This window comes from Rhodococcus sp. Z6_132, assembly GCF_058133635.1.
Genome location: NZ_JBYUNP010000002.1, coordinates 905,504 through 961,105 on the forward strand (window position 1 = coordinate 905,504; position 55,602 = coordinate 961,105).

At 71.5% G+C, this 55,602-nt stretch carries 53 protein-coding genes and 2 pseudogenes (2 of these 55 only partly in view); 28 read left to right on the plus strand and 27 right to left on the minus strand.

The genetic code is table 11. The features are described from left to right. A protein-coding gene (locus AC3YO9_RS10955) for an amidase (RefSeq protein ID WP_489983152.1) crosses the window boundary here: on the plus strand, positions 1 to 1,465 show its 3' portion. The gene continues 74 nt to the left of window position 1, outside the view; only the last 1,465 of its 1,539 coding nucleotides appear in the window; its start codon lies beyond the left edge, outside the window; the stop codon is at positions 1,463 to 1,465. Positions 1,466 to 1,614: 149 nt separating this feature from the next. Beyond that, positions 1,615 to 2,190 (plus strand): TIGR03086 family metal-binding protein, encoded by a 576-nt coding sequence (locus tag AC3YO9_RS10960; RefSeq protein ID WP_489983153.1) that lies wholly within the window; start codon positions 1,615 to 1,617, stop codon positions 2,188 to 2,190. 39 nt (positions 2,191 to 2,229) lie between these two features. Here the strand turns inward: AC3YO9_RS10960 and AC3YO9_RS10965 are convergent, their stop codons facing one another. Next, the gene (locus AC3YO9_RS10965; RefSeq protein WP_489983154.1) at positions 2,230 to 2,541 is read right to left on the minus strand and encodes a GNAT family N-acetyltransferase; all 312 of its coding nucleotides are present in this window, start codon (positions 2,539 to 2,541) and stop codon (positions 2,230 to 2,232) included. Positions 2,542 to 2,757: 216 nt separating this feature from the next. Here AC3YO9_RS10965 and AC3YO9_RS10970 point away from each other — a divergent pair, with 216 nt between their 5' ends. Further along, a complete protein-coding gene (locus AC3YO9_RS10970) occupies positions 2,758 to 3,684 on the plus strand; it encodes a hypothetical protein (RefSeq protein WP_127782986.1) in 927 nt (308 codons plus the stop codon). Positions 3,685 to 3,960: 276 nt separating this feature from the next. On the opposite strand, the gene AC3YO9_RS10975 is transcribed toward AC3YO9_RS10970, so the two are convergent. Continuing rightward, positions 3,961 to 5,187 carry a carboxylesterase family protein gene (locus tag AC3YO9_RS10975; protein WP_489983155.1) on the minus strand — a complete coding sequence of 409 codons (1,227 nt, stop codon included), beginning with the start codon at positions 5,185 to 5,187 and terminating at the stop codon, positions 3,961 to 3,963. Between the two features lie 138 nt (positions 5,188 to 5,325). On the opposite strand from AC3YO9_RS10975, the gene AC3YO9_RS10980 reads away from it, so the two are divergent. From AC3YO9_RS10980 to AC3YO9_RS10995, 4 genes are read left to right on the plus strand one after another with little or no spacing between them, the layout of a single operon-like run. Continuing rightward, positions 5,326 to 6,468 carry a FecCD family ABC transporter permease gene (locus AC3YO9_RS10980; RefSeq protein ID WP_489983156.1) on the plus strand — a complete coding sequence of 381 codons (1,143 nt, stop codon included), beginning with the start codon at positions 5,326 to 5,328 and terminating at the stop codon, positions 6,466 to 6,468. An 11-nt stretch (positions 6,469 to 6,479) separates the two neighbouring features. Continuing rightward, the gene (locus tag AC3YO9_RS10985; RefSeq protein WP_489983157.1) at positions 6,480 to 7,469 is read left to right on the plus strand and encodes an ABC transporter substrate-binding protein; all 990 of its coding nucleotides are present in this window, start codon (positions 6,480 to 6,482) and stop codon (positions 7,467 to 7,469) included. After that, positions 7,466 to 8,251: an ABC transporter ATP-binding protein gene (locus AC3YO9_RS10990; protein WP_127782983.1), complete on the plus strand. Its 786-nt coding sequence runs from the start codon at positions 7,466 to 7,468 to the stop codon at positions 8,249 to 8,251. The genes AC3YO9_RS10985 and AC3YO9_RS10990 overlap by 4 nt, the downstream gene beginning before the upstream one ends. Beyond that, complete coding sequence (locus tag AC3YO9_RS10995) at positions 8,248 to 8,973, plus strand: class I SAM-dependent methyltransferase (RefSeq protein WP_489983158.1); 726 nt, start codon at positions 8,248 to 8,250, stop codon at positions 8,971 to 8,973. The genes AC3YO9_RS10990 and AC3YO9_RS10995 overlap by 4 nt, the downstream gene beginning before the upstream one ends. A gap of 124 nt (positions 8,974 to 9,097) precedes the next feature. On the opposite strand, the gene AC3YO9_RS11000 is transcribed toward AC3YO9_RS10995, so the two are convergent. After that, on the minus strand, positions 9,098 to 9,388 hold the full coding sequence (locus AC3YO9_RS11000) for an acyl-CoA-like ligand-binding transcription factor (RefSeq protein ID WP_489983468.1): 291 nt from the start codon (positions 9,386 to 9,388) through the stop codon (positions 9,098 to 9,100). A gap of 9 nt (positions 9,389 to 9,397) precedes the next feature. Further along, on the minus strand, positions 9,398 to 9,721 hold the full coding sequence (locus tag AC3YO9_RS11005) for a TetR family transcriptional regulator (RefSeq protein ID WP_489983159.1): 324 nt from the start codon (positions 9,719 to 9,721) through the stop codon (positions 9,398 to 9,400). Positions 9,722 to 9,899: 178 nt separating this feature from the next. On the opposite strand from AC3YO9_RS11005, the gene AC3YO9_RS11010 reads away from it, so the two are divergent. From AC3YO9_RS11010 to AC3YO9_RS11040, 7 genes and pseudogenes are all read left to right on the plus strand, one after another. Beyond that, positions 9,900 to 10,709 carry a mycofactocin-coupled SDR family oxidoreductase gene (locus AC3YO9_RS11010; protein ID WP_489983160.1) on the plus strand — a complete coding sequence of 270 codons (810 nt, stop codon included), beginning with the start codon at positions 9,900 to 9,902 and terminating at the stop codon, positions 10,707 to 10,709. Continuing rightward, on the plus strand, positions 10,709 to 11,542 hold the full coding sequence (locus AC3YO9_RS11015; protein WP_127782979.1) for a mycofactocin-coupled SDR family oxidoreductase: 834 nt from the start codon (positions 10,709 to 10,711) through the stop codon (positions 11,540 to 11,542). The genes AC3YO9_RS11010 and AC3YO9_RS11015 overlap by 1 nt, the downstream gene beginning before the upstream one ends. Beyond that, positions 11,499 to 12,404, plus strand: a pseudogene (locus AC3YO9_RS11020) (alpha/beta hydrolase); the annotation flags it as partial. The gene AC3YO9_RS11015 and the pseudogene AC3YO9_RS11020, both read left to right, overlap by 44 nt. Positions 12,405 to 12,608: 204 nt before the next feature. Further along, a complete protein-coding gene (locus AC3YO9_RS11025; RefSeq protein ID WP_489983469.1) occupies positions 12,609 to 12,755 on the plus strand; it encodes a hypothetical protein in 147 nt (48 codons plus the stop codon). A gap of 142 nt (positions 12,756 to 12,897) precedes the next feature. After that, positions 12,898 to 13,713 carry an SGNH/GDSL hydrolase family protein gene (locus tag AC3YO9_RS11030; protein ID WP_489983161.1) on the plus strand — a complete coding sequence of 272 codons (816 nt, stop codon included), beginning with the start codon at positions 12,898 to 12,900 and terminating at the stop codon, positions 13,711 to 13,713. 135 nt (positions 13,714 to 13,848) lie between these two features. Then, the gene (locus AC3YO9_RS11035; protein ID WP_489983162.1) at positions 13,849 to 14,706 is read left to right on the plus strand and encodes an SDR family NAD(P)-dependent oxidoreductase; all 858 of its coding nucleotides are present in this window, start codon (positions 13,849 to 13,851) and stop codon (positions 14,704 to 14,706) included. After that, positions 14,703 to 15,833: a steroid 3-ketoacyl-CoA thiolase gene (locus AC3YO9_RS11040; RefSeq protein ID WP_164860617.1), complete on the plus strand. Its 1,131-nt coding sequence runs from the start codon at positions 14,703 to 14,705 to the stop codon at positions 15,831 to 15,833. The genes AC3YO9_RS11035 and AC3YO9_RS11040 overlap by 4 nt, the downstream gene beginning before the upstream one ends. A gap of 17 nt (positions 15,834 to 15,850) precedes the next feature. On the opposite strand, the gene AC3YO9_RS11045 is transcribed toward AC3YO9_RS11040, so the two are convergent. The 4 genes from AC3YO9_RS11045 to AC3YO9_RS11060 form a co-directional block, all read right to left on the minus strand. Continuing rightward, positions 15,851 to 16,717, minus strand: coding sequence for an ABC transporter permease (locus AC3YO9_RS11045; RefSeq protein WP_489983163.1), 867 nt, complete (start codon positions 16,715 to 16,717; stop codon positions 15,851 to 15,853). Then, complete coding sequence (locus tag AC3YO9_RS11050) at positions 16,714 to 17,724, minus strand: ATP-binding cassette domain-containing protein (protein ID WP_489983164.1); 1,011 nt, start codon at positions 17,722 to 17,724, stop codon at positions 16,714 to 16,716. Before AC3YO9_RS11050 ends, AC3YO9_RS11045 begins: the two co-directional genes overlap by 4 nt. 94 nt (positions 17,725 to 17,818) lie before the next feature. Continuing rightward, positions 17,819 to 20,194 carry an ATP-binding cassette domain-containing protein gene (locus AC3YO9_RS11055; protein WP_489983165.1) on the minus strand — a complete coding sequence of 792 codons (2,376 nt, stop codon included), beginning with the start codon at positions 20,192 to 20,194 and terminating at the stop codon, positions 17,819 to 17,821. Between the two features lie 39 nt (positions 20,195 to 20,233). Continuing rightward, on the minus strand, positions 20,234 to 21,673 hold the full coding sequence (locus AC3YO9_RS11060) for a basic amino acid/polyamine antiporter (RefSeq protein WP_489983166.1): 1,440 nt from the start codon (positions 21,671 to 21,673) through the stop codon (positions 20,234 to 20,236). Positions 21,674 to 22,024: 351 nt separating this feature from the next. On the opposite strand from AC3YO9_RS11060, the gene AC3YO9_RS11065 reads away from it, so the two are divergent. The 4 genes from AC3YO9_RS11065 to AC3YO9_RS11080 are packed head-to-tail and all read left to right on the plus strand — an operon-like array spanning position 22,025 to position 26,770. Continuing rightward, positions 22,025 to 23,395 carry a nicotinate phosphoribosyltransferase gene (locus tag AC3YO9_RS11065; protein ID WP_489983167.1) on the plus strand — a complete coding sequence of 457 codons (1,371 nt, stop codon included), beginning with the start codon at positions 22,025 to 22,027 and terminating at the stop codon, positions 23,393 to 23,395. A 47-nt stretch (positions 23,396 to 23,442) separates the two neighbouring features. Next, positions 23,443 to 24,072: an isochorismatase family protein gene (locus AC3YO9_RS11070; protein WP_489983168.1), complete on the plus strand. Its 630-nt coding sequence runs from the start codon at positions 23,443 to 23,445 to the stop codon at positions 24,070 to 24,072. Then, entirely contained in the window at positions 24,069 to 24,857 is a 789-nt protein-coding gene (locus tag AC3YO9_RS11075) for an NUDIX hydrolase (RefSeq protein WP_489983169.1), read from the plus strand. Before AC3YO9_RS11070 ends, AC3YO9_RS11075 begins: the two co-directional genes overlap by 4 nt. Continuing rightward, positions 24,854 to 26,770, plus strand: coding sequence for an NAD+ synthase (locus tag AC3YO9_RS11080; protein WP_489983170.1), 1,917 nt, complete (start codon positions 24,854 to 24,856; stop codon positions 26,768 to 26,770). Before AC3YO9_RS11075 ends, AC3YO9_RS11080 begins: the two co-directional genes overlap by 4 nt. An 88-nt stretch (positions 26,771 to 26,858) precedes the next feature. Here AC3YO9_RS11080 and AC3YO9_RS11085 read toward each other — a convergent pair whose 3' ends face one another. Both AC3YO9_RS11085 and AC3YO9_RS11090 read right to left on the minus strand, forming a co-directional pair. Beyond that, positions 26,859 to 27,533 carry a HEAT repeat domain-containing protein gene (locus AC3YO9_RS11085; RefSeq protein WP_489983171.1) on the minus strand — a complete coding sequence of 225 codons (675 nt, stop codon included), beginning with the start codon at positions 27,531 to 27,533 and terminating at the stop codon, positions 26,859 to 26,861. Positions 27,534 to 27,608: 75 nt separating this feature from the next. Next, positions 27,609 to 29,015 (minus strand): acyl-CoA synthetase, encoded by a 1,407-nt coding sequence (locus AC3YO9_RS11090; protein ID WP_489983172.1) that lies wholly within the window; start codon positions 29,013 to 29,015, stop codon positions 27,609 to 27,611. A 245-nt stretch (positions 29,016 to 29,260) separates the two neighbouring features. On the opposite strand from AC3YO9_RS11090, the gene AC3YO9_RS11095 reads away from it, so the two are divergent. Continuing rightward, positions 29,261 to 29,842 (plus strand): TerD family protein, encoded by a 582-nt coding sequence (locus tag AC3YO9_RS11095; RefSeq protein ID WP_489983173.1) that lies wholly within the window; start codon positions 29,261 to 29,263, stop codon positions 29,840 to 29,842. Between the two features lie 82 nt (positions 29,843 to 29,924). Here AC3YO9_RS11095 and AC3YO9_RS11100 read toward each other — a convergent pair whose 3' ends face one another. From AC3YO9_RS11100 to AC3YO9_RS11110, 3 genes are all read right to left on the minus strand, one after another. Continuing rightward, positions 29,925 to 30,575 (minus strand): maleylpyruvate isomerase family mycothiol-dependent enzyme, encoded by a 651-nt coding sequence (locus AC3YO9_RS11100; protein WP_489983174.1) that lies wholly within the window; start codon positions 30,573 to 30,575, stop codon positions 29,925 to 29,927. 143 nt (positions 30,576 to 30,718) lie between these two features. Then, a complete protein-coding gene (locus AC3YO9_RS11105; protein ID WP_489983175.1) occupies positions 30,719 to 31,951 on the minus strand; it encodes a Fic family protein in 1,233 nt (410 codons plus the stop codon). 100 nt (positions 31,952 to 32,051) lie between these two features. Then, entirely contained in the window at positions 32,052 to 33,368 is a 1,317-nt protein-coding gene (locus AC3YO9_RS11110) for a TerD family protein (protein ID WP_489983176.1), read from the minus strand. 176 nt (positions 33,369 to 33,544) lie between these two features. On the opposite strand from AC3YO9_RS11110, the pseudogene AC3YO9_RS11115 reads away from it, so the two are divergent. Further along, positions 33,545 to 34,351, plus strand: a pseudogene (locus AC3YO9_RS11115) (inositol monophosphatase family protein). A 7-nt stretch (positions 34,352 to 34,358) separates the two neighbouring features. On the opposite strand, the gene AC3YO9_RS11120 reads toward AC3YO9_RS11115, so the two are convergent. Further along, positions 34,359 to 35,444, minus strand: a complete 1,086-nt coding sequence (locus AC3YO9_RS11120; protein WP_489983177.1) for an SDR family oxidoreductase — start codon at positions 35,442 to 35,444, stop codon at positions 34,359 to 34,361. A gap of 123 nt (positions 35,445 to 35,567) precedes the next feature. Beyond that, positions 35,568 to 36,131 (minus strand): dihydrofolate reductase family protein, encoded by a 564-nt coding sequence (locus AC3YO9_RS11125; RefSeq protein ID WP_489983178.1) that lies wholly within the window; start codon positions 36,129 to 36,131, stop codon positions 35,568 to 35,570. Between the two features lie 288 nt (positions 36,132 to 36,419). On the opposite strand from AC3YO9_RS11125, the gene AC3YO9_RS11130 reads away from it, so the two are divergent. The 3 genes from AC3YO9_RS11130 (at position 36,420) to AC3YO9_RS11140 (ending at position 39,287) form a co-directional block, all read left to right on the plus strand. Then, a complete protein-coding gene (locus AC3YO9_RS11130) occupies positions 36,420 to 36,812 on the plus strand; it encodes a TA system antitoxin ParD family protein (protein WP_489983179.1) in 393 nt (130 codons plus the stop codon). A 2-nt stretch (positions 36,813 to 36,814) separates the two neighbouring features. Beyond that, a complete protein-coding gene (locus tag AC3YO9_RS11135; RefSeq protein ID WP_489983180.1) occupies positions 36,815 to 37,393 on the plus strand; it encodes an ATPase in 579 nt (192 codons plus the stop codon). A 109-nt stretch (positions 37,394 to 37,502) separates the two neighbouring features. Continuing rightward, on the plus strand, positions 37,503 to 39,287 hold the full coding sequence (locus AC3YO9_RS11140) for an N-acyl-D-amino-acid deacylase family protein (RefSeq protein WP_489983181.1): 1,785 nt from the start codon (positions 37,503 to 37,505) through the stop codon (positions 39,285 to 39,287). A 30-nt stretch (positions 39,288 to 39,317) separates the two neighbouring features. Here AC3YO9_RS11140 and AC3YO9_RS11145 read toward each other — a convergent pair whose 3' ends face one another. After that, complete coding sequence (locus tag AC3YO9_RS11145) at positions 39,318 to 39,533, minus strand: hypothetical protein (RefSeq protein WP_489983182.1); 216 nt, start codon at positions 39,531 to 39,533, stop codon at positions 39,318 to 39,320. A 422-nt stretch (positions 39,534 to 39,955) separates the two neighbouring features. On the opposite strand from AC3YO9_RS11145, the gene AC3YO9_RS11150 reads away from it, so the two are divergent. Both AC3YO9_RS11150 and AC3YO9_RS11155 read left to right on the plus strand, forming a co-directional pair. Continuing rightward, a complete protein-coding gene (locus tag AC3YO9_RS11150) occupies positions 39,956 to 40,525 on the plus strand; it encodes a TetR/AcrR family transcriptional regulator (protein WP_489983183.1) in 570 nt (189 codons plus the stop codon). A gap of 134 nt (positions 40,526 to 40,659) precedes the next feature. Further along, positions 40,660 to 42,261: a GMC oxidoreductase gene (locus AC3YO9_RS11155; protein ID WP_489983184.1), complete on the plus strand. Its 1,602-nt coding sequence runs from the start codon at positions 40,660 to 40,662 to the stop codon at positions 42,259 to 42,261. A gap of 78 nt (positions 42,262 to 42,339) precedes the next feature. Here AC3YO9_RS11155 and AC3YO9_RS11160 read toward each other — a convergent pair whose 3' ends face one another. The 9 genes from AC3YO9_RS11160 to AC3YO9_RS11200 all read right to left on the minus strand — a co-directional run bounded on the left by AC3YO9_RS11160 (position 42,340) and on the right by AC3YO9_RS11200 (position 51,775). Next, on the minus strand, positions 42,340 to 43,449 hold the full coding sequence (locus tag AC3YO9_RS11160; RefSeq protein ID WP_489983185.1) for an FAD-dependent oxidoreductase: 1,110 nt from the start codon (positions 43,447 to 43,449) through the stop codon (positions 42,340 to 42,342). Between the two features lie 16 nt (positions 43,450 to 43,465). Further along, on the minus strand, positions 43,466 to 43,987 hold the full coding sequence (locus AC3YO9_RS11165) for a hypothetical protein (RefSeq protein ID WP_489983186.1): 522 nt from the start codon (positions 43,985 to 43,987) through the stop codon (positions 43,466 to 43,468). Then, complete coding sequence (locus tag AC3YO9_RS11170) at positions 43,984 to 45,318, minus strand: hypothetical protein (protein WP_489983187.1); 1,335 nt, start codon at positions 45,316 to 45,318, stop codon at positions 43,984 to 43,986. Before AC3YO9_RS11170 ends, AC3YO9_RS11165 begins: the two co-directional genes overlap by 4 nt. Before the next feature lie 5 nt (positions 45,319 to 45,323). After that, complete coding sequence (locus AC3YO9_RS11175; RefSeq protein WP_489983188.1) at positions 45,324 to 46,100, minus strand: ABC transporter ATP-binding protein; 777 nt, start codon at positions 46,098 to 46,100, stop codon at positions 45,324 to 45,326. Further along, positions 46,100 to 47,785 (minus strand): dipeptide/oligopeptide/nickel ABC transporter permease/ATP-binding protein, encoded by a 1,686-nt coding sequence (locus AC3YO9_RS11180; RefSeq protein WP_489983189.1) that lies wholly within the window; start codon positions 47,783 to 47,785, stop codon positions 46,100 to 46,102. The genes AC3YO9_RS11175 and AC3YO9_RS11180 overlap by 1 nt, the downstream gene beginning before the upstream one ends. Continuing rightward, positions 47,782 to 48,774, minus strand: a complete 993-nt coding sequence (locus tag AC3YO9_RS11185) for an ABC transporter permease (RefSeq protein WP_489983190.1) — start codon at positions 48,772 to 48,774, stop codon at positions 47,782 to 47,784. Before AC3YO9_RS11185 ends, AC3YO9_RS11180 begins: the two co-directional genes overlap by 4 nt. Positions 48,775 to 48,779: 5 nt before the next feature. Then, positions 48,780 to 50,393: an ABC transporter substrate-binding protein gene (locus tag AC3YO9_RS11190; RefSeq protein ID WP_489983191.1), complete on the minus strand. Its 1,614-nt coding sequence runs from the start codon at positions 50,391 to 50,393 to the stop codon at positions 48,780 to 48,782. Between the two features lie 123 nt (positions 50,394 to 50,516). Continuing rightward, entirely contained in the window at positions 50,517 to 50,639 is a 123-nt protein-coding gene (locus AC3YO9_RS11195; protein ID WP_489983192.1) for a hypothetical protein, read from the minus strand. Then, positions 50,636 to 51,775: an LLM class flavin-dependent oxidoreductase gene (locus AC3YO9_RS11200; protein ID WP_489983193.1), complete on the minus strand. Its 1,140-nt coding sequence runs from the start codon at positions 51,773 to 51,775 to the stop codon at positions 50,636 to 50,638. The genes AC3YO9_RS11195 and AC3YO9_RS11200 overlap by 4 nt, the downstream gene beginning before the upstream one ends. A 128-nt stretch (positions 51,776 to 51,903) precedes the next feature. Here AC3YO9_RS11200 and AC3YO9_RS11205 point away from each other — a divergent pair, with 128 nt between their 5' ends. Then, positions 51,904 to 52,617, plus strand: coding sequence for a TetR/AcrR family transcriptional regulator (locus AC3YO9_RS11205; protein WP_489983194.1), 714 nt, complete (start codon positions 51,904 to 51,906; stop codon positions 52,615 to 52,617). Beyond that, a complete protein-coding gene (locus tag AC3YO9_RS11210; RefSeq protein WP_489983195.1) occupies positions 52,614 to 53,954 on the plus strand; it encodes an alpha-amylase family glycosyl hydrolase in 1,341 nt (446 codons plus the stop codon). The genes AC3YO9_RS11205 and AC3YO9_RS11210 overlap by 4 nt, the downstream gene beginning before the upstream one ends. Positions 53,955 to 53,967: 13 nt before the next feature. On the opposite strand, the gene AC3YO9_RS11215 is transcribed toward AC3YO9_RS11210, so the two are convergent. Next, the gene (locus AC3YO9_RS11215) at positions 53,968 to 54,693 is read right to left on the minus strand and encodes a transglycosylase family protein (RefSeq protein WP_489983196.1); all 726 of its coding nucleotides are present in this window, start codon (positions 54,691 to 54,693) and stop codon (positions 53,968 to 53,970) included. Positions 54,694 to 54,863: 170 nt separating this feature from the next. Beyond that, positions 54,864 to 55,187, minus strand: a complete 324-nt coding sequence (locus tag AC3YO9_RS11220; protein WP_489983197.1) for a hypothetical protein — start codon at positions 55,185 to 55,187, stop codon at positions 54,864 to 54,866. 222 nt (positions 55,188 to 55,409) lie between these two features. On the opposite strand from AC3YO9_RS11220, the gene AC3YO9_RS11225 reads away from it, so the two are divergent. Next, positions 55,410 to 55,602, plus strand: the 5' portion of a protein-coding gene (locus AC3YO9_RS11225; RefSeq protein WP_127782941.1) for an RNA polymerase-binding protein RbpA. The gene runs 149 nt beyond the window's last position; the window shows 193 of its 342 coding nt (coding positions 1-193); its start codon is at positions 55,410 to 55,412; the stop codon falls past the right edge of the window.

Genomic DNA, 55,602 nt, shown 5'->3' on the forward strand with positions numbered 1-55,602 from the left:
CAACGTCGATGCCTACCAGGAGCTGGTGGGTGCCGGGCTGGCCGGCTACCAGGGCCTGGACGAGCTGGTGGAGGAGACCGCGCCCGTGCGGTGGCCCCGCGCTGACCTCGGCCGGCGTCCTGCGGTCGAGGACAACCCCTTCGGCGGGTGGGCGTGGCGCTGCTCGGTGCCGGGGGCGCCGAGCGGTCCGCTGCAGGGGATGCGGGTCGGCGTCAAGGACAACATCGCGGTGGCCGGGGTGCCGCTGCTCAACGGCAGCCAGATGATGGAGGGCTACGTGCCGCGGGAGGACGCCACCGTGGTCACCCGGCTGCTCGACGCAGGGGCAGAGGTGGTCGGCAAGACCGCGGTGCCCGGCTACTGCTTCGACGGTGGTGGCATCACCGGGTATCCCGACCCGCAGCCGGTCAACCCGTGGGACCCCACGCGGATGGCCGGCTCGTCGTCCAACGGCAGCGCGGTGGTGGTGGTCACCGGCCAGGTGGACCTGGCCCTCGGCGGCGACCAGGGCGGCTCGGTGCGCATGCCCGCCTCGTGGAGCGGCTGCGTGGGGCACAAGCCCACCCACGGCCTGGTGCCCTACACGGGCGCGTTTCCCATCGAGACCACGCTGGACCACCTCGGGCCGATGGCGCGGGACGTGGCCACGTGCGCCCGTGCGCTGGCGGTGCTCGCCGGCGCGGACGGGCTGGACCCCCGGCAGGTCGGGGTGCAGCTGCAGGACTACGTGGCCGCGCTCGAGCTGGGTGCGGCAGGGCTGCGGGTGGGTGTGCTGGCGGAGGGCTTCGACTGGCCCGGGGTGTCCGACCCAGCGGTGGACGCCACGGTGCGGGCCGCGGCCGAGGCGCTGCGCGAGGCAGGGGCCACCGTGCAGGAGGTGTCGGTGCCGATGCACCGGCACGGGTTGGCCATCTGGAACGCCATCGCCACCCAGGGCGCCACCGACCAGATGGTGCGCGGGGACGCCGTGGGCACCGGTTGGCGCGGCGCCTACCCGACCGCGCTGGTGGACGCCTACGGGGCGGCTCGCCGAGCCCGCGCCGCCGACTACCCGCCCACCGTCGCTGTCACGGTGCTCACCGGCGACTGGCTCGCCGAGCGCCACGGGCACCACTACTACGCCAAGGCGCAGAACCTCGGCCGCGCACTGGCCCGCCGCTACGAGGAGGCACTGCAGGACGTGGACGTGCTGCTGCTGCCGACCACCGCGATGACGGCGCAGGCGGTGCCGCCGGTGGACGCGTCGGTGGGGGAGACGGTCGCCGCGGCGCTGGGCAACCTGCACAACACCGCGCCGTTCGACGTGACCGGCAACCCGGCGATCAGCGTGCCGTGCGGACTGGCCGACGGCCTGCCAGTGGGTGCCATGTTCGTGGGCCGCCACTTCGACGACGCGACGGTGCTGCGCGCGGGCGCGGCGTACGAGCGGGCCCGCGGTGCGTGGCAGGGGCCGCCCTCGAGGTGAGCGCCAGCGCAGCACCTCCCAGGGCCGGTTGCTCCGAGGTGTCTGCGCCGGTGAGTCTGCGCCGACGACTTGCGCCGACGACTTGCGCCGATGAGCTGCGCCGGTGGGCGCCGTCCTAGGGGCAGGACCCACCGACGAGAGGACTCACCGTGTTCGACCTCGCCCCCGCCACCACCGCCCTCGCCGACCTCGTCCGCGGTGTGCGCGACGAGCAGCTGAGCGCCCAGACCCCTTGCGCGGACACCTCCCTCGCCGCGCTGCTGCAGCACGTCGACGGCCTGGCGCTCGCCTTCACCGCCGCCGCCACCAAGTCGCCCCTCGCTCCGAGTGCGAGCCAGGCCGAGCTGAGCCCCGACTGGCGGGTGCGCATCCCGCAACGACTGGCTGCGCTGGCGCACGCCTGGTCCGACGACGAGGCGCTGACCGGGGTGACCGAGGCCGGTGGGCAGCAGATGCCCGGCGACGTCGCCGCTGCGGTCGCGGCCAACGAGGTGCTGGTGCACGGGTGGGACGTGGCCGTGGCCAGCAACCAGCCGTTCCACAGCGACCCGCAGCTGACTGCGGCCGCCCTGCACTTCGTCGCGTCCGCGGTCGCGGAGCACCCCGAGGGCATCCCCGGCCTGTTCGGCCCGCCGGTGTCGGTGCCGAGCTCCGCCCCGCTGCTCGACCAGCTCATCGGCCTCACCGGCCGCGACCCGGCGTGGCAGGCTGCCCCAGTGACCTGAACAGCGCAGGACCTGAGCAGAGCGGCCTGGGCGCCTGCCTCACGCCAGGTCGAAGCGTGCCCGCTGCTCCGTCGGGACGAGGTCGAGGTAGTCCTCCCGGTGCTCGGCGACGACCTTGCGCACGTAGCTGCACGACGGCAGCACGGTGAGCCCGCGGCGGCGCGCGTCGTCGAGCGTCTCGGTCACCAGCCGCTTGGCCACGCCCTTGCCCTCGAACCCGCTCTCCGTCTCGGTGTGCAGGAGGTCGAGGGTGTTGCCACTCCGGCGGTACGCGACGAAGCCGGCGAGGTCCGCACCCTCGTAGATCTCGTAGCGGGACCGCTCGGTGCTCTCCGTCACGGTGGTGCTCATCGGTTCTCCTCGTGTCGATGTTGGTGCTGCTCTCCCAGGCTGCCCCAGCCCAGCTGTTCCTGGTGCTCGAGCCGGCGGTTGCCGGCGCTTTCCCGGTTCCACCGACCGGAAACCCTGGGGCGGAGGCTGGTTCGGTCACCTAGGTTGACCAGCGAGGACCGTCTCCGCCGTCTGGCGCGGATCTGTCGCTGAACTCGTGAGGAGCGCCGTCGGGCCATGACCCACATCTCTGCGGTGGCGCCACGCCGCCGTCGCCCCCGGCAGGACCCGGACAGCGTGCGCGCGACGATGATGGACACCGCCCGGCGCATGGTCGCCGAGGACCAGCTGCTCGCTGCCGGGCTGGAAGGGCTCGGCATGGAGGAGGTCATCGTCCGGGCTGACGTCCCCCGCGGGTCGGTGTACCGGATCTGGCCCTACCGCAAGGACTTCGTGCACGACCTGCTCATCCACCTGGCGACGCCGGACTGGTTCCGCTCGGGCTCCCTCGACCGACAGACGCTGCGCGCTACCGGGCAGGTGCTGCTGGAGAACTACGACCTCATCTCGGCCAACCGCTCGGCTGCCGAACGACTGTCGGTCGCCCACGAGGCCCTGCGCGTGGGCACCGAGACCAACTTCGAGTTCATGCGCACCGACGAGTCGTGGCGGATGTACACCGTGCTCACCGCCACGGTCCGCTCCATTCCCGACCCCCACACCCGGCACAGCGTCAGTGCGGCGCTGGAGCAGGCCGAGTGGACGCTCACCTCCACCCTCGCCCACTTCTACGCGCAGCTGGCCGAGGTCGCCGGGCTCCGTCTGACGGACCCCGCCCGTGGCTACTCCGGGCTGGCCACCGCCGGCGCCGCGGTGCTCGAGGGACTCAGCCTGCGCTACCAGTTCGCCGTGCGCGCCGCTGATCCCGCCCGGGTTCCGGCCCGTGAGCGGCCGTGGGAGGGAGCCGGGGCTGCGGAGCTGGAGGCGCGGACGCCCGGGCCTCCCTTCCGCGGGCAGCCGCGGGCGTGGTCGCTCGCCGCCTGGTCCTTCCGGGCCGTCTTCGACAGCTACCTGGAGTGCGTGCCCGTCCCCGACTTTCATCCGAAACCAATTGCCACGCTTGTTAATTTGCTCGACACATTGGCGCCGCCACATTTTGAGTAACAGTCTGTAGCTCACGTTGCTACGGAAGGTGAGGCCGTTCGCGGTCGGTTGATCCGATTTCTGAGAATCCTTTCCCACGCGACCCCCATTTCGGCTGTACAGCGTTTGTGACATCGCATATCGTCTGTGCTCGTCGGGCCGTACAGCCCGGCAGCGTTGCCGCAGGATCAACGTGTTGTGCCGCTGGAGAACCCGTTCCGGTGACCCCGGCCAGCCGAGCCCTGCCGGCCGGGCACCATGGCGCTAGGGGGTGGTCATGGTGCCCGGGCCGACGGGCTAGAGCTCCGCCACCCCGTCGCCCTCCGCGCTCAGCGGTGCCCACGGCGCACCACCCACCTCGGGTTGCTCGCCGCGGACGAAGGCCGCCCAGGCGGCCAGGTACGGCGCGCCCACCCGCTGCACGTCTGCCCAGGACCACCCCGCGAGCATGGCCGCCCCGGCCCACGCGCGCTCGGTGCCCACCAGGAACGGCAGCTCGCTGCAGTGCACCGCGCCGTAGGGGGAGGCGGGTGCGCTGGTGCGGCTGAGGTAGCGGTACACCTGCGCACCGGCTCCGGTGAGCAGCTCCACGAAGCTCTGCAGCGGCTGCGCGTACGCCGGCTGGTTCAGCTCCTCGGCGACCAGCCCGGTGAGCACCCGCAGGCCGGCCGCGCGAGCCTGCACCTGGCGCCGCAGCTGCTCCTCGTCGGGCACCCCGCCGGCGCCGGCGATGGGCAGGAAGAGCAGCCCCTCGGAGCCAGCGGCGTCGATCACCTGCTCCTGCGCCTCGAGCACCGCGCTCACCGGGGCTGTGCGGGGGTCGGTCGCCAGTGCCTCGAGGAAGCGGGCTCCGGTCTCTGCGGCGTGCTCCGCCCGGTCCAGCCCCAGCCCCAGCGGTGGGCTCTGCAGGATGGCCGACGTGAACAGGCCCTCGGTCTCCGCCATGCCCAGCAGCACGGCGATCAGGTGCGCCCCGGCCGACTGGCCCGCCACCGTCACCCGCTCCGGGTCCCCACCGAAGGCGGCCGCGTTGGCCTGCACCCACTGCAGCGCGGCCACCACGTCCCAGACCGCCAGGTTGCCCTCGCTGAGCCCCGGTGAGCGCAGGAACCCCAGCGCACCCAGCCGGTAGGTCACCGAGACCACCACGGCGTCCGCGGCCGTGCTCAGCCGCACCCCGTCGTACATGTCCCAGGTGCCGGCGCCCACGTCGTAGCCACCACCGGGAACCCACACCAGCACCGGACGACCGGATCCCTCGCGGTCGGGCACCGTCACGGTGAGGTTCAGGCAGTCCTCGGCCTGCGGCCGGGGCTCGGGAGAGCCGATGACGACCTCCAGGCTGGAGGGCAGCTGGGGTGGCACCGGGCCGCCGGTGGGCTCCTGCACTCCGCTCCACGGGGGCACCGGCTGGGGCCGGCCGAACCGCTCGGCGGCGGCGTAGGGGACCCCCCGGAAGAGCACGCACCCGCGCTCGGGGGTGCCCCGCAGCGTGCCCGCGCTGGTGCTGACCTCGTGTGCCATCTGCTGCCCCTGTTCCTCGACCGTGCCGGTGTTCCCGTCCCGGCATGATCCCAGCCGTCCCCACCCCGGGCCGGTACAGACCAGGGTCACTTATCGCATAGACTTTGCAACAACTGATACCAAGCAACTGGGGTCTTCATGCCACTGGCGGCTGCCGCACACGGCCCGGCTCCGGTCGACCCGGCCCAGCTCGGCCCCGAGCAGCGCCACGCCGGCCAGCTCGGCTCGGACCCGCTCGGCCTGGACGCGCGACGCACCCGGAACCTGTGGTGGGTCGCCGGCCTCGCCGGCCTGCTGGTGGTCAGCGTGCTGGCTGGGGTGGGCATCGGCGCCGTCTCCATCTCCCCGCTCACCGTGCTCAAGATCGTGGGCCACCAGGTGTTCGGGCTGCCGGGGGAGGTGACCTGGCGCGGTACCGAGGAGGCGATCGTCTGGCGGGTCCGCCTGCCGCGGGTGCTCCTCGGGGTGGCGGTGGGCGCCGGGCTGGCGGTGTGCGGCGCCGCGCTGCAGGCCATGGTGCGCAACATGCTGGCCGACCCGTACCTGCTGGGCATCAACTCCGGGGCCTCCAGCGGTGCCGCGGCCGCCATCCTGTTCGGCTTCGGGGCCGGCTTCGGTGAGCACGCCCTCACCACCAGCGCCTTCCTGGGCGCCCTGGCCGCGTCGCTGCTGGTCTTCCTCGTCGCCCGCACGTCGGGGCAGGTCACCTCGGTGCGGCTGCTGCTCGCCGGCGTCGCGGTGGGCTACGTCCTCTACGCCACCACGGCGTTCCTGATCTTCGCCTCCGGCTCGGCCGAGGGAGCCCGGTCGGTGTTGTTCTGGCTGCTGGGATCGCTCGGGCTGGCGCAGTGGGGGGCGACGCTCGCGGTGGTGCTGGCCGTGGCCGCGCTGACCGTGGGCCTGCTCACCCTGTGGGGCTCGCGGCTGGACGCGCTGGCCATCGGCGACGAGACCGCCCGCACCCTGGGGATCTCGCCCACGGCGTTTCGCACCCAGCTGCTGGTGCTGGTGTCGCTGTGCGTCGGGGTGCTCGTGGCCGCCTCCGGCAGCATCGGCTTCGTCGGGCTGGTGGTGCCCCACCTGGCCCGGCGGGTGGTGGGCGCCGCGCACAGCTGGTCCATCCCGGTCTCGGCGCTGATGGGCGCCATCTTCCTGGTGTGGGCCGACCTGTTCGCCCGCGTGGTGCTGCAGCCGCAGGAGCTGCCCATCGGCATCGTCACCGCCCTGGTGGGCGCACCGTTCCTGCTCTACCTCGTCCGCAACCTGCACGCCGCCTCGTGAGGAGCCCTGCCATGTCCCCGTCCCGCACCCGAGGTTCGCTGGTGGCTGCCCTCTCGGCGGGGCTGCTGCTGCTCGCCGGGTGCGGCGCCGGAGTGGGCGGCGAGTCCGCCAGCGCTGTCGAGGGCTACCCCCTGACGGTGCGCAACTGCGGCGCCGAGGTCACGCTCGACGCACCCCCCGAGCGAGTGGTGATGCTGAAGAGCTCGGCGGTTCCGTACCTGCACGCCCTCGGACTGCTGGACAAGGTGGTCGCCCGGGCCGGCGCCTACCCGGCGGAGTACTACGACGAGGCCACCCGCGCCGAGCTGGACAAGATCCCGCTGCTCACCGACAAGACGGACACCGCCGGGCACCTGCAGATCTCCAAGGAGGTGGTCATCGCCCAGGAGCCCGACCTGGTGCTCGGCGAGATTGACAACCTCAACCGAGACACCCTGGCCGCCGCCGGCATCCCGCTGCTGGAGGAGCCGGCCATGTGCGCCGAAGGGGTGCGCAACCCCTCCTTCGACGAGGTCTACCGCCAGATGACCTTCTACGCCGACGTGTTCGACGTGCCCGACCGCGGGGCCGCTGCTGCCGCCGGGCTGGCGGAGCGAGTGCGCACCCTCACCGCGTCGGTGGACGCCAGCACCCAGCGCACCGCGGCGGTGCTGTACCCGACGGTGGGGGGCGGCACCACCTACGCCTACGGCTCCCGCAGCATGGCCCAGCCGCAGCTGGCGGCGGCCGGGCTGCGCAACGTCTTCGCCGACGTCGACGAGCGCACCTTCGAGGTGACCCGGGAGGAGCTGATCGGGCGCAACCCTGACGTGCTGGTGCTGCTGCACACCGACGGCAGCCCCGCCGCGGTGGCCCAGGCGATCACCTCCATGCCGGGCGCGCAGGACCTGAGTGCGGTGCGCAACAACCAGATCCACGTGCAGCTGTTCAACTTCACCGAGCCGCCCACCCCGCTGTCGCTGGACGGGCTGCAGAAGATCCGCGAGCGGTTCGGCCAGTGATCACCGCCCACGACGTCGCCTTCGCCTACGGGCGCAAGCAGGTGCTGGCCGGCATCGACCTCACCGCGCAGCAGGGGCAGGTGGTGGGGTTGCTGGGCCCCAACGGCAGCGGCAAGACCACCCTGCTGCGCACGCTCTACGCCTCACTGCGCCCCTCGGCCGGCGCCGTGCACCTGGACGGCCGCGACGTCGCCGCCCTCGGTGCGCGGCAGATCGCCCGCGAGGTGGCCGTGGTGGTGCAGGAGCACAGCAGCGACCTGCCCCTGCGGGTGGCGGACATGGTGCTGCTCGGCCGCACGCCGCACCGCGGGACCTTCGAGCGCCACCGCGCCGAGGACCACCGCATCGCCGCCGACGCGCTGGCCCGGGTGGGCGTGGCGCACCTGGCCGGCCGCCAGTACGCCGAGCTCTCCGGCGGGGAGAAGCAGCGGGTGCTCATCGCCCGCGCCCTCACCCAGCAGGCCACCCACCTGCTGCTGGACGAGCCCACCAACCACCTCGACATCCGCTACCAGCACGAGATCCTGGACCTGGTCCGTGGCCTGGAGAGCACCAGTGTGGTGGTGCTGCACGACCTGAACCTCGCGGCGCTGTACTGCGACCAGGTGGCGCTGCTGCACGACGGCCAGGTGGTGGCCGCCGGCACTCCGCACGAGGTGCTCACCCCCGAGATCCTCGAGCCCGTCTACGAGGTCGGCGTTCGCCGCATCCCGCTGGGCGAGCAGTTCCAGCTCGCCTTCCGCCCGCACCCGTCCCCACACCAGGAGAAGCAGACCGCATGACCAGCACCGACCCGAGCATTGTCCAGGCCAACCTGAACGAGTACTGGACTGCCCGTTCCACCCCCTACGACGAGTACCAGGAGCGCCCGGAGCGCCGTGATGCCGACCGTGCGGCGTGGACCGACATCTGGCGCGACGCACTGCCGGCCGCTCCGGCGGACGTGCTCGACGTGGGCACCGGCAGTGGCTACGTCGCCCGCGTCATCGCTGACCTGGGCCACCGGGTGGTGGGCACCGACCTGGCCGAGGGGATGCTCGAGCGCGCCCGCCAGCACGCCGAGCGGATGACCAACCCGCCCCGCTTCGAGCGCGGCGACGCGGTGGCCCCGGACTTCCCGGCCAGCTCCTTCGACGCGGTGGTCAACCGGTACGTGATGTGGACGCTGCGTGACCCCGCCCAGGCGCTGACCCGCTGGCACGAGCTGCTGCGCGACGGGGGAGTGCTCGCCGTGGTGGACAGCACCTGGTTCCCGCAGGGCCTGCACACCGGCGCCAGCCCAGAGTTCGCGCGGCTCTACGACGAGCAGGTCCGCCAGTCGCTGCCGCTGGCCGAGGCCACCTCCATCGACGCCACCGTGGCTGCGGTGGAGGCCGCCGGCTTCGACCAGGTGACGGCCACGCCGCTCACCCGGATGCTCGAGCTGGACCAGCGCTACGGCGTGGCGCCCAACCACGAGGTGCAGGTGCAGCACCTCATCACCGGCCGCGCCCGCAAGAGCTGACCGCTCAGGCGGCACCGCTCAGGGCGGTGCGGCGCTGGCGGCGGGCCCACCACCAGCAGCGTCTCGCGGAGCAGCCGGTGCAGCACGGGGCGCGCGGAGGCCCACCGGAGCGTGGGCGCGGTGGTCACCGACCGGCCGCTTGCGGCGCCGGCAGCCCGGCGGCCAGGCTCGCGAGCGCGCGGTCGAGGACGTCGAGCAGCGAGTCCGTGGACTTCGGCTGCGCCCACCGGGCCACGGTGACCCGGAAGGCGGCCATCACGTGCGCCGCCACCAGGGCCGGGTACTCGTGGTCGGCCGGCAGCCCGGTGCGCGCCGCGACGGCAGCGGCCAGCCCGCGCTCCTCGTCCACGAAGCACTGCAGCAGGTGCGGCAGCAGCTGGGGGTTGGCACGCGCCACCTCCGCGCGTCGCGCCAGGTGGCGCGGTCACTGCCCACGGCGTCCACCAGGCTGGGCAGCAGTGCTCGAACCGCGCCGAGGGGGCTCTCCTCGCCCGGGCGCTCGCGCAGCGCCTGCACGGCTGACTGGCACACGCCGACGGTTCGACCGAGCAGCGCCTCCTCCTTGCTGGCGAAGTAGTTTGAAGAACGTGCGCGCGGAGACGTTGGCGGCCGCGGCGATGTCCTCGACCGTCACCGCCGACACCCCGTGCGCCAGCACCAGCCGCACCGCAGCAGCCTGCAGCGCCGCGCGGGTGGCCTCCTTCTTGCGCTCGCGCAGACCCGGGGGAGCTGACTGTTCGTTGCCCATGCGAACGAGTCTTGCCGCCTACTTGCAGTGACTGCAAACATGCGCACCGTGCAGTCGGTCACACGACCACGTGTCCGTTGACACCCATGTTTCGATTAGAAATACTGCTAACTGTCAGTCGGTCGGGGTGGCCGACCCCCGGGTACCGCTGCGTGCCGTCCTCCACGAACGGAGCCACATGAGTCGCATGGCCGGCAAGACGGTGCTCGTCACGGGCGCCGGCACCGGGATGGGACGGGTGCACGCCGTGCGCCTGGCCCAGGAGGGGGCCGACGTGCTCGCCCTGGACCTGCCCGGCACGGCGTCGGTGGCCAACCTGGCGGCGACGGCCGACCTGGTGGCCGCGACTGGCCGCCGGGTGGTCACCGGCACCGCCGACATCCGCGACCTCGACGCGCTCACCGCCGCCGTGAGCGCTGGGGTTCGCGAGCTGGGGCCACTCGACGTGGTGGTGGCCAACGCGGGGATCACCGACAACCCGGGGCCGTCGTGGACGGTCGACGACGCGGCGTGGCACCGGTCCCTCGACGTCAACCTCACGGGCACCTGGCACACGGTCAAGGCCGGGGTGGCCGCGCTGAGCCCCGCGGGCGGGTCCGTCGTCATCGTCAGCTCCACCGCCGGCATCAAGGCCGTGCGGGGCGCGTCCCCCTACTCGGCGGCCAAGCACGCGGTCACCGGGCTGGCCAAGACCCTGGCCAACGAGCTGGGGCCGCGGTCGATCCGGGTGAACACCGTGCACCCCGGGGCTGTCGCCACCGCGATGACGCTCAACCCGGCCACCTTCGCCCGGCTGCGCCCCGACCTGGCGAGCCCGACCGTCGAGGACGTGGCCCCGGTGCTCGCGGCCAAGAACCTGCTGCCGGTGCCGTGGGTGGAGGCGGAGGACGTCAGCAACGCGGTGCTCTTCCTCGCCTCGGACGAGTCGCGCTACGTCACCGGGCTCCAGCTCGTGGTCGACGCCGGACTCACCCAGAAGGTGGCCTGATGAGTGGGCGGCTGGCGGGCAAGGTCGCGCTGGTCACCGGCGCGGCGCGGGGGATCGGGCGCGCCCAGGCGGTGCGGTTCGCGGAGGAGGGTGCCGACGTCATCGCCGTGGACGTGTGTGCACCCGTCGAGCACGCCACCACCCCGCCCGCCACGCCCGCGGACCTGGCGGAGACCGTCCGCCTGGTGGAGTCCCTCGGCCGCACCATCTGCGCCGGCCAGGCCGACGTTCGCGACCAGCAGGCGCTCTCCGCCGCGGTCGACGACGGCGTCGCCCGGCTGGGCCGCCTGGACGTCATCTGCGCCACCGCCGGGATCAGCTCCTCGGGCCCGGCGGTGGAGATGGGGGCCGAGCAGTGGCAGACGATGCTCGACGTCAACCTCACCGGTGTGTGGCGCACCTGCAAGGCCGGCATCCCGCACGTGATCGACGGCGGACGCGGCGGCTCGATCGTGCTGGTCAGCTCCATCGCCGGGCTGCGCGGCCTGGTCAGCGTGGGCCACTACACAGCGGCCAAGCACGGGGTGGTGGGGCTGATGCGCTCGCTGGCCCAGGAGCTGGCTCCGCACCAGGTGCGGGTGAACACCGTGCACCCAGCCAACACCCGCACGCCGATGATCCAGAACCCCGGCACCATGCGCACCTTCCGGCCCGACCTGGCCTCGCCCACGCAGGAGGAGTTCGAGGTCGGGGTGCAGTCGATGCACCTGCTGCCCGTGGCCATGCTCGAGCCGGTGGACATCGCCAACGCCAGCCTGTTCCTGGCTTCCGACGAGGCGCGCTACATCACCGGCGTCACCCTGCCCGTCGACGCGGGGCACTGCATCAAGTGAAGCGAGGAGATCTGCGATGACCGACCAGCCCACCCTGCACCCCGAGGTGGCGGCGATGCTCGCCACGCTCAACGCGGGCTTTCCCGACGTCACCACGGTGCCGCCGACCGAGCTGCGCGCGGCCATCCAGGCCCGGCGGGCACCACTGGCCCGCCAGCCGGACATGCGCGCGGTGCACGAGGTGACCATCGACGGGCCCGGTGGCGACCTGGCGTTGCGCGTGTACCGGCCGCACCTGGACCAGCCGGACCTGCCGGTGGTCGTGTTCGCCCACGGCGGGGGGTTCGTGTTCTGCGACCTCGACAGCCACGACGAGCTCTGCCGCTCCATGGCGCAGGGAGTGGGCGCGGTGGTGGTGTCGGTGGACTACCGGCTCGCGCCCGAGCACGTCGCGCCCGCGGCCCACGACGACGTCTACGCGGCGCTGGAGTGGGCGGCCAAGCACGCCGACGAGCACGGCGGCGACCCCACGCGCCTGGTGCTCGCCGGCGACAGCGCCGGTGGCAACCTGGCGGCCACGGTGGCCATCGCCGCCCGCGACCGCGGCGGCCCGGCGGTGGCCGCCCAGGTGCTGCTGTACCCGGTGATCGACGACGACTTCGAGACCGACTCCTACCAGCGGTTCGGCACCGGCTACTACAACACCGAGTCGGCGATGCGGTGGTACTGGCAGCAGTACGCCCCGCACGGCACCGCCGACGCCCGGGTCGTGCCCACTCGGGCCCAGACTCTTGCCGGGCTGCCGCCCGCCGTCGTGGTCACCGCTGAGCTCGACCCGCCGTGCTCCTCCGGTGACGCCTACGCGCAGCGGCTGGACACCGACGGGGTGCGGGTGCTCCACCGCTGCTTCGACGGCTTGTTCCACGGCTTCCTGACCTTCTCCGCGCTGTCGTTCACCGAGCCGGCGCGGCAGGAGATCTGGACGATGACGCGTGAGGCGCTGGGCCGGTAGCGCCCGGGTGCCCGAGGCCGACCCGGCTCAGGTGCGCCAGCTCGCCGCGGAGTCCAGCCGGGGCAGGTGGTGGGTGGGGCCACGCTGGCTGCCACCTTCCGTGAGCTCGGCCTGATCGACGAGCACCTGCTCCACGTCAGCCCGGTGATCCTTGCTGCCAGCCGACCGCTGTTCCCCGCCACTGGGCTGCGCACGTGGGTGACGCCGCTGCGACCACGACCTTCTGCAACGGAGGGTGATGTTCCGCTACGGAGCGTCTAAAAACCCGGCCTGACCGGCAAAAACCCTGCAGCATCACGCACCGCCCCCGTACGGTCCACTGTGTACGCATGGGGAAGCGAGGTGGGGACCTCGCTGGGGGGATGCCGGGGGGCACCTGATGATCCGTCTTGTCATTTCTGCTGTGGTCGCACTGATCCTGGGGCTGGGTGCGCCGCTGCACGCGGAGGCAGCCGGCACGCTGCGCTACGTCGCCCTGGGCGACTCCTTCGCCGCCGGGCCGGGCCTGGCACCGATCACCGACGGCGCCTGCGGCCGCGGTCAGGGCTATCCCGAGATCGCGGCCCGCGCCCTGGGCGCCACCACGTTCACCAACGCCACCTGCTCGGGGGCGCGGGTGGAGCACATGGCCGGCGTTCAGCCAGGCAGCCGCGGGCCCCAGCTCGACGCCCTGCGGCCAGACACCGACCTGGTCACGCTGAACCTGGGGCTCAACGACTCCTACGTGCTCTGGACCATCCAGGTCTGCGCCTACCTGCAGTGGCTGGCCCCCGGCGGGGCGCCCTGCACCGTGCTGCTCAACCCGCTCGGCTTCAACCTGGTCGGCAGCCACCTGCACGCACAGGCCGGGTCCCTCGACCAGACCCTGCAGGCGATCCACCAGCGCTCCCCCCGGGCCAAGGTGCTGGTGGTGGGGGTGCCGGCGATCGTGCCCGACCAGCCGTCGGCCTGCCCCGACGGCCCCTACGGGCCCGGCGACATGCCGTACTTGTCGGGGGTGGTTCGCGAGCTGAACACCATGCTCCGGGCGCGGGCCGCCGCCAATGCGGCGACCTTCGTGGACACCTACACCCCGAGCGTGGGTCACGACGCGTGCCAGTCGCCGGGGACCAAGTGGATGGAGGGTCCGGCCCTCGTGCACGAGGGCGTCGCGCTGCACCCCAACCACGCCGGGATGGCGGCATCCGCAACGGCCGTCGTGCGCGCAGCCCAGGGCTGAACGACGGCTGACCCGGCCGCTGCGTGAGACGGGGTGCGAGGCGACGGGCCGGCGCTGCTACGTTGACCAAGCGCCCGCTCAACTGCTCTGGTGGTTGGCTGCGCACCACCGTGGCCCGCCCGACGAGGAGATGCAGTGACGGTGACGACCCAGCGACGCTTCACCGGCCGCCGCGCCCTGGTCACCGGAGCCAGCCGCGGCATCGGCGCAGCGGTGGCCGAGCGCCTCGCCGCCGAGGGCGCCGACGTGGTGATCACCGCCCGCACCCTGCACGAGCACGACCACCTCAGCGGCAGCCTCTCCGAGACTGTGCAGCGACTCGCGCGGTACGGCACCACGGTCGCGGTGCTGGCCGCCGACCTCACCGACGCCGACGCCCGTGCCACCCTGGTCGCACAGGCGTCGGAGAAGCTCGGTGGCCCGGTGGACGTGCTGGTGAACAACGCGGCGGCAGCCATCTACCAGCCACTGGCCGACTTCCCGCTGCGGCGGAGCCGACTGGTGTTCGAGGTGAACGTGCACGCACCGCTGGACCTCATGCAGCAGGCGCTGCCCGGCATGCGCGCGGGTGGGCAGGGCTGGATCGTCAACCTCTCCAGCGCCAGTGCCCGGCTGCAGGAAGGTCCACCGTTCACCCTCGTCGAGCCCGGCACGGCGCTGGCGGTGTACGCCGCGTCCAAGGCGGCCCTGAACCGGATCACCAACGGCATGGCCGCGGAGGTGCACGGCACCGGCATCCGGGTGAACACCGTGCAACCCCGAGCGGCGGTGCTCAGCGAGGGTGCGGCCGCGCTGGTCGGTGACACCATCCGCCCCGACCAGGTGGAGTCCATGGCGCAGGTGGTGGAGGCGGTCACCGCGCTCTGTGCCTGTCCAGAGGACGTCACCGGCCGCACGGGCGTGAGCCTGGACCTGCTGCGGGAGTGGCAGCTGACCGTGCACGGGCTGGACGCCCGGCCCCTCGAGACCCGCCCCGCTGAAGGAGCCCCGTGATGGAACCCGTGATCGTCGACCTGGCCCGCACCCCGTTCGGGCGGCGAGAGGGCTGGCTGTCGTCGATGCACGCCGCCGAGCTGCTCGGCCTGGCCCAGCGCGGCGTCCTGGAGCGCACCGGGGTGGACCCGGAGACGGTCGACCAGGTGATCGGCGGGTGCGTCACGCCGATCGGCGAGCAGTTCGGCAACGTCACCCGCACCTCGTGGATGCACGCCGGGCTGCCGCACGGCGCCGGCTGCACCACCATCGACGCCCAGTGCGGCACCGCCCAGCAGGCCGTGCAGCTGATGGCCGGTCAGATCGCGGTGGGCGCGGTGGAGGTCGGCGTCTCCTGCGGCGTCGAGCTGATGTCGCGAGTGCCGCTCACCGCCAAGTCCGGCAAGGGCCTGGGCACCCCCCGCCCGGAGAGCTGGTCGCTGGTCACGCCCGACCAGTACACCGCCGCCGACCGCATCGCGGCCAAGAACGGCTTCACCCGCGAGGACCTGGACGCCTTCGGTCTCCGCTCCCAGGAGCGCGGCCGGGCCGCGTGGGACGCCGATCGCTTTGCCCGGCAGATCATCCCGGTGACGCGGCCGGACGGGGAGACGGTCAGCCGGGACCAGGGGCTGCGGGAGACCAGCATGGAGCTGCTCGGGCGGCTGCGGCCGGTGAAGGACGGCGGGATGCACACCGCGGGCACGTCCTCGCAGGTCTCCGACGGTGCCAGTGCCGCCCTGCTGATGTCCCGCGAGCGGGCGAGCGCGCTGGGCGTCACCCCGCGGGCGCGGATCCTTGGCCAGTGCGTGGTGGGCGGCGACACCGAGCTGATGCTCGACGGGCCCATTGCCGCCTCCCGCACGGTCCTGGGCCGCCTCGGCATGTCCATCGGCGACATCGACGTGTTCGAGGTGAACGAGGCCTTCGCCTCGGTGCCGATGTCCTTCGCCCGGGCGCACGGGCTGGACGCCGAGCAGCTCAACGTCAACGGCGGTGCCATCGCGCTGGGCCACCCCGCGGGCGCCACCGGCGTGCGGGTGATCGCCACGGCGCTGGAGGAGCTGGAGCGCACCAACCAGCAGACCGCGCTGGTGGCGATCTGTGCCTCCGCGGCGACCACCTGCCTGGTGCTCGAGCGCCTCTGAGCCCAGTCTCGACGGCGCTAGCTGGCGTCGCGGTAGCGCCACATGGTCAGCGAGCCGAAGAACGCCGTCCACACCGCAGCCGCGAACAGCGTCCAGAACACGCTGGAGCCCACCGGCGTGCCGCCCATCAGCGCGCGCACGGCGGTGACCAGGTGCGTCACCGGGTTGACGTCCACAAAGGCCTGCAGCCAGCCCGGCATGGTGGCAGGGTCGACGAAGATGTTGCTGCCGAAGGTGAGCGGAGTGATGACGAACATGCTCACGCCCATCACCGCCCCCGGCGTGCGCAGCAGCAGGCCCAGGAACGTCCAGACCCAGCTGAGGCCGAAGGCGAACACCAGGATCAGCAGCACGCCGAGCACCACGCCGACGGCGCTGTCCGGGCGCCACCCGAGGATGAGACCCAGCGTGATGGTGACCACGCAGGAGATGGTGAAGCGCACCGCGTCCCCCAGCAGCATCCCGACCAGTGCCGACGGCCGCCAGATGGGCAGCGACCGGAAACGGTCGAAGACCCCCCGGTCGATGTCGGTGCGCAGGGTGCTGCCGGTGTACATCGTGATCATGATGACGCCCTGCACCAGGATGCCGGGCAGCAGGAACTGGATGTAGTCCTCGGTGCTGCCGGCCAGCGCGCCACCGAAGAGGAACGTGAACAGCAGCGTGAACATGATGGGGAACGCGGTCACGTCGAAGAGCTGCTCGGGGATGTGCTTGATCTTGAGCAGCGCCCGCCAGCCGAAGGTGAGCGAGGTGGCCAGCGGCCCGGGGGGAGTGGGCCGCTCGCTGCTGGCCAGCGCCGCGACGATGGTGGACCTCTGCGGCTGCCGCGCTGGGTCCTGCGCGGGGTCTCCGTGTGCGGTGGTGCCCGCCTGGATGGTCATGCCGCGTCCTCCTGGTCGGCGTCGTCGGTACCTGCCTCGACGGCAGCGTGGCCGGTGAGCGACAGGAACACCTCGTCGAGGGTGGGTTGGCCCAGCGCGAACTGGGCGAGCTCGATGCCCGCCTCCTGCAGGGCACCGAGCGCGCGCGGCACCGGCGCGGTGCTGTCCACCTGCACCCCGAGCGCAGTGGGGTCGGTCTCCTCCCGCACCGCCACGCCCAGCTCGCGCTCGAGCACCTGCCGGGCGGCGGGACGGTCGTCACGGTCGAGCACGCGAACCTGCAGCGACCCGGACCCCACGGAGGCCTTGAGCTCACCCGGCGTGCCCTCGGCGATCACCGTGCCGTGGTCGATGACGCTGATGCGGTCGGCGAGCTGGTCGGCCTCGTCCAGGTACTGCGTGGTCAGCAGCACCGTGGTGCCGGTGTCCACCATCGCCCGGATGATGTCCCACACCTCGTTGCGGCTGCGCGGGTCGAGACCGGTGGTCGGCTCGTCCAGGAACAGCAGCTCCGGAGTGACCACGATGCTGGCCGCCACGTCGATGCGTCGCCGCATGCCGCCGGAGTACTTCTTCACCTGCCGGTTGGCCGCCTCGCCGAGGCCGAACGCCTCGAGCAGCTCGTTGGCCCGCCGAACCGCGCCCGCCCGGGAGTAACCGAACAGCCGCGCGATGAGCCGCAGGTTCTCGCAGCCGGTGAGGTCCTCGTCCACCGACGCGAACTGCCCGGTGAGGCTCACCCGGCTGCGCACCGCGGTGGCCTCGGCGACCACGTCGCGCCCGAGCACCCGGGCGGTGCCGCCGTCGGGCCGGGTGAGGGTGGCCAGCATCCGGATGGTGGTGGTCTTGCCGGCGCCGTTGGGCCCGAGGAAGCCGTGCACCCCGCCCCGCGGGATGGCCAGGTCGATGCCGTCGACCGCACGGTTGGTGCCGAACAGCTTGAGCAGGTCGTGGGTCTCGATGGCCAGCTCGTCCGAGGCTGGCGGTGGTTTCCGGTCAGTCGTCATCCGGGCTCCTCAGGAAGGGGGCGGTGGTGCTCCGTCCTCCCTGAGACGCCTGGGGCAGGAGCAACTCATCGGTCGGCGCCCCGGCGAGCCTCGGTCAGCCGGAGACGTAGGCGGCGAGGTGCTCGCCGGTGCGGGTGCTGCGGGCGGCGACCAGGTCAGCCGGGGTGCCCTCGAAGACGACCCGCCCGCCGTCGTGGCCGGCACCCGGGCCGAGGTCGATGATCCAGTCGGCGTGCGCCATCACTGCCTGGTGGTGCTCGATGACGATCACCGACTTGCCAGAGTCCACGAGCCGGTCGAGCAGACCGAGCAGCTGGTCCACGTCGGCGAGGTGCAGGCCGGCGGTCGGCTCGTCCAGGATGTAGACCCCGCCCTTCTCGGACAGGTGGGTGGCCAGCTTGAGCCGCTGCCGCTCGCCGCCGGACAGCGTGGTCAGCGGCTGACCCAGGGTGAGGTAGCCGAGCCCCACGTCCCGGAGGCGCACCAGGATCCGGTGGGCGGCAGGCACGCTGGCGGCACCGTTCGTGCTGAAGAGCTCCTCGGCCTCGGCCACCGGCATGGCCAGCACCTCGCTGATGTCGCGCTCGCCCAGGTGGTGCTCCAGCACGTCGGCCTGGAACCGCTTGCCCTCGCAGCTCTCGCAGGTGGTGGCCACGCCGGCCATCATGGCCAGGTCGGTGTAGATGACGCCGGCCCCGTTGCAGGTGGGGCAGGCGCCCTCGGAGTTGGCGCTGAACAGGGCGGGCTTGACGCCGTTGGCCTTGGCGAAGGCCTTGCGAATGGGGTCGAGCAGGCCGGTGTAGGTGGCCGGGTTGCTCCGGCGAGAGCCGCGAATGGCCCCCTGGTCCACCGCCACCACCCCCTCGCGGGCGGCCAGGGAGCCGTGGATCAGCGAGCTCTTGCCCGACCCGGCCACCCCGGTCACCACCACCAGCACGCCCAGGGGCACGTCGACGTCGACGTCGCGCAGGTTGTGCGCGCTCGCGCCTCGGATCGACGCGGCACCGGTGGGGGAGCGCACCTCCTGCTTCAGCGACATCCGGTCGTCGAGGTGGCGGCCGGTGGTGGTGGCGCTGCTGCGCAGCTGCTCGACGGTGCCCTCGAAGCAGACGCTGCCACCAGCCGTGCCGGCACCGGGGCCGAGGTCGACCACGTGGTCGGCGATGACGATGGTCTCCGGCTTGTGCTCCACCACGAGCACCGTGTTGCCCTTGTCCCGCAGGCGCAGCAGCAGGTTGTTCATCCGCTCGATGTCGTGCGGGTGCAGACCCGTGGTGGGCTCGTCGAAGACGTAGGTGACGTCGGTGAGGGAGGAGCCGAGGTGGCGGATCATCTTGGTGCGCTGCGCCTCGCCGCCGGAGAGCGTGCCCGAGGGCCGGTCCAGGGACAGGTAGCCCAGCCCGATCTCGTCGAAGGAGCTGAGCAGGTGGCGCAGCCCGGTGAGCAGCGGCGCCACCGACGGCTCGTCCAGCGCCCCCACCCAGGCGGCGAGGTCGCTGATCTGCATCGCGCACAGGTCGGCGATGCTCTTGCCGTTGATGGTGGACGAGCGGGCACCCTCGTTGAGCCGGGTGCCGTCGCAGTCCGGGCAGGTGGTGAAGGTGATGGCCCGCTCCACGAAGGCGCGGATGTGCGGCTGCATGGAGTCGACGTCCTTGGCCAGCATGGACTTCTGGATCTGCGGGATCAGGCCCAGGTAGGTCAGGTTGATGCCCTCGACCTTGATCTTGGTGGCCTCCTTGTGCAGGAGGGCATCGAGCTCCTTGGTGGTGTAGTCGCGGATCGGCTTGTCCGGGTCGAACCAGCCGCAGCCGCGGAAGATGCGGCCGTACCAGCCGTCCATGCTGTAGCCGGGAATGGTGAGAGCACCCTCGTTGAGCGACAAGCTGTCGTCGTAGAGCGCCGAGAGGTTGACGTCGGTGACGGAGCCGCGGCCCTCGCAGCGCGGGCACATGCCGCCGGTGATGCTGAAGCTGCGCCGCTCCTTGGTCTGCTTCCCGCCACGCTCCACGGTCACCGCGCCGGCACCGGAGAGGGAGGCGACGTTGAAGGAGTACGCCTGGGCGGAGCCGATGTGCGGCTGGCCGAGCCGGCTGAAGAGGATGCGGAGCATGGCGTTGGCGTCGGTGGCGGTGCCCACCGTGGAGCGGGGGTCAGCTCCCATGCGCTGCTGGTCCACGATGATCGCGGTGGTCAGCCCGTCCAGCAGGTCCACGTCGGGCCGGGCCAGCGTGGGCATGAAGCCTTGCACGAAGGAGCTGTAGGTCTCGTTGATCATCCGCTGCGACTCTGCCGCGATGGTGTGGAACACCAACGAGCTCTTGCCCGAGCCGGAGACGCCGGTGAACACCGTGAGCCGGCGCTTGGGGATCTCGACGTCGACGTTCTTGAGGTTGTTCTCCCGGGCACCGTGCACCCGGATCACGTCGTGGGTGTCGGCCACGTGCGTGTCGGGGGTGGGGAGGTTCATGGCGTCACGCTAGCGGTGGCAGCACCGCTGTGGGGTGCGTCAGAGGTCGATCCAGCCCATCACCAGTCCCGCGACGCCGGCGGCGGCACCGAGCAGCGAGATGCCGAAGATGACCAGCTCGCGGGGCGAGAACACCCTGCGGCCCTGTTCGCGGCGCACCATCACGAACAGCAGCGTGGAGCACGCGTAGACGATGAAGGAGAGCAGCAGGAGGTCCACGCCGGCCGCCGAGAGCAGGAACGTGACGTACAGCGTGGCGAGCGCCGACACGGCGTACTCGCGGGCGTGACCCTGGGGTCGCTCCGTGTAGGTCTCCCGGGTGACGGCGAGCTTGAGCGCGTAGGCGGCCGCGAGCAGGAGCGGGACGAGGACCAGGGCGCTGGTGAGGTTGAGGGCGAAGGTGAAGGCGTCCTCGGAGAACATCGTGAGGAGCAGCACCACCTGGGCGAGGAGGGTGGACATCAGCAGTGCCGGACCGGGCACGCCCGCGGCGTTCGCCCGCCCCAGGAAGCGGGGCATGTCGTGGTCGGCCGCGGCCACGTAGAGGACCTCCGCCGCCATCAGCGTCCAGGCGAGGTAGGCGCCCAGGACGGCGACGAGCAGGCCCACGCTGATGAACACGGCGCCCCACTCGCCGGTCGCCTCCTCGAGGATGCCCGCCATCGTCGGCTGCCGCAGGGCGGCGATCTCCGCGGCGGGCAGGACCCCGTAGGAGACGATGGTGACCGAGGCGAAGATCGACAGCACCACCAGGAACCCCAGCACGGTGGCGCGTCCGACGTCCTTGCGGCGGCGGGCGTGGCGGGAGTAGACGCTGGCCCCCTCCACCCCGAGGAAGACGAACACCGTGACCAGCATGGTGGCGCGGACCTGCTCCGGGAGCGTGCCCAGCCCGCCCGACCCGGACCAGTTGTCGACGAACACCTGGGGGTCCAGCACGAACAGGGCCAGCAGGACGAAGACCACGATCGGTACCAGCTTGGCCACGGTCACCGCGCGGTTGATGGCCGCGGCCTCCCGGACACCGCGCCGCACCAGCAGGTAGAACACCCACACGCCGGCGGAGCTGACCGCCACCGCCAAGGGCGTGTCGCCGGACCCGAGGCCCGGGAAGACCGCCCCCGCGGTGGACGTCATGAGCACCCAGTAGGTCACGTTGCCCACGCACGCGCTCGCCCAGTAGCCGAACGCGGAGAAGAAGCCCAGGTACTCGCCGAAGCCGGCCTTCGCGTAGGCGTACACCCCGGCATCGAGCTCCGGCTTGCGCATCGCCAGGTTCTGGAAGACCAGCGCGAGCATGAGCGTCCCGGAGCCGGCGATGCCCCACACGATCAACGCACCGGCCACCCCCGTCTCGGAGGCGAAGCGACCGGGCAGGGAGAACACCCCCGCCCCGACCATGGACCCGACGACCAGTGCCGTCAGCGTCAGCATCGACAGCGTGGGGGTCCGCGCGACCGTCGTCTCCGTCGATGCCATACCACTCCTGAAGCGCGTGCGACCGTGTCCGCTCAGTTGTACTCGCGCGCCGGAGGGCGGCTGATCCGGCCTCCCTGCCTTGCCCGGCCGACGCCCACGTCGTGATGTGCATCACTTCCATCCGCGAGGCGAGAAGCCTTGCCCGCCACGACCAGGCCGGATGGTGCCCGCCGCCACCAGTGCCCTGACCTGCAGATTCAGGCCGTGTCGCGACGCAGGTCGAGCGGGTGGAGCGCGGGGCCAGCCGGCGCGCGGGCCGACGGCCGGCCGCCCGGCCGCAGAGGTTCCCCCTTCCCCTTTAACTCACCATGAGATTAAAGTGGGAATCACCGTGAGACGAAGGAGTGGGACATGAACGCAGGCACGCTGACCACCACCGAGCAGACCCCTGTCGCCCAGGCCGAGGTCACCCAGGCCCCGTCCACCGCACTGCTGACCGACCAGTACGAGCTGACGATGCTGCAGGCCGCCATCGCCGACGGCGTCGCCGAGCACCGCGCGGTCTTCGAGCTCTTCGCCCGCCGGCTGTCCACCGGGCGCCGCTACGGCGTCGTCGCCGGGCTGGGCCGCTTCCTCGACGCCCTGGCGCACTTCCGCTTCACCGACGCCCAGGTGGACAAGCTGGCGGCGCGGGGCGTGGTCGACGAGGCCACTGCGGACTACCTGCGCGCCTACCGCTTCAGCGGCAACATCGACGCCTACCAGGAGGGTGAGGTGTACTTCCCTCACTCGCCGGTGCTGACCATCGAGGGCACCTTCGGCGAGTGCGTGCTGCTGGAGACCCTGGCCCTGTCGATCCTCAACCACGACAGCGCGATCGCCTCCGCCGCTGCCCGCATGGTGCACGCCGCCGGTGGACGCACCCTGATCGAGATGGGCTCGCGCCGCACCGGGGAGCAGGCCGCGGTCGCCGCCGCCCGCGCCGCCTACCTCACCGGCTTCACCGCCACCTCCAACCTGCAGGCCGGCGACGTCTACGGCGTGCCCACCACCGGCACGGCCGCGCACGCCTTCACCCTGGCCCACCGCGACGAGCGGGCGGCGTTCGCCAGCCAGGTCGCCGCCCTGGGCATCAACACCACGCTGCTGGTGGACACCTACGACATCCCCACCGGCATCCGCACCGCTGTGGAGGTCGCCGGCACCGCCCTCGGCGGGGTGCGCCTGGACTCCGGGGACCCGCGGGTGGAGGTGCCCGCGGCCCGAGAGCTGCTGGACGCCCTCGGTGCGGTGAACACCCGCATCGTGGTCAGCTCCGACCTGGACGAGCACACCATCGCCGAGCTGGCCGAGGTCCCGGTCGACGGCTACGGCGTGGGCACCCGCCTGGTCACCGGCTCGGGTGCACCGACGGCGGAGATGGTGTTCAAGCTGGTCGCGATCGCCGACGAGCCGGGCCTGGACACGGCGCTGCGCCCGGTGGCCAAGCGCAGCAGCAGCAAGGCCAGCGTCGGGGGCCGCAAGCGGGCCCGCCGCATCCTCGACGACGACGGCGTCGCCGTGGCTGAGCACGTCACCACCCGCTACCTGATCAGCGACGTCACCGCCGCGGTGCCGACCGGCCGTGCCCTGCAGGTCCCCGTGGTGCGCGACGGGGTCCGGGTGCACAACCCCAGCATCGACGACATCCGCGCCCACCACCGCGGGGCGATGGCCGAGCTCACCGCCGCCGACCTGGACCTGGCTCCCGGCGCGCCCCGCCTGATCGGCGGAGAGCAGTGATCACCGCCCCGCCCCCGAGCACCACGACCACCGGAAAGGACACCGTCATGACCACCGACACCACCGACACCCCCAGCGAGGCCACCACGGTCGTGCGGGCCTGCCTGGTCGTGGACTGCCAGCCGACCTTCTGCGAGGACGGTGAGCTGCCCGTCGCCGGCGGCAACGACGTCTGCACCCGCGGCGCGGCGTTTCTCGCCGCCCACGACGGTGACTACGACCTGGTGATGACCAGCCAGGACTACCACGTCGACCCGGGCGACCACTTCTCGGCGACCCCGGACTTCGTCGACTCCTGGCCGCCGCACGGCGTGGCCGGCACTCCCAACGCCGAGCTGCACCCGGCGCTGGCGAACGCCCGCATCGACGTGCGCATCCTCAAGGGCCAGTACGAGGCCGCCTACTCGCTGTTCGACGGGGCGACCACCGACGGCACCGCAGCGGTGGACGTGCTGCGCGCCGCCGGCGTCACCGACGTGGACGTCTTCGGCATCGCCGAGAGCCACTGCGTGTTCGCGACGGTGCTGGCCGCGCTGCGCCACGGCTTCCGGGTGCGCGTGCTGTCGGACCTGACGGTGCCGGTGACCTTCGAGATGGGTCACGCCGCCCGCCACACGATGCTGGGCGCCGGCGCCACCTACATGCCCAGCACCGCCGCGTTTCCGGTGCCGGCATGAGCACCCCGAAGCGGCCCGCCCGCCCGGTGGGGGAGACCGACACCGAGGAGGCGTTCCTCGCTCGCTACGACCCCTCCGCCTACGAGCGTCCGTCGGTGACGGTGGACATGGTGGTGCTGACCATCCGTCACGACGAGCTGTGTGCGCTGCTCATCACCCGCGGCGACCACCCGTTCAAGGGCCACCTCGCCCTGCCCGGTGGCTTCCTGGAGCCCGACGAGGACGCCGACACCGCCGCCGCCCGCGAGCTGGCCGAGGAGACCGGCACCTACGCCCACCTGGAGCAGCTGCGCACCTACACCGCGCCGGGGCGCGACCCGCGCACCCGGGTGCTGTCGCTGGCCTACCTGGCCCTGGTGCCCAACGCCGCCGACCCCGTCGCCGGCACCGACGCCACCACCGCCCGCTTCGTGCCGCTGCGGGCGCTGGCCGAGACCGGGGTGCACCTGGCCTTCGACCACGACCAGATCCTCACCGACGCCGTCGAGCGGGCGGCGGCCAAGCTGGAGTACACCACCATCGCGACGGCGTTCTGCGAGCCCACGTTCACCATCGCCCAGCTGCGCAAGGTCTACGAGACCGTGTGGGGCTACCCCCTGCACCCGGCGAACTTCCGCCGCAAGGTGCTGAGCATCGACGGCTTCCTCACCCCCGTCGACGCCCCGAAGCGCACCACCGCGGGCCGCCCCGCCGCCCTGTACTCCGCCGGGACCGCCACCGCGCTGATGCCCCCGCTGATGCGCACCCACAACCGTCCCCCCACCGTGCAGGAGCAGACCCGATGAGCACCCCGACGACCCTGCGGATCGCGCTGGCCCAGCTGCCGGTGCAGGTCGGTGCGCTGGCCGCCAACGCCGCCACCGCCAGCGCGGCGATGGCCGCCGCCGAGCGCGCCGGCGCCGACCTGTGCCTGACCCCGGAGATGCACCTGAGCGGCTACCCGCTGGAGGACCTGCTGACCATGCCGGACCTGCTCACCGCCACCGCCGCCACCGTCAACCAGCTCGCCACCACGTCCGGGTCGTGCCTGACGCTGCTGGGCGCGCCGATGCACACCGCCGACCTGCCGGCCGCCGGGGAGGCCGCCGCGACGCCCGGACGTCTGGACGCCCTGGCCCGCCCGATCCGCAACGTCGCCGTGGCCGTGCACGGTGGCGCGGTTCTGGCCGCCGTGGCCAAGCGCCGCCTGCCGACGTACGCGATCTTCGACGACGCCCGCCACGTCGCCCCCGGCCCGCAGCAGACCACCCTGATCACCGTCGCCGGCGTGCAGGTGGCCGTGCTCATCTGTGAGGACCTGTGGGACGACGCCCTCGTCGACGCTGCCGCCGCCGACGGCGCCCAGGCGATCGTGGTGCTCAACGCCAGCCCGTTCCACGTCGGCAAGGCCGCGCTGCGCGAGCAGCTGGTCGGCGACGCCGCGGCCCGCACCGGCTGCGCGGTCGCCTACGTCAACACCGTCGGCGCCCAGGACGAGATCGTCTTCGACGGTGCCAGCCTGGTCGCCGGCCCGGACGGCGCCCTGCTCGCCCGCGCTGCCGCGTTCACCCCGGACCTGCTCATCCTCGACGTGCGCGTGGGTGAAGCCCGCCCGCTGCACGTCACTCCCGCCGCGGCGGTGCCGGCCCAGCCCGGGGCCCGTCCGCCGCTGCCGGCGCCGGGTTGCGCCCCGGCGCTGACGGGGGAGGAGGCGGTGTACTCCGCCGCTGTCCTCGGGCTGCGCGAGTACTTCGCCAAGACCGGCTTCACCCGCGCGGTGCTGGGCCTGTCCGGCGGCATCGACTCCGCCCTGGTCGCGACCATCGCCTGTGACGCCCTGGGCCCGGACAACGTGTGGGGCGTGGGCCTGCCCGGCCCGTACTCCTCACGAGGCAGCGTCGACGACGCCCAGGTGCTGGCGGACAACCTCGGGATGCGCTTCGACGTCGTGCCGATCGGCGGCGCGGTCGGCGAGCGCCTGAACACGCTGGACGCGCTGCTGCAGGCCCCTGATGGGCAGCGCCCGGCAGGCTTCGGGGTGGCGCAGGAGAACCTGCAGGCCCGGATGCGGGCGGTCACGCTGATGGCGCTGGCCAACACCCACGACCTGCTGCTGTTGACCACCGGTAACAAGTCCGAGTCGGCGGTGGGCTACATGACCGTCGGCGGCGACGCCCTGGGCACCGCGCCCAACCCCGTCGGGGACGCCTGGAAGTCCACCGTCACCTACTCCGACGGCACGGTGATGCCCGGGGTGTACGCCCTGGCCCGCTGGCGCAACGCCCACGCGACCAGCCTGGGCCAGACCCCACCGATCCCGGAGTCCACCCTGACCAAGGCGCCCTCGGCAGAGCTCGCCGAGGGGCAGCTGGACTCCGACAGCCTGCCGCCGTACGAGGTGCTGGACCCGGTGCTCGCCGCCTTCCTGGAGGAGCACGCCACCCCCGATGAGTGCGTGCAGCTGCTGGTCGAGGGCGGCATGGACGCCGGTGCGGCCGACGCGCTGGTGCGGCGGGTGCTGCGGCTGATCGAGACCAGCGAGTGGAAGCGTCGCCAGGCCGGCCCGCGCATCAAGCTGACCCGGTTGGCGTTCGGCCGCGACCGGCGGATGCCGATCGCCTCGGCCTGGCGCGCGACGCCCAGCCACGATCGGGCACCGGAGAGGTCGCGGACCACCCCGGCCACCGAGGGTGACGCCGTCGCCCTGGCACCCGCCTGAGGCTGGCCGCGTAGGTGCCCTTGGCCATCATCTCGGCCACGGTGCGCCGCTGGCGTCACTCGGCGCAGCCGCGCCAGGTCCTGCAGGTTCACCCAGCCTCTCCGGGCTGGGCAGGACCGAGCGCAGCGACGTCTTCTGCGTGCGCCAGCGCGTGGTCGAACCCTGCGTCCGGGTCGCGCAGCAGGTGCTGGGTGGCGATCGCGTGCACGCGCACTGCTGGACGGGAGCTGGTGGTCGCACCCTCGAGCACCGGCGAGGCGACGTCCCCGAGGGCCACCAGGGCGCGGCTCAGGCTCCGCCGCACCTCGCGGCTCCCACGCCCGAGCTGGCTGCCCAGCACCCGTGCCAGCTCCGGCGTCTCGTCCTCGGGCGCCAGCACGACGGCGGCTCGCCACGCGGTGCGGGCCACCTCGTCGTCAGCGTCGGTCAGCAGTGCTCGGGTGACGGCGGGCCAGGCGCTGCGGTCACCGATCTTGGACAGCGTGTGCAGGGCCTGGCTGCGGGCCTGGTCGGTGTCCGAGCCCAGCTCCGCGACCAGCCGGGGAACCGTGGTCGCGGGCTCGTGGCGGGTCAGCGCCCAGGTGAGCATGTCGCGGACGAAGAAGTCCGGCTCGGTCGCGCACCGGGCGACGAGCGGGTCCACCAGCCGCGGGTCGGGCCGGGTACCGGCCGCCAGCGCCGCTCGCAGCCTGGCCGAGGAGCTGACGTCCTGCAGTGCCCGGAGCAACGGGGCGTGCTCGGCGCTCACGTGCTCCGTGCCCATCCCGTCACCTCCGTTGCTGCGCGTTCACCACAGGGTAGGGACGGCAGGGCGCTGAGCGCACCGGATTTTCGGGGGTTAGCTGCTGCCGCCCTCGGCCATCAGTGCCTTCTTCTGCACCTTGCCCATCTCGTTGCGGGGGAGTGCGCTCACCACCCGGACCGCCCTGGGGCGCTTGTGCACGGACAGCGTGGTGGCGACGAAGTCGATGAGGGTCTTCTCGTCGCACCCCTCACCCACCACGTAGGCGACGATGCGCTGGCCGAGGTCAGGGTCGGGCACGCCGACCACGGCAACCTCGCGCACGGTGGGGTGGTCGAGCAGGACGTGCTCCACCTCACCGGCGCCGATGCGGTAGCCGCCGGACTTGATCAGGTCGACCGACTCACGCCCGACGATGCGGTGGAACCCGCCCGGGTCGATCACCGCGATGTCTCCGGTGGCGAACCAGCCGTCGTCGCCCATCACCTCGGTGGTGCGCTCGGGGGCGTTGAGGTAGCCGTCGAACAGGGTGGGGCCGTGCACCTCGAGCTGGCCCATGGAGGTTCCGTCGTGCGGGGCGAGCGCACCGGACTCCGCGCGCAGGCGAGTCTGCACACCGTCGAGCCGGGTGCCCACCCAGCCGGGACGGCGCTCTCCGTCGAACCTGGTGCTTACGGTGATCAGGGTCTCGGTCATCCCGTACCGCTCGATCGGGGCCTTTCCCGTTGCGGCGGCAAGGGTCTGGAACACCGACACCGGCAGGGGAGCGCTGCCGGAGACGAGGAGCCGCGCGCGGGCGAGGCCCTGGAGCGCCGTGGCGTCGTCGCACACGCGCGACCACACGGTCGGCACCCCGAAGTACAGCGTTCCCGGCGCGGCGGCGTAGCCCTGGGCGGTGGGCCGGACGGTGTGCACCAGGGGAGAGCCGACCCGCAGCGCACCGAGCACGCCGAGGACCAGTCCGTGCACGTGGAACAGCGGCAGGCCGTGGACGAGGGTGTCCTCGGCGGTCCACTGCCACGCCGACGCCAGACCGTCCAGGCAGGCGGCGACGGAGCGTCCGGAGTGGACCACGCCCTTGGGGGCGCCCGTGGTGCCCGAGGTGTAGACGATCAGGGCGGGCGCGTCCTCGTCGACAGCAGGCAGCGACGCCGCGGACCGGGCCCGGGCGTCCACCGACACCACCGGGACCTGCACGTCGTCCCGCGGCGCGCCCAGCCACAGCTGCGCACCGGAGTCGGCCAGGAGGTGCTGCCGCTCGCGCTCACCGGAGTCCGGCGGGACCGGGACCGCGGGAACACCGGCGAGCAGGCACCCGGTCACCGCCACCACCGTCTCGAGCTCGGCACGGGCGTCGATGGCCACGCTGCTGGCCCCGGCGACCTCGGTGGCCACCGCCGTTGCCGCGGCGAGCAGCTGCTCGCGGGACACGGACCTGTCGCCGACGGTGACCGCGGCCGCCGAGTCGTCGAGCTCCCCGGACAACGAGCTGAGCAGGGGCACGGCGGACCTTCCCGGGCTGGTGGGGGCGGTAATCCGGCGGATCACCACTGGAGGCAGATCCTAGACACTGCGCCGCCGGTGTCGTTCCGCAGAAATGCACCGGCACAGGGCGCGCGCTGACCCAAACCCTCACCAATCGGTGAGAGGCTGGCGGAAACCGCCGCAGCACAAGCACGGTAGGAACAGCACCACACCCCGGTCCGCACTCCTGCGCCGGGGCAGCACCACAAAGGAGCGTGCACCACATGGGAGTTTCTCTCACCAAGGGCGGCAACATCTCGCTGACCAAGCAGGCTGGCGCAGCGGGGCTCACCGCCGTCACGGTCGGCCTGGGCTGGGACGCCCGCACCACCACCGGCGAGGACTTCGACCTCGACGCGTGCGCCATCGTCTGTGGAGCCGACGGCAAGGTGGTCACCCCGAAGCACTTCGTCTACTACAACAACCTGGCTTCGCCGGAGAACGCTGTCGTGCACAGCGGCGACAACCTCACTGGCGCGGGCGCCGGTGACGACGAGCAGATCACCGTGGACCTGGGCACCATTCCGGCCGAGGCCGAGAAGGTCGTCTTCCCCGTCTCCGTCTACGACGGCGAGGCCCGCAAGCAGTCCTTCGGCCAGGTCCGCAACGCGTTCATCCGCGTGGTCAACAAGGCCGACCAGACCGAGCTGGCCCGCTACGACCTGTCCGAGGACGCCTCCGTGGAGACCGCGATGGTCTTCGGCGAGCTCTACCGCAACGGGACGGAGTGGAAGTTCCGCGCCGTGGGTCAGGGTTACGCGGCCGGCCTGGCGGGCATCACGCAGGACTACGGCGTGACCGGGTAACAGTCGCCTCCGCGCTACGACGGCACCTCACCCCGGTTGGGGTGGGGTGCCGTTGTGCATCAGCACGGGACGAGGCTGCTCATCAAGACGCTTGTTCTAGCTTGTGCAGGAACGTGGCGGCACCGTCACCGGAGAAATCTTCCTTGTCGGCGGGGCGACCCGAGATGGCCATGAGAAGTGCCAAGGAGGTTCCGGTGACCGCTGGGCCAGAACCGTGCTCGAACCGTGCGTCGGAAGCGTGCAGCCGGAATCCAGCTGCGCGTTCCTTGCCACCGCCCATGGAGATGCCGGTCCTGAGCTGATAAGACAAGGCCGCGTTGACCGACTCAACCGGGTAGGAGTGCACCAGACCCAGGGGACGCCGAATGTCCTCACCATGCACGATGATCTCGACGAGTCGGGTTGCCAGGGCAGCGGGCGGCGTCGTGGTTGCTTCGCGCACGCGGCGGAACTCAGCCAATGTCGCGCCTGGAGTCGCGGCACGTTCCCTGACGACCCCGTGTGCCGTGGCCTTGTCAAAATCGAGCCTCGCGGTCACCATTCGACGGAGAAAGCCGAGGCGAGTCGTCTTCGCGGAATCCACGAGATGAGCCACGACGTCGTGAACGTCCCATCCGGGGCAGAGCGAGGGCTGGGCCCATTGCTCTGAGGTGAGCGATTCAAGTTCTCCAACAAGGATGTGGCGTTCGTGGTGAACGGCTGGCCACACTGCGGCCGAAGGCTGGGAACGCATGGGGCAATACAACCATGCGATCCGACCGGCCAGCCAAAACCGCTACGTGGCGGAGATGACCACTGGTTGCCTCTCGACAATGGCGTGAGGTGCGCGTTCGGACGCGGTTCCTCACCGCCGGCGGCCAGATCTCCCCCGAGTGACTAGGAGTCGTCCAGGCGACGCCGGCCTGCCCGCGCGGCGAAGTCGTCCAGGGCACCCAGGATCTCCGGTGACTGCCACAGCCGGTTGCGCTTGCCGCCAGTGATCTCCACCAGGACTCCGCTGGAGACGAGCACACCGATGGCGGTGAGCGCGCTGGTCGGCGGGATCGCGAGCTCGCGGGCCACGGTCTCTGAGTTCACGACCGGCTGGCGCAGCACCAGGTCGGCCAGGCGCCAGGCGGCGGCGTCACGGCGGGCGACCACCGTGTCGTCCCACCCGGTGCGGATGCGAGTGATCTCGGCGGCGAGCTGGCGACCGTTGGCGATCGCGTGCAGGGACGCCGAGGCCATCAGCTCCACGATCGGCACCACCTCGCCGGCACGGTAGGCAGTCAGAGCGCTGAAGTACCGGCCGGTGTCGGTGAGCAGACCTGCCGACACGGGAATGGTGACCCTGCGGGTCAGCTCCTTGTTGCGCAGCATGGCGTGCACCAGTGCACGGCCGGTGCGCCCGTTGCCGTCCGGGAAGGGGTGGATGGTCTCGAGCTGGGCGTGGGCGACTGCGGCCTGGGCGAGCACGGGAACGTCGTCGCGGCGGGCGTAGTGCAGAAGGTCGGCGATCGCCGCGGGCACGTGGGTGTGGTGCGGGGGAACGAAGTCGGCCCCGTGCGGTCCGTAGCCGTCGCCACCGATCCACACCTGCTCCTCGCGCCAGCGTCCGGCCACCTCCGGGTGCAGGTGACCCATCAGTGCCTCGTGCATGGCGAGCACGGTGTGCTCGTCGAGCCGGTCGGCCAGCGCGACGGCAGCCTGCATGGCCCGCACGTTGGCGACGATCTCGGCGGCATTGCGCTTGGCCACCCCGCCCAGCTCCGCCAGCGCGATCGCCTTCGCACCCGAGGTCAGGTTCTCGATCATGGAGGATGCAGCTGATTCCGACCGGAGCAAGATGGCGGCGAACGGGGCCAGCTCCGCTCCGACCTCGGCGTCGAAGCGGGCTATCTCGGCAGAGGCCTCCTCGGTCAGTGCCAGTGTCGATGCGGGCAGCGCCAGCTCCACCGCCGCGATCGCCGGCACGAGGGCGGCCGAGTAGGGAGCAGAGTGTCGCTCCCGCACCCGTCGCGAGACGAGGCTCGGGTCGATCGAGGAGCGCCACGGCAGCTCTTCGTAGGCCACCGCCGGCCACACCCCCGCGCCACTGCCGCTCTGGGCTGCAGGGTCAATGGCTGACATCGGGCCATCCTACTGAGACATCGTTCGATAAGTCTCAACAAGCGGCACCAGTGCGCAGGTTTCCCGGCCCCAGAGGGGGAGCATCCTCATCTCGACAGGACTACTTCGCGGGTGGCGGGCACTTGCCGGCGTACCGGCTCAACCCGATTCCCTTGTTCGCACTCTTGCTCCGCCCGACAGGTCCGCCCTTCGGCGCCCGCACCCAACCCCCCGCAGTGTCCAGCCCTGGCATGCACTCCTTGCCCGGCTCGCTGTAGCGGGTCTCCCCGTCCACCGTGAGAATGCCGTCCTGCACGTCGACGTGAGCCACGGTGGCCCAGTAGGAGTCTTCGTCGTTGCCGACGAAGACCAGGATCTCGTCCGCGTCCGGGCCCGGCAGTCCATCCTCGCTCGCGCGTCCGTAGCGAATGGCCACCCGGGGCTTGCCGAAGGTGTTGATGGCGCCGTCGCCGTTGTCCATGCTCTGGTACACGTTGACCAGCAGGTCGCCGTTCTCCTGGGGACGCACCCGCACCTGCTCGGTGGCCGGCTTCGACCCCGCTCCGGGCCCCTTGCTGTCTCCGTCGTGGTGCATGAACGGCCAGGCGTCGAGGCTGCCCCGATGACCCTTCTCGCCGCTGATGACCACGTACTTGTTGGTCTCCTCGTTGCGGCAGAAGAAGTAGACATCGAGGTCACCCTCGCCGAAGCGGGTCACCTGTCCGTTGCGGTCGTAGGTGGCCCCGCGCCCGTCCCACTCCAGCCCGACCGTCAACACCCAGCTCGGGTCGCCCTGACTCTTGCGGAGGTCGATCGTCGCCTTCTTCTCGGGCGAGTCCTTGGTCAGTGCGACCTTGACCTTGGAGAAGCTGATCGTCGATGTCGGCTCTGGCGGCGCGGCGGCCGGCGGCGCCGGGGGAGCGGGGACGGCTGGGGGAGTGCCGGGGTCGTCGACGTCGATGCCGTGCTCAGCAGCGAACGCGGCCAGTCCACCGCTGTAGCCCTGGCCCACTGCGTCGAGGCGCCAACCCTGTCCGCGTCGATAGAACGCCACTGCCTGCAACACCGTCTCGGTGGTCAGTCCGGAAGGGCGAAACTGCATGGTCTCGGCGTCGCTCACGACGTGCACCGTCGGGGCCGCAACGGCGCCGAACGTCGTGCCGATCGCTTCTGTGCTGGCCGTCACCAGCACTCTGTCCACGTCTGCCGGGACCCCGGCGAGGTCCACCTCGACGACCGCGTCGGAAACCAGGGTTACGCCAGCCCCAGCGGGGTTGTTGAAGAACACGAAGTCCGCGTCGCTTCGGACTTTTCCCGATGGTCCGAGCAACGTGGCCGCGACATCAACGTTGTGCCCGGATTGCTGCGTGCTGTCGATGCGGACGGTGAATTGCGTCCCTCGCAGGTCGGTTTTCGAGCCCTTCGCGATCTCGGTCATGCCGCAGTCTCCTTGTCGTCCCTGGTAACGCGAGCTCTATCACCGTTCCGGCGACCATCATCTATGAGCACCGTTGCGGCGGAAAGTATCTGCAGTGGGCCAAAGCAGACGCTCAGGTGGTCGGTCGGGTGGCTGCTCGCGTGCGCCGCGCCCTGGGCCGATAGCGTTTACCCGCGATGGATTACTCGACTGACCTTCAGGTCGCCTTCGACGTCGCAGACCAAGCCGCCGATCTAGCGCTGCAGTTCTTCACGTCGGGCGTCACGGCCACCGCCAAGGCTGACGGATCGCCTGTGACCGAAGCCGACGTCGCCGTGGAGCGGCTCCTTCGTGAGTGCCTCTCAGCGGCATACCCGGGCGATGCGTCTCTAGGGGAGGAGCACGGTCAGGAAGGTGAATCCGAGCGCCTGTGGATCCTTGACCCCATTGACGGCACCGGGTTCTTCAGCCGAGGTGATCCGAACTGGCGGATCCATGTGGCCCTCGAGATCGGTGGAGTCACCGCGCTGGCAGTGGTGACCTAGCCCGCGCTCGGCACTCGTTGGTGGGCAGTGCGGGACGGTGGGGCTTTCGAAGCAGCCTGGCCTCGAGTCGGTGGCGAGTTACGTCGCCTCTCCGTCAGCGCCACGTCGAGGGTGGCCGAAGCAGCGCTGGACGCCCTTGACAGCCCAGGACGAGACCGGCTGCCTGCCGGATTTCGTCCGCCTTCGAGCCCCTTGCCGTTGGTTGAGCTCGTCCGAGGGGAGATCGATGGTTTCCTCGCTGAGCGCTACTTCACGTGGGACCACGCTCCGTGGATCTTGCTGGTCCAGGAAGCGGGCGGGCGGTTCACCGACCCCACCGGCGGACACGCGAGCGACAAGGGCGGTGGTTTCTACTCCAACGCCGCGCTGCACGACGACGTGCTCACGGTCTTGTCCTACCCGGTGTCAGCAGTGCCGGATCGCGACCAGAGCGACGCCGCGTTCCCGGACCGCGGCTAGGAGCTCATCACCAGGGCTTGGGCACGACCCGATCCTGCTCGAGCCGGTCGAACAGCTCGAGGAAGCTGGCGAGCGTCGAGCGGTAGCCGGTGAACCCGGCGGCCCGGCTGCGAGCCAGGTCGGTGAAGCACTCCATGTCGCGGCCGAGGTCGGCATCGGTGTGCCACCACGAGGCGACGCGGTGCAGGTCGTGCTCGCGCAGCTGCTCGCGTGCGGCGAGCTCGGCCCACACCGGTGCGGCGTCGGCCATCTGCTCCTCCAGGGGGCGCGGGTGGTCCTGATACCCCACGGGGTCAACGCCCAGGCGCTCGGCCAGGCGCGGCCACATCCAGCGCCACCGGAAGACGTCGCCGTTGGCGGTGTTGAAGGCGGTGTCGGCGGCGGCGGGGGTGACGGCCGCCCAGTGCATCTGCTCGGCCAGCAACCCCGCGTCGGTCATGTCGGTCACGCCGTTCCACTGAGTCTCCGACCCCGGGAACACGAAGGGCAGCCCCTGCTCGCGACACACGGCGGCCTGCGCGGCGAGGGTCTGGCCCATGTTCATCGCGTTGCCCAGCGCGTAGCCGATGATCGTGTGAGCCCGGTGCACGCTCCAGGTGAAGCCATCGCGCTCCGCGGCGGCGAAGAGCTCGTCCTCCTGCGCGTAGTAGAAGTTCGGGTAGGGCAGCCGGTCCTCATCCTCGTGGAAGGGCGTGTCGGGGAGCTCGCCCTTGCCGTAGGCCTCGAAGGGACCGAGGTAGTGCTTGAGCCCGGTCACCAGCGCGACGTGGCGCACCGACGTCGCGGGCCGGACAGCCGCCAGGACGTCGCGGACCATGGCGCTGTTGACGCGGATGTTGTCCTCCTCAGTGTCCTGGCGAGCCCAGGCGGTGAGGAAGACGTGCGTCGGCTGGTGCCCGGCCAGGGCATCTCGCAGACCGGCGACGTCGGTCAGGTCAGCCTGGACGGACACCACGCCAGGAACGTCGCTCGCAGCCCGCCGCGACAGGCCCAGGACGTCCCAGCCCTCGCCGACCAGGAGACGGCACAGGGCCTGTCCGGCGATTCCAGTGGCGCCGACGACCAGGGCGGTGTGTGGAGCAAGGGAACTCATGCCTTCGAGGCTACGCACCGGACAGGGCGCAGTACCGGGTGGGGAGCGTACTGACCGGTGTAAATGTCATAATGTAGGTTATCGGCGCTTAGTCCAGGGGGCCGAAACGCCGACGTCGGGCGCTCAGCGCACCGTCTCGTACCTGCTCAGCACCACGCCGCCGGGAAACGTCTGCGTCTCCACCAGGTTCAGGTTCACCCAGCTGTCCAGCGCCGTGAAGAACGGCGTGCCGCCGCCCACCATCACCGGCGCGGTGGCCAACACGTACTCGTCGATCAGCCCGGCCCGCATGGCCGCCGCAGCGAGCGTGGCGCCGCCGATGTCCATGGGGCCGCCGTCCTCGGCCTTGAGCCGGGCGATCTCGGCGACCGCGTCGCCAGTGACCAGACGGGCGTCCCCGTCGATCGTGCTGGTCGTCGAGGAGAACACCACCTTGGGCATCTCCCGCCAGCGGTGGGCGAACTCGACCTCCGCCGGGGTGACACCAGGCTGCTGGTCGGCGGTCGGCCAGTGTGAGCTCATCGTCTCCCACAGCTTGCGCCCGTACAGCGCCAGATCTGTCGTGCCCACCCGGTCGGACCACCACTGGAACAGCTCATCACTCGGCGCGCTCCAGCCGATGTCGCCTCCGGGTGCGGCGATGTACCCGTCCAGGCTCAGGTTCATGCCGAAGGTCAGTTTCCGCACGGCGCCAGCCTCCCCGCGACTCGGTCCTCAGCACATTCTGGCACCGACGATCACCGGACCGCGCCTCCAATGTCGAGACCCCTGCCCCCGGACACCCGCTGCGACACCCCAATACGTCACTGTGACAGATTGCGGGCTGGTGCCAGGGTGGACAATTCGCTCGACTCGCGCGATGCCGGCGGGCACCCGAGCCTCGCTCGACCACCAGTCACCTCGCGCCGCCCTAGAGTGGGTGTAGCACCTTGCTACGCTGGCAGTGCGGACTGGACGAGAACCGAGGAGCTGGCCATGGCACCGTCGTCGACCACACCCACACGCTTCGACGCGGCACTCTTCGAGTCCGCGCAGGCCGCCGGCGCGCGGGCCCACCGCAGCGCCGCTCAGCAGCTGGCCCACTGGGCCCGCCTGGGTCGTGAGCTTGAGGCGTCCGCCGGGATCTCCCAGCGCGACATCGACCGCGTGCTCGCCGGGCAGCTGTCCTACGACGAGGTCGGCGACCGGGAGCAGGCAGCGGTGCGCACCGGGTGGCGTGAAGGAGTCGAGGCCGACCTGGCAACCCTGGACCTGCGGGCCCGGTTCGCCGAGCAGGGGCGCACCCGGTGGTCGGAGGCCGACGAGCACGGCAACGTCGTGGTGCACGAGACGACGCACGGTGGGGCCAGCGGCCCGGACGCCGACTGAGGGTGGGCACACCAGTCCTGCACCTGCTGGCGGGCTCCAACGGGGCGGGCAAGTCCACCCTCGCCCAGGAGGTGCTCGTACCGCGGATGCACCTGCCGTTCGTCAACGCCGACCTGATCGCCGAGCGGCTGTGGCCCGACGACCGGGCCGAGCAGCAGCGCCGTGCCGGCGAGGTCTCCCGGTTGGCCGCGCAGGAACGGGACCGGCTGATGACCCACCAGACCTCCTTCATCACGGAGACCGTCTTCAGCCACCCGAGCAAGCTGGACCTGCTGCACCACGCCCAGGTCTGCGGTTACACGGTGTCGCTGCACGTCGTCATGATTCCCGAGGGCCTGGCGGTGGCCCGCGTGACCGATCGCGTCGCCCATGGCGGCCACGCGGTGCCGGAGAGCAAGATCCGGCAGCGCTACCAACGCCTGTGGGAGCTGCTCGCGCAGGCCCGTGGCCGGGTGGGCCGCGCCGACTTCTACGACAACTCCCGTCTCGACGAACCGTTTCGTCGCGTCGCGGTCTACGAGTACGGCCAGCCGGTGGGCACGCCCGCCTGGCCGCTCTGGACCCCGGCCGCCTTGACCTGAGCGCTGGGTGACGCTGCGGCCACTGGCATTGATGACGCAGGTCACATACGGTTCGAGCAGCCGGTACCGCTCTCCCCTGCGGTGAGGCCCACCTCGAGAGGGCGTTCGCATGAGCTACGACACCATCATCGCCGGCGGACTGGTGTACGACGGCACCGGCGCAGCACCGCGGACCGCGTTCATCGGGATCCGCGACGGGGTCGTGGTGGCGCTCTCCACCGAGGCGCTCCAGCCCGGACCGGACACCCGGGTCGTGGACGCGACCGGAAAGTGGGTGCTGCCGGGTCTGATCGACATCCACACCCACTACGACGTGGAGGTTCTCCACGGCCCCGGCCTGCCCGAGTCGGTGCGCCACGGGGTCACCACGGTCTTCATCGGGTCCTGCTCCCTGTCCACCATCCACGTCGACGGCGAGGTCGCCGGCGACCTGTTCGGCCGGGTGGAGGCGATCCCCCGCGGCGACGTCATCCGCGCGGTCGACACGACGAAGACCTGGAGCACCGCCGGCGAGTACGTCGCCGCCCTCGAGCGTCTCCCGCTCGGCCCCAACCTCGCCGCATTCCTCGGCCACTCCGACGCCCGCGCCGCAGTGATGGGGCTCGACCGGTCCACCCGGCCCGACGTTCGCCCGACCCGCACCGAGCAGGCTCGGCTGGAGGAGATGCTCGAGGAGGCACTGGACGCGGGATTCGTGGGCATGTCGTCGCAGCAGCTGCTGTTCGACAAGCTGGACGGACAGACCTGCCGCTCGCGGACGCTGCCCTCCACGTACGCCAAGCCCCGGGAGCTGCGGCGCCTGCAGGCCATCCTCCGTCGCCGCCGCGCCATCCTGCAGTCCGGCCCCGACATCAAGAACCCCCGCAACGTCGTCTCCCAGCTGGTCACCTCGCTGGGCCTCGGCCGGCCCCGCCTCAAGACCAGCCTGTTGTCGGCGGCCGACATCAAGGCCAACCCGGCCGTCATCCACCTGATGGGGCCGCTGTCGCGCACGATCAACCGACTGGGCGGCGACTTTCGGTGGCAGCACCTGCCGGTGCCGTTCGAGGTCTACGCCGACGGCATCGACCTGGTGATCTTCGAGGAGTTCGGCTCCGGTGCGGCCGCCCTGCACCTGTCCGACGCGGTGCAGCGGGACGCGCTGCTGCGCGACGAGGACTACCGCCGCAAGTTCCGCAAGGACTACGACGAGAAGTGGGGCCTGCGGGTCTGGCACCGTGACTTCTTCGACGCCGAGATCGTGGAGTGCCCAGACGCCAGCGTGGTCGGTAAGTCCTTCGGCCAGGTCGGCATCGAGCGGGATGGACTGCACCCGGTCGATGCGTTCCTGGACCTCGTGCTCGAGCACGGCAAGGCCCTGCGGTGGCACACCACCATCAGCAACCACCGGCCCGAGCTGCTCAAGAAGATGGCCGTCACCGACGGCATCCAGATGGGCTTCTCCGACGCGGGTGCCCACCTGCGGAACATGGCCTTCTACAACATGGGCCTGCGGCTGCTGCGCCACGTGCACGACGCGCAGCTAGCCGGCGCGCCGTTCATGACCCTCGAGCGCGCCGTGCACCGGCTGACCGGTGAGCTCGCCGACTGGTACGGCATCGACGCGGGCCACCTCCGCCTCGGCGACCGGGCGGACCTGCTCGTCGTCGACCCCGAGCACCTGGGCGCCGAGCTCGACGAGTACCACGAGAGCCCGGTCGAGCAGTACGGCGGGCTGTCGCGGATGGTCAACCGCAACGACGCGGCCGTTCCGCTCGTGCTGATCGCCGGGCGCGTGGTGGTCGAGGACGGCACCCCGACCGAGCTCCTCGGCACGGAGCGCACCGGCTCCTTCCTGCGCGCCGGCGCGTCCCAGGCAACCACGCCGTCGGCCCAGCTCGCGGCAACGCGCTGAAGGAGACTCCCCCACACGCGGGTCCGAGCACTAAGAGAACTTCACTCCGCCGGCGAGCTTGCCGATCCCGATGGTGACCGTTGTCGGAGCTCCGGGCGCGACATCTGCAGTGTGGGTTCCCGACTTTCCCTGCGAGGTCTCGACGAACACGTGGTGCTGGCCCGGAGCCACCGGAACAGTCACCGACTTCCGCATCTTCACGTCGCCGTACGGCTTGTTGTCGACATAGACCGTCATCTTCACCATTCCGCCGGACATGCTGGGCCGCGAGATGACGAGCTGGCACGACCCGCCCGGAGAGTCGATGCCACAGCCAGGGCACGCCCGGGCGGAACCGGACACCGTGCTGCCACACTCACGACACTGAATCATTGCCATCGTAAACACCCTCTGCGTTGCCAGGACGGACGGCGCCGGAATGTCGCCATGGCCGACGCTAGCAGTCGGGTGAACCATTCACTCGTGCTATTGCGAGCTAATTGGCCCTTTGTCATTCACATGGCTGACAATTGCTGAGGGCTCGAACCGTGGGCCTTTCTGGTGGGCGACCCGCATGCCAGCCCGGCGACCTAACCCATCTCGGCTCCGGCGTCTTCCCCTCTCCCGGCATCAGTGACGTGTTCGGCCGCTGGTCTCCCTCGGCCGCAGCGCTGGCCGATAATGGCCGAATGCGGTCTCACCGAAAGATCTTGGACGCCACGCTGGGGCTGATCGCCGGCGGCGGGTTCGAGGCGGTGAACATCGCCGCAGTGGCCAGCGCCGCGGGAGTGTCGCGGCAGACCGTCTACAGCATCTTCGGCACCCGGGAGGACCTGGTGTCGCAGGCGGTCGCCGGACTGGCCATGGACCTGCTCGGTGACATCCGCCAGCGCCTGGAGGCCACCGACAGCGCACTGGCTTACGTGGTCGAGCTGGTTGTCGTGGCCCGGTCGGCGGTGCGGGCCGACCCGGTGCTCGCCACGCTGTTCCACGCCGAGCGCGGCAGCCCGGTGTTCGACCCCGGCATGATGGATCGCGCCCAGCCGATCGCCCGACAGCTGCTCGAGCCACTCGCGGAGCGACACCCGGAGGTGGCGTCGAGCCTGGACGACCTGGTGGAGATCACGCTGCGCCTCGGGCTGTCGGTGGTGCTCTTCGACGACGACGCCGTCCACGACGACGATGCGCTGCGGCGCTTCCTGTCCCGGTGGCTGCGGCCGGCACTCCCGTCCAGCGGTAGCCAAGAATTCAATTCTTGACACTATTGTCGGCCAGTGTCTAGTTTTGAGTTCGCCTAGCGAACAGCTTGGTTGCCGGTGCGACTCGTCTCGGGACACCAGCGTGGCGCGGCGCCCCACCGGCCCACGTCACGTCTCTGTCGGGAGCCCCGCCCATGTCTGAGCTCAAGCGTCGTGCGTTTCTCACCGGTGCGGCCGCGGTCGCCGCCTCGCTGGCCGTCCCGCAGTCGGCGAGCGCCCAGTCCCCAGCAGGGCCCCGTGCGCGTCGCTCCCCCACGGCCCCCGTCACCCGCGAGGACCACCGCGCCGTGGTGATCGGGTCCGGCTTCGGTGGTGGCGTCGCTGCTCTGCGGCTGGCCGAGGCGGGCGTGCCGGTGGTGGTGCTCGAGCGCGGCATCCGCTGGCCCAGCGGTCCGAACGCCGAGACCTTCCCGCGCGTGTCGGCGCCGGACAAGCGCTTCCTCTGGCACCAGTCCGTCCCGCAGATCTTCGGCCGACCGATCATCGAGCCCTACGCCGGGCTGCTGGAGATCGTGCCCGGGGAGAACATGACCGCCCTGTGCGCCGCGGGCGTCGGCGGGGGCTCCCTGGTGTACCAGGGGATGACGCTGCAGCCGGACGAGGCCGTCTTCAACGCGCACTTCCCGAACGAGCTCGACTGGCAGACCATGAACCGGGTGCACTACCCGCGGGTGGCGCAGATGCTCAAGCTGGCCGTGGCCCCCGACGAGCTGATCGCCACCCCCAGCTACCGCGCGGCCCGGGTGTTCGCCGAGCACGCCCAGCGCGCGGGCCTTCCCGTGGAGAAGATCCCCATGCCCATCGACTGGAGCTACGCCCTCGCGGAGACCCGCGGCGAGATGAAGCCGTCCTACACCAACGGGGACGGGGCCTTCGGGGTGAACAACGGCGGCAAGCACTCCATCGACGTCACCTACCTCGCCGCCGCCGAGGCCACCGGACGGGTGGACGTGCGCACCCTGCACCAGGTGACCGACGTGGCCCGCGCGAAGGACGGCCGCTGGACGGTGCACGTGGAGCGCATCGACCGCGCCGGCACGGTGCTGGAGACCAAGATCCTCACCACCAAGACCCTGGTGATGGCCGCCGGCAGCCTCAACACCACCAAGCTGCTGGTGCGGGCCGCGGCCACCGGGCAGATCCCCGACCTGCCCGACGCCCTCGGCGGCAACTGGGGCACCAACGCCGACCGCATCTACGTCTGGACCGACCTCGCGACCGGGTTCGGGGTGCCCCAGGGCGGCCCGGTGGTCTACGGCAGCAAGAGCTGGGCCGACCCGGCCACCGCCTGCACCGTCATCCAGGCCTCCATGCCGCCCGTGGGCTTCGACGCGCGCAGCACCATGCTGGTCGGCTACGGCGTGAGCGAGAGCCGCGGCAGCTTCCGCTACGACTCCGCCACCGACAACGCCGTGCTGCACTGGCCCAAGGACGGCGACACCGCCATCCAGACCGGCCACATCGACCCGATCGTGCGCAGGATCGCCGGCCCCGCCAGCATCGTCACCGACACCAACGACTACTTCCCGTCCACCTGGCACCCGCTGGGCGGGGCGAGCATGGGCACGGTCTGCGACCTGGAGGGCCGGGTGCACGGCCAGCCCGGGCTGTACGTGCTCGACGGTGCCCTGCTGCCTGGCAGCGCCGCGGCCTGCAACCCGTCGATGACCATCGCGGCCGTGGCCGAGCGGGCGATGGACCACCTGGTGCGCACCGACGTCGGCACCCTCATCTGACCGCCGTCCACGAGACCAGAGAAAGCCTCAACCTCAACTCGACGGTTAACCGTGTTAACTCTCTACTTGAGGTTGAGGTTAGTGCTCATCCTCCCTGGTCAGACTGGTGCCGGACGGCGTCAGGCTGCGCACCGCCGCGAGCGCAGCGAGGCGACCCGCGCGGGTGGCGCCCAGCGTGGAGGCCGACGGCCCGAACCCGACCAGCTGGACCCGTGGGTCCCGGACCACCGTGGTGTCCGCCATCCGGATCCCGCCGCCGGGCTCGCGCAGGTGCAGCGGCGCCAGGTGATCCAGCGACGCCCGGAAGCCGGTGGCCCAGAGGATGACGTCGGCGACCACCTCGGCACCATCGGCGAAGCGCACCCCGCGCGGAGTGATCTCGGTGAACATCGGCCGGGCCACCAACACACCGGAGTCGATCCCCCGCCGGTACTCCTCGGTGAGCGGCAGACCGGTGGTGCCCACCACGCTCACCGGCGGCAGACCGGCGCGCACCCGCTCCGCCACCCGGCGCTCCACCTCGCGACCCCACTCCGCGTCGAAGGGGCGGTCGACGAACTGGGGCGGTCGGCGGGTGACCCACGTGGTGCTCGCGGCGACGGGCGCGATCTCCAGCAGGTGCTGCACCGCCGAGGTGCCACCGCCCACCACCACCACGCGCTGCCCGCGGAAGTCCTCCGCCGAGGTGTAGTCGTGGGTGTGCAGCTGGCGGCCACCGAAGCGCTCCTGCCCGGGGTAGCGCGGCCAGTAGGGGCGGTCCCAGGTGCCGGTGGCGCTGATCAGCACGCGGGTGGTCCAGGTGCCGGCGTCGGTGGCCACCACCAGCGGACCCTGCGGACCCGCCGGCGCCGTCACCGCGGCGACCCGAACGGGACGGCGGACCGGCAGGGCGTAGTGCTGCTCGTAACGGCGGTAGTAGTCGGCGACCACCTGGGCGGCGGGCTGGTCCGGGTCGGGGTCGACCAGCGGCAGGCCGGGCAGGTCGTGCACCCGGTGTGCGCGGCCCAGGGTGAGGGAGTCCCACCGGTGCCGCCACGCGCCCCCCGGACCGTCGTTGGCGTCCAGCACCACGAACGAGCCACCCGCGGGCAGCCGGCGGCTCAGGTGGTGCGCTGCCGCCAGCCCGGCCTGCCCGGCGCCGACCACCACCACGTCGACGTCCGGGTGAGCCGTCCCGCTCCCGGTCATCGCGCAGCGACCGGCCTCACGCCGCGCCCACGCTGGAGACCACGTCGTAGACGTCCCCAGCCGGGCTGGCCATCACCCGGTCCGCCATCTCCTGCTTGACCACCACCAGCCGAGCCTCCTCCTCCGCGGTGCGGGCTGCCTTGCGGGAGAGGGTGATGTACTCGTCCCGGACGAATCCCTCCCGGACCACCAGCGTGACGCTCTCGCCGCGGTAGTCCAGCCGGAAGACGTAGATCTCCATCGTGCGACCGCGCTCCGGCCGCTTCAGGGCACCGTCCACGGTGTAGCGCCCCTCGGTCACCGCCCGGGTCACCAGCTCGAAGGTGTCGCGCACGCCCGGGCCGCCGTGGGAGGTGGTGACCGTGATGTCGCGCCGCTCGACGGGGCCGTTCTTGCCCAGCGCCTGCAGCCCGCGGGCCAGCACCTGGTAGGCGTGGGCAACTCCGCCGGGCGCCAGCGGCCCGTGGTAGCGCAGGGCGTCGTCGAAGTCGAAGGTGAGCAGGGTGCCCTGGTCCATCACCTCGAGCGGGTTGGTCATGATGCAGTCCTCACTGTCGTGCCGCCATTGTTGGCGGTCTGGCTGAACTCGGAGATCCAGGGCATGAATCCGTCGAGGAATCGCTCCGTCGCGGGCATGAAGTACGCCCCGTAGTGCGACATCGGGTCGAGGGTCGCGATCACCATCGTTCCCGGCGTGCTGACCTGGTCGACGTAGGCCAGCACGTCGCCGTTGGGCAGGGTGAGCAGCACCTCCGCGCCGGGCGGCGGCTGGACGGCCCCGTGGTAGTGCCAGGTGCAGTCCTCGACGCCCATCCGGCCGAAGAAGGAGTGGTGCGGGTTGGGGGTGCTCATGCCCAGGTCCGCCCCGGGCTCCAGCCACCACCAGTAGTTGGTGGGCCGGTGCTCCCACTGGACGCCGGGCAGGAATCCGGGCAGCGGCTCGCCGCCGCTGAACGACACCACGGTGCCGCCGGCCTCGAGCAGCTCCAGGATGCGAGGCGCCGCGGCGTCGAGCAGTCCCTGGTGGATGCGCTCGGGAATGATGACGCCGTCGTATCCGGTCAGGTCGGTCTGCGCCAGCTCGGGCAGGTAGAGCATCCCGCCGGTGAGGTGCTGGGCGTACTTGGGCGTGGTCAGCGCGCGGTGGTGGTGCGAGCTGCCGCCGTACACCGCGGCCAGTCCCCGGCCGGTCGCCGTGGACGGGCTCACGGGCAGCGGGCCCCACTGGTCGAGGGGCGGGGTCGGCCGGAGGGGCTGGTTCTGCAGCTGGCTGGCTTCCGCGGCGGCCCAGTCGGCGAGCTGCCCGGGGATCTTGGCGGCGGTGTTGTCCGCCAGCCCGGTCGCGTACCCGAACAGGTCACCGGTGGCGTGCACGAAGATCGTCCCCGCCGTGGAGACCCGGTCGACGTAGGTGACCGGCTGGCCACCGACCAGCCGCACCAGCACCTCGGCGCCGTCGGGCACCGGGTGGTGCCCGCGGGCGAAGAACCCGGCCACCCCGCGTCGCTCGCTCATGTGCTCCAGCGCCACGCCACGGAACACCGGGTGATCCGCGGCCTCGGTCACCTTGTAGTTCTTCCGTCGCGGCGGAATCACCGGCTCGAAGTGCCGCGCCCCGGGCAGCCAGTCCTGGTTGAGGTGGCCGCAGAAGATGACCACCTTCCCGGCGTCCAGGAACCGGCGGACCACCCCGCGGTGGCGGGCGAGGTGCTCCTGGTCGACGTTCGACCCGATCACCAGCACCCGGTGCGCCGCCAGCGTCGCGTCGGACAGGTCGTAGCAGTCGATCGACGAGACGTCGTGCCCCAGCGCTCCTGCGGCGAACGGGGACAGCTCCCCGGTCGGGTACATCGTCACCAGTGCAAACATTGCGTTCAGAGCTCCTTCTGTGCGATGTGCGGGTGGCTGGAGGCAGCCACCAACGCCTGGGTGTACGGGTGGTGGGGATCGCCGAGGACCGACGCGACCGGGCCGCTCTCGACCACCCGTCCGTGCTGCATCACCACCACGCGCTGCGACCCGCGCTGAGCCAGCGCCAGGTCGTGGGTGATGTGCAGGATCGCGATGCCCTGCTCGCGGTTCAACCGCTCCATCAGCTCGATGACCTGCATGCGCAGGGACGCGTCGAGCCCACTGGTCGGTTCGTCGGCGATGACGAGCTTGGGCCCGGTGACCACGGCGCGGGCGAAAGCCACGCGCTGGCGCTCGCCACCGGAGAGCTCGTGGGCGTACCTGCTGGCGTAGCGCTCGGCCGGGTCGAGGTTCACCGCTGCCAGCGCCTGCCGCACGGCGTCCCGCCGGCTGGTGGCGCTGCCGATCCGGTGGATCACCATGGGCTCGGCGACGATGTCGGCGACGGTGAGGGTGGGGGGAAGCGAGGCGTAGGGGTCCTGGAAGACCAGGTGCACGTCCCGCCGCACGGCGCGCGCGGCTCGGCGACGCATGCCCACCACGTCGGTGCCCTGGAAGCGCACCTGCCCGGCCGAGGGCTGCTCGAGTCCCACCACCACCCGGGCCACCGTGGACTTGCCGGCCCCCGACCCTCCGACCAGCGCCACGGACTCGCCCGCCTCGACGTCCAGGCAGACGCCCTCCACCGCGGTGCGGCCGGGGAAGGACACCGTGAGACCACGGATCTCCAGCAGGCTCATCAGGCGCTCACCCGCTCCCGCACCGGTGCCAGCCGCACGACGGAGCCGATCAGCCTGCGGGTGTACGGGTGGGCGGGTTCGCCGACGATCTGTGCGGTCGGTCCGACCTCCACGATCTCGCCGTCCTTCATCACCGCGATGCGGTCCGCGACCTGTTCCACCACGCGGAGGTTGTGCGAGACGATCAGCAGGCCGAGGTTCCTCCGTCGGCGCAGGTCCGCCAGCAGCGCGAGGATCTCGACCTCCATCAGCACGTCCAGCCCACTGGTCGGCTCGTCTGCCACCAGCACCGCTGGGTCGTTGGCCAGGGCCATCGCGATCACCACGCGTTGGCGCATCCCGCCGGAGAGCTGGTGCGGGTAGGCGTCGATGCGGGCGGGGTCGATGCCGACCTGGCCCAGCAGCTCGGTGGCCCGCTCCCGCGCCTGTCCCCTGGTGCACCGGGTGTGCACCAGGACGGCTTCGACCAGCTGGGCGCCGATGGTGTGCACCGGGTCGAGCGCACACATCGCCTCCTGCGGGACGAGCGCGATGCGGTTGCCGCGCAACGCCCGCAGGTCCCCGGCGGACATCGTGGTCACCTCCTGCCCCGCCACGTGCACCGTCCCGCCCACGATCTCGGCGGCCGGCGGGAGCAGCCCCACGGTCGAGGCCGCCACCGTGGACTTGCCGCTGCCCGACTCGCCGACCAGCGCCACCACCTCACCGGCCGCGACGCTCAGCGACACCCCGTGCACTCCGGAGCCGCCCGGGCCGTAGGAGACAGTGAGGTTCTCGATCTGCAGCGCCGCACTGTGGTCGTGGTTGCGGGGCGCACCGTCGCCGGCGGGCCGGCCACGGCCAGCGGCCGTCTTCCTGCGTCGGCTCAGCACCGGGCGCGAGCGCTCCTCCAGCGCGTTGCCGAGCAGCGCGAAGCCCAGCACGGTGAGCGCGATGGCCACTCCGGGCGGCATCACCCACCACAGCCAGGCATCGGTGAGGAACGCGCTGCGCGAGCTGGCCATGGCGAGCATGGAGCCCCAGCTGGAGGCGGAGATGTCGCCGAGGCCGAGGAACGCCAGCGACGCCTCCAGCAGGATCGCCGTCTTGGCCGCCAGGATGAACTGCGGGACCACCAGGGGAAGCACCGCGCGGGAGACGTGCCTGCGCAGCACGTAGCCCGACCCGGCGCCCATCGCCCGCAGCGCCTGGACGTGGTCGCGCTCGCGCAGCGACAGCACCTGCGAGCGCAGCTCCCGGGCCAGGCCCGCCCACAGCACCGCGGAGATCACCAGGATCTGGGTGCTGACGCCCGGGCCGAGGAAGACGCCGATGACGATGGTCAGCGGCAGGACCGGGAGGGTGAGGATCACGTCCACGATCCGCATCAGCACCGCGTCCACCCAGCCGCGGCAGTAGCCCGCCACCACTCCGACCAGCGCGCCGATCACCGTCGCCGCCAGGGCCGCGACCAGGCCGACCAGCAGGGAGGTGCGGGCGCCGTGGATCAGCTGGGAGAGCAGGTCGTGCCCGACGTCGTCGGCGCCGAGCCAGTGCGCGGCCGACGGTCGGGCGAACGGGCGGGTGACCCGCTCGGTGGGATCGTGCGGCGCGAGCAGCGGCGCTGCGACCACGCAGAGCACCAGCAGGGTCAGGATCGCGCTGCCGGCCACCGCCATCCGCCGGGAGCGGGCCGAGACGGTCATGCGCTGACCTCTTTCCGGTGGTGGGTGACGCGCTCGCGCCGCACCCGTGGGTCCAGGAGCGGGTAGGCGAGGTCGGCCAGCAGGTTGGCGGCGACGATGCCGATGGTCGCCAGCAGGAAGGCACCCTGCAGCAGCGGGTAGTCCCGGGTGGTGACCGCGTCGTAGGTGAGCTTGCCCAGGCCGGGGTAGGCGAACACGCTCTCCACCACCACCGCACCGGAGAGCAGCGTGCCGGCGGTGAGGGTGAGGCTGGTGAACACCGGCAGCAGGGCGTTGCGCAGGGCGTGCCCCAGCGCCACGCTGCGCTCGCTGAGCCCCTTGGCCCGAGCGAGCCGGATGAACGGCTCGTCCAGCACGCTCACCGTGGACGCCCGGGCCAGCAGGAAGAACCCGCCGACGCTGGCGATCACCAGGGTGAGCACCGGCAGGACCATGCGGACGGCCACCGCGGTGAACCAGGACCAGCCGCTGGCCTCGATCGGCGCAGCGCCGTAGGACGGGAACCAGCCCAGCTGCACGGAGAAGACCGCGATCAAGATCATGCCCACCCAGAAGCCAGGCATCGAGTCCACCGCGAGCACCCCGGTGACGGTGGCGGTCTCCCGCCGGCTGCCCCGCCGCCAGGCCGCCCAGGTGCCGAGCAGGGTGCCCAGCACCGCGGCGAGGACCATCGCGGTGCCCACCAGCGCCAGCGTCCAGGGCAGCTTGTCCACGAGCACGTCCGACACCGGGCGGTTGTGCGCGACCGACGTGCCCAGGTCCCCGTGCAGCAGCCCGCCCCAGAAGGACACGTACTGCTCGAGGACCGACCGGTCGAGCCCGTAGTCCTGACGGAGCTGCGCCACGTGCTCCGGTGCGAGGTTGCCTTCCTCGCCGCCGTAGAGGTACTGCACCGGGTCACCCGGCGCGAGGTAGGGCAGCGCGAAGTTCAGCGTCACCGCGGCCCAGAGCACCAGCAGGTACTGCCCGACCCGTCGCAGCAGGGGCATCGCGCTCAGCGCACCGGCGCGATGGCGCCGGCGGACTCGCTGACCTCGCGCGGCAGGAACGACCACTTGTGCACGACGCCGTAGCCCGGGGTCTCCACCCAGCCGGCGAAGCTGTCGGCGCGCACGCCGAAGTACTCGTCCGGGTAGTACAGGCCGAGCACGGTGGGCTGCTGGTTGAACAGGGTCTGAATCTCGTCGAGCACCGCGAGCCGTGCCTCGTTGGTCTCGGTCTTCCTCCACTTCTCGTACAGCGCGTCGTACTCCGGGTACGGCACCGACGGCGCCTTCCAGAGGTTGCCGGAGCGGTGGGACATGATGAACTGCGTCGGGTCGGCCACCGCGTGCGGCGAGTTGGTCGTGACGTACATGTCGTAGGTCTTCTTCGCCGCGATGTCCGACAGCGAGCCGGTGTCCACCGCGACGACCGACACGTCCAGACCGATCTTGCGGAAGTCCTCGGTGAGCAGCTGCGCTGCGCGCACGTCGGGAGCCAGCCCCCCGTTGGCATGGATCCGGTAGGTCAGCTTCTCCCCCGCGGCGTTCTCCCGGAAACCGTCGCCGTCGTCGTCCACGTACCCGAGCTCGTCCAGGATGGTGTTGGCGCCCGCGACGTCGTAGGGCGACTCGGTGGGGTTGGCGTACGGCGCATCCGGGTGGACGTAGCCCTGCGTGGCGGGGCGCCCCTGCCCCAGTCCCACCACCTCGAGCAGCTGGTCGCGGTCGACGGCCTTGTTCAGAGCCGTGCGGAACTTCGCCTCGCTGAACGGCGCCTCGAGGAAGTTGAGCTTGAGCTCGGGGTAGCGCAGCGGGGAGGTCTTGACCACGCCGACCTGGGAGGAGCGGCCGAACTCGTCGGTGAGCTCCGGCGTGAGCGCCCGGGTGGTCGCGTCGATCTGCCCGGAGCGCAGCGCGGTGAACGTGGCGGAGGAGTCCGCGATCACCGGCATCACCAGCTCGTCCACCGTCGGCTTGCCCGCGAAGTAGTTGGCGTTGGCCGTGAACCGGTAGCCGGAGGTGGGGCTGTAGTCCACCAGCTGGTACGGGCCGGTGCCGATCGGCAGCGCGGCGTGCTCCTTCGCCTTGGCCGGGTCGACGGTGGACCACACGTGCTTGGGGACGATCGGGAGGTCGGCCAGCGTGACCGGGCCCAGCTCCGGGCACGCGTAGTCGCAGGTGAAGCGCACTCCCCCGGCCGCCGTCGTCTCCACCGTCGAGATCGACGGCGTGTCGTTCACGTGGTGGGTGAAGCGACCGGTGGGGGCCTGGTGCATGTAGTGGAAGCTGAAGACCACGTCGTCGGCGGTGAACGGTGCACCGTCGTGCCAGGTGACGCCGTCGCGCAGCGCCACCTCCCAGGTGGAGGCGCTCACCTGGGTGACGGAGGTGGCCAGCCACGGCTTCGGGTCGGCCACGTACGGCGACGGCGCCAGCAGCTTGTCGTAGACCAGCTCGGTCAGCTGGTCGGTCTGGCCCGCGAAGAGGTTGAGCGGACCGGAGTCCTTGTCCACCGCGATGGTCAGGCTCGATGCTGTCGCCGGGCCCTCCAGAGCGCTGTCCGAGGCGTTGTCGCCGGATCCGCACGCCGTCACCAGCAGCGCGGAGGCGAGCAGGGCGGACACGGCGCCTCGGCGCTGCAGGAAAGAAGTTCTGGTGCGCATCGGGGCCCTTCGAGTAAGGCTTGCCTAACCTTGGTTTGGTTAGCCTAACTTATTCCCGCTGCGGTCTGCGCCACACCCCGCGGGTCACCCTGCGGCGGCGCCCCTCACCAGCTGGTCGAACGGAACCGGGTCGGCGAACGGGTCCACCCCGCGCGCCCGCGGCTCGCGCAGGCCGGCGCTGACCACCGCGATGGTGCGGGCCGTCATCGCGCCGCCGCCGGGGAGGCGCCGGTGACGTCGTCCACGCCGGGCACGGTGGCGTCCTGCGCGCCACCCGCCGCCGCGACCAGCGAGGCGTGCGTGGGGGCGTCCGGGACGTGCGCGGGCCGGCCGAGGGCCATCTCCTTGCGCAGCACCGGCACCACCTCCTCGCCCAGCAGGTCGAGCTGCTCCAGCACCGTCTTCAGCGGCAGGCCGGCGTGGTCCATCAGGAACAGCTGGCGCTGGTAGTCGCCGACCTCCTCGCGCATGGTCAGGTAGCGGTCGATGACCTCCTGCGGGCTGCCCACGACCAGCGGGGTCTGTGCGGTGAAGTCCTCCATGCTGGGGCCGTGGCCGTAGACCGGCGCGTTGTCGAAGTAGGGCCGGAACTCCCGCTTGGCCTCCTGGGAGCTCTTGCGCATGAACGCCTGCCCGCCGAGGCCGACGATGGCCTGGTCGGCGCTGCCGTGGCCGTGGTGCTCGAAGCGGCGGCGGTAGAGCGCCACCATCTGCCGGGTGTGCTCGATGGGCCAGAAGATGTTGTTGTGGAAGAAGCCGTCGCCGTAGTACGCGGCCTGCTCGGCGATCTCGGGCGTGCGGATGGAGCCGTGCCACACGAAGGGCGGCACGCCGTCGAGCGGGCGCGGCGTGGAGGTGAACGACTGCAGCGGCGTGCGGAACGTGCCCTGCCAGTCCACCACGTCCTCGCGCCAGAGCCTGCGCAGCAGCGCGTAGTTCTCGATGGCCAGGTTGACGCCGTCGCGGATGTCCTTGCCGAACCACGGGTAGACCGGGCCGGTGTTGCCGCGGCCCATCATCAGGTCCACCCGGCCGTCGGCGAGGTGCTGCAGCTTGGCGTAGTCCTCGGCGATCAGCACCGGGTCGGTGGTGGTGATCAGCGTGGTGGAGGTGGACAGGATGATGCGCTCGGTCTGCGCCGCGATGAAGGCCAGCGTGGTGGTGGGCGCTGAGGCGATGAACGGCGGGTTGTGGTGCTCGCCGGTGGCGAAGACGTCCAGGCCCACCTCCTCAGCCTTCTTGGCGATGGTGATCGTCGCCTTGATCCGCTCGTGCTCGGTGGGGGTCCGGCCCGTGGTGGGGTCCGGGGTGACGTCGCCGACGGTGAAGATGCCGAACTGCATGGTGCCGCCCTCCTGGGTTGATAGTCCAACATTAAACTACCTGCGCAGCCAGCTTGTTCCCCCCTGTGGCTCTACACGAGCACCGGAGTACATTCCCGGCCGGGAATAGAGACTGGAGGTGACCACGCGTGACGGCGGAACCAGGCGGCCCCGGTCGCCCTGGCGAGGGACGAGCGGGACGTCGGCAACGGGGTCAGCGGGCGGGCCTGGACCGGCAGGCCATCATCGATGCGGCGCGGGCGCTGGCGCCGAGGGCGATCACCATGCAAGCGGTGGCCGATGAGCTCGGGGTGGACCGCAAGGCGCTCCACCACCACGTGCGCAGCCGCGAGGCTCTCGTGAAGATGGTGGCCGCGGACCTGTTCACGTCCTCCTTCGACAGTGCACGTCTGCAGGAGGGCGGGGACTGGCGCCAGGTGTGCACGGACTTCGCCCGCGCGTGCGTCGACAGCCTGGTCTCCACCGGTGAGCTGGCCGGCTGCGTGAGCCTGGCGGACCCCCTGGACCCGGTGGTCGTTCGCCCAGTCGAGGTGGCCCTGGACGCACTGCTGGCAGCGGGCTTCGACGAGGAGTGCGCTGCGCGAGGGGTGACTGCGCTGACCTTCCTGTGCGTCGGCCTCGCCCAGGAACGGCTGCGCCACCGTCGCAGCGGGCAGGACTCCGGGCTCGCCAACCTGCGCCGAGCCCTGGCGGACTGCGACGACGCGGCCCACCCTGCCCTGCGCCGCGTGGTCGAGGTCGGCCGTGCCCAGGGTGACGAGGCCCAGCTCGCGATGAACCTGCGCCTGTTCCTGCTCGGCATGCAACAGATGCTTGACCAACAAGGAGGCACCGACCGATGACAGCGTGGCCCGAGCACGTGATGTGGTGGCACCTCTACCCACTGGGTTTCACTGGTGCCCCGATCCACCCGGAACCCAGCACGCCCGACGACGGCCCGACAGCAGGTGCGGTGACGCACCGGCTGCACGGGGTCGAGGCGTGGCTGGACCACGTCCTCGCGCTGGGACTCAACGGGATCGCGCTGGGCCCTGTCTTCGCGTCCCAGACCCACGGGTACGACACCGTGGACTACTTCCGGATTGATCCGCGCCTGGGCGACGAGCACGACTTCGACCACCTGGTCGCCGCAGCCCACCAGCGCGGCATCCGCGTGCTGCTCGACGGCGTCTTCAACCACGTCGGCCGAGCGCACCCAGCCTTCGTGCAGGTCGAGCAGCACGGTCCTGCATCGGCCACAGCGGAGCTCTTCCGCGTCGACTGGGCAGGCTGGCGCCCCGGCGACCCGGTACGCGCAGAGGTCTTCGAGGGTCACGAGCACCTGGTCGCCCTCAACCACGAGTCCGCGGCCGTGGCCGACCTGGTCGCTCGGGTCATGACGTACTGGCTGGACCGAGGAGCGGACGGTTGGCGGCTGGACGCCGCCTACGCGGTGCCGCCTGCGTTCTGGGCCCGGGTGCTCCCCGAGGTGCGTCGCTCCCACCCGAGTGCCTGGTTCTCCGGCGAGGTGATCCACGGCGACGCCGCGCAGATCGTGCGGGCCTCCACGATGGACTCCCTGACTCAGTACGAGCTGTGGCAAGGCATCTGGCACGGCATCGGCGAGCGCAACCTCTTCGAGCTGGCCCACGCGCTGCGTCGGCACAACGACCTGCTCGCCACGTTCGTGCCCTCCACGTTCGTGGGCAACCACGACGTCACGCGCATCGCCTCCGCGATCGGCGTCGACCTGGTGCCCCACGCGCTGGCCGTGCTGTTCACGGTGGCCGGCACCCCCAGCGTGTACGCCGGCGACGAGCTCGCCTGGACAGGCATCAAGGAAGAGCGCCTGGGCGGTGACGAGGCCGTGCGCCCGCTGTTTCCGCCTCACCCGCCGACCGAGGACGAGCTCGAACCCGCCGCGCGCCACGTGCTGCACGCACACCAGGCCCTGATAGCGCTGCGTCGCCGCCACCCGTGGCTGCACCGGGCCCAGACCGACGTGGTGCACCTGGACAACCGGCAGCTCGTGCTGCGGACCGCCGCCGGAGCCCGGTCGGTCGTCGTCGCGCTCAGCCTCGAGGACACCGCGGTCACCCTGCCGAGCGCCGGTGCCCGCAGCCTGGTGTGCGGCTCCGGGCACCTGGCCTCCGGGCAGGTCCAGCTGCCTCCCCGTGGGTGGGCCGTGCTGGAGGGCTGACCCCGGGCCGGCGCTAGCGGGGCGGGGTGCCGAAGAAGGCGGCGATCAGGGTGAGGCCGCCGATGGTGCTGGTCTGGGTGATGCCGTTGGTGCGCTGCAGGTCCTTGGCCGCGACGCGCGAGGCGGCGTCGTTGCAGCCCGACAGCGGCAGGCCGTAGCCGAAGGTGTTCATCTGCCACTGCCACACGAACAGCAGCGGGGAGCAGCTGCCGGACGGGAAGCTGAGGAAGGGCAGCTCGATCTCGTCCATCGTCGCCGTGCCGGGCACCGTCGGCTTGGGCCCGGGGACGGGGGTGGTGCCGCCCCCACCGATGTAGGCGCTCTCCGCGTAGGTGGGGAGGCGGCCGCTGCCCGCGTCGCGGTCCTCCACCAGGCCCTTGCTGACCCGGCACTGCGGCCAGGGCTGCCACCCGCGCTTGCGGTAGAGGTACAGCGCCCGGTAGTCCTGCTCGGCGGGGCTGGCCTGGTTCGGCGTGATGGCGGGGTTGCCGCCCACGCTGATCCAGGTGCTCATGTCGAACTGGTAGGCCCCGTAGTACTTGGTGCCACCGATCTTGTAGTTGTTGCTCGACTCGCAGTCACGCAGAGCCTTCCAGGCGCCCGCGCTCGGGTCAGCACCAGCGGCGGGTGCGCCGACCACCGCTGCGGTGGTGAGCGCGAACAGCAGGGTGAGCATGCCGGCGAGCAGACGACGAACGCCGAGCCTCATCGAGGTGGTCCTGGTGAGTGCAGTGGTCACAGCCGCTCCAGTGCAGTAGCCGCGCTAGCGCGGATGTGGGGTACATCACGAGATGGACACACCGTAACCAGATTTCACACCAGTAACAACCGGCACTCAAAACTCGCCAGTCTCGCTGTGCCCCACGCGTGGGGCAAGCCAACACGCCGAGCGGCGTGGTCAACCCCGGTTCAGCGCCAGCGCTCGGCCTCAGCGGCCAGCTCGACCAGCGCCCCGCAGAGCTGCTCCAGCTCGGCACGCTCGGCTCCGTCGGACACCGCGGTGGCCACGTCCTCGGCCGCGCAGCGCAGGCGGAACGCGCGGTCGGTGAGGGCCTCCACCTCCTGCGCCGTCAGCACCACCGCGTCCTCGGGGAAGCTGGTGGCACGCAGGGCGACTCGCTGCTCGTAGGCGCGCTGGCGACAGGACGGCTTGCAGTAGCGCCGGCGCCGGCCGACAGGGGGGTTGGCGACCTCGCGGCCGCACCACAGGCAGTACTCCGGTCTCCGCGCCACGGGCGTGCACGATACGGCGTCGCGCAACCGTGATGCGCGGACCACGACTCCCCCGCACAGGCGTTTGCTTCTGCTTGGCCCTAGTTGAGACACTGGGAGGCCAGCACTGGGCCTGGGCGGGAACGTCCATGCCCTCGTGCGCGTTGAGACTCATGCAGTACTTGTGCGGGACCGGTTCGTCCGACCCCCGCACGTAGCCACAAACCAGGGAGAGGACACACCATGGCTGATCGCGTGTTGCGCGGCAGCAGGCTCGGAGCTGTCAGCTACGAGACGGACCGGGACCACGACCTGGCGCCCCGGCAGGCCGCCCGCTACCAGTGCCCCAAGGGACACGACTTCGAGGTGCCCTTCGCCGACGACGCCGAGTTCCCGGCCACCTGGGAGTGCCGCCTGCACGGGCAGACCTCCGAGC

Bases quoted from the DNA above. Each gene is read 5' to 3' on its own strand.
- AC3YO9_RS11045 (WP_489983163.1), bottom strand. From the start codon at position 16,717: ATGACCATCCAGGCGGGCACCACCGCACACGGAGACCCCGCGCAGGAC.
- AC3YO9_RS11110 (WP_489983176.1), bottom strand. From the start codon at position 33,368: ATGACCGAGATCGCGAAGGGCTCGAAAACCGACCTGCGAGGGACGCAA.
- AC3YO9_RS11210 (WP_489983195.1), top strand. From the start codon at position 52,614: ATGACAGCGTGGCCCGAGCACGTGATGTGGTGGCACCTCTACCCACTG.
- AC3YO9_RS11170 (WP_489983187.1), bottom strand. From the start codon at position 45,318: ATGTTTGCACTGGTGACGATGTACCCGACCGGGGAGCTGTCCCCGTTC.
- AC3YO9_RS11070 (WP_489983168.1), top strand. From the start codon at position 23,443: ATGACCACCGACACCACCGACACCCCCAGCGAGGCCACCACGGTCGTG.
- AC3YO9_RS11105 (WP_489983175.1), bottom strand. From the start codon at position 31,951: ATGTCAGCCATTGACCCTGCAGCCCAGAGCGGCAGTGGCGCGGGGGTG.
- AC3YO9_RS11165 (WP_489983186.1), bottom strand. From the start codon at position 43,987: ATGACCAACCCGCTCGAGGTGATGGACCAGGGCACCCTGCTCACCTTC.
- AC3YO9_RS11140 (WP_489983181.1), top strand. From the start codon at position 37,503: ATGAGCTACGACACCATCATCGCCGGCGGACTGGTGTACGACGGCACC.
- AC3YO9_RS11130 (WP_489983179.1), top strand. From the start codon at position 36,420: ATGGCACCGTCGTCGACCACACCCACACGCTTCGACGCGGCACTCTTC.
- AC3YO9_RS10965 (WP_489983154.1), bottom strand. From the start codon at position 2,541: ATGAGCACCACCGTGACGGAGAGCACCGAGCGGTCCCGCTACGAGATC.
- AC3YO9_RS11200 (WP_489983193.1), bottom strand. From the start codon at position 51,775: ATGCAGTTCGGCATCTTCACCGTCGGCGACGTCACCCCGGACCCCACC.
- AC3YO9_RS10980 (WP_489983156.1), top strand. From the start codon at position 5,326: ATGCCACTGGCGGCTGCCGCACACGGCCCGGCTCCGGTCGACCCGGCC.
- AC3YO9_RS10995 (WP_489983158.1), top strand. From the start codon at position 8,248: ATGACCAGCACCGACCCGAGCATTGTCCAGGCCAACCTGAACGAGTAC.
- AC3YO9_RS11050 (WP_489983164.1), bottom strand. From the start codon at position 17,724: ATGACGACTGACCGGAAACCACCGCCAGCCTCGGACGAGCTGGCCATC.
- AC3YO9_RS11080 (WP_489983170.1), top strand. From the start codon at position 24,854: ATGAGCACCCCGACGACCCTGCGGATCGCGCTGGCCCAGCTGCCGGTG.
- AC3YO9_RS10985 (WP_489983157.1), top strand. From the start codon at position 6,480: ATGTCCCCGTCCCGCACCCGAGGTTCGCTGGTGGCTGCCCTCTCGGCG.
- AC3YO9_RS11075 (WP_489983169.1), top strand. From the start codon at position 24,069: ATGAGCACCCCGAAGCGGCCCGCCCGCCCGGTGGGGGAGACCGACACC.
- AC3YO9_RS11060 (WP_489983166.1), bottom strand. From the start codon at position 21,673: ATGGCATCGACGGAGACGACGGTCGCGCGGACCCCCACGCTGTCGATG.
- AC3YO9_RS11010 (WP_489983160.1), top strand. From the start codon at position 9,900: ATGAGTCGCATGGCCGGCAAGACGGTGCTCGTCACGGGCGCCGGCACC.
- AC3YO9_RS10970 (WP_127782986.1), top strand. From the start codon at position 2,758: ATGACCCACATCTCTGCGGTGGCGCCACGCCGCCGTCGCCCCCGGCAG.
- AC3YO9_RS11195 (WP_489983192.1), bottom strand. From the start codon at position 50,639: ATGACGGCCCGCACCATCGCGGTGGTCAGCGCCGGCCTGCGCGAGCCG.
- AC3YO9_RS11150 (WP_489983183.1), top strand. From the start codon at position 39,956: ATGCGGTCTCACCGAAAGATCTTGGACGCCACGCTGGGGCTGATCGCC.
- AC3YO9_RS10975 (WP_489983155.1), bottom strand. From the start codon at position 5,187: ATGGCACACGAGGTCAGCACCAGCGCGGGCACGCTGCGGGGCACCCCC.
- AC3YO9_RS11145 (WP_489983182.1), bottom strand. From the start codon at position 39,533: ATGGTGAAGATGACGGTCTATGTCGACAACAAGCCGTACGGCGACGTG.
- AC3YO9_RS11120 (WP_489983177.1), bottom strand. From the start codon at position 35,444: ATGAGTTCCCTTGCTCCACACACCGCCCTGGTCGTCGGCGCCACTGGA.
- AC3YO9_RS11085 (WP_489983171.1), bottom strand. From the start codon at position 27,533: ATGGGCACGGAGCACGTGAGCGCCGAGCACGCCCCGTTGCTCCGGGCA.
- AC3YO9_RS11055 (WP_489983165.1), bottom strand. From the start codon at position 20,194: ATGAACCTCCCCACCCCCGACACGCACGTGGCCGACACCCACGACGTG.
- AC3YO9_RS11155 (WP_489983184.1), top strand. From the start codon at position 40,660: ATGTCTGAGCTCAAGCGTCGTGCGTTTCTCACCGGTGCGGCCGCGGTC.
- AC3YO9_RS11175 (WP_489983188.1), bottom strand. From the start codon at position 46,100: ATGAGCCTGCTGGAGATCCGTGGTCTCACGGTGTCCTTCCCCGGCCGC.
- AC3YO9_RS11185 (WP_489983190.1), bottom strand. From the start codon at position 48,774: ATGCCCCTGCTGCGACGGGTCGGGCAGTACCTGCTGGTGCTCTGGGCC.
- AC3YO9_RS11100 (WP_489983174.1), bottom strand. From the start codon at position 30,575: ATGCGTTCCCAGCCTTCGGCCGCAGTGTGGCCAGCCGTTCACCACGAA.
- AC3YO9_RS11160 (WP_489983185.1), bottom strand. From the start codon at position 43,449: ATGACCGGGAGCGGGACGGCTCACCCGGACGTCGACGTGGTGGTGGTC.
- AC3YO9_RS11180 (WP_489983189.1), bottom strand. From the start codon at position 47,785: ATGACCGTCTCGGCCCGCTCCCGGCGGATGGCGGTGGCCGGCAGCGCG.
- AC3YO9_RS11065 (WP_489983167.1), top strand. From the start codon at position 22,025: ATGAACGCAGGCACGCTGACCACCACCGAGCAGACCCCTGTCGCCCAG.
- AC3YO9_RS11015 (WP_127782979.1), top strand. From the start codon at position 10,709: ATGAGTGGGCGGCTGGCGGGCAAGGTCGCGCTGGTCACCGGCGCGGCG.
- AC3YO9_RS11005 (WP_489983159.1), bottom strand. From the start codon at position 9,721: ATGGGCAACGAACAGTCAGCTCCCCCGGGTCTGCGCGAGCGCAAGAAG.
- AC3YO9_RS11095 (WP_489983173.1), top strand. From the start codon at position 29,261: ATGGGAGTTTCTCTCACCAAGGGCGGCAACATCTCGCTGACCAAGCAG.